Consider the following 57,671-nt stretch of genomic DNA (forward strand, 5'->3'; position numbering starts at 1 on the left):
GGACACCATTCCCTCCGACGTCATCGCCGCACTGGAAGTCACCAAGGCGATCACCCCGGACATGGACGGCGACGCGATCGCCGGCAACATCAACATCCGCACGCAGAGCGCACTCGACCGCGACGGCCTGACGCTGCGCGCATCGCTCGCCGGCGGCAAGTACCAGCTCGGCGACGGCGACAACCAGCGCTACAACGCCACCGTCGGCAACCGCTTCGGCGCCGACCAGAACATCGGCGTGCTGATCTCCGGCTCGATCAGCCGGCAGGGCCGCTTCACCGACAACGTCGAAACGCTGTACGCCCCGGTCGGCGACGGCTTCGCGCCGAGCGAGATCCAGATCAAGGATTACGAGGGCATGCGCGAGCGCAAGGGCATCACCGGCCGCTTCGACTACCGCATCAACCCCGACAACCTGGTGTACTTCGTGGTGTCGGACTCGAACTTCGTCGATCGCGAATTCCGCGACAACATGACGATCGCGCTGGACAACTACGCCGCCGGCTCCGACGAGACCACCGGCCGCGCGCGTGCGACGTTCGACAAGGAACTGCGCGAGCGCACCTACGACAAGTCCATCCGCACCTACAACCTGGCCGGTGAACATTTTCTCGGCGACATGTGGAAGCTCGACTGGCAGGCCTCGCAGAGCCGGGCCACCAAGACCACCAGCCCGCGCATGCAGTACATCTTCCGCTCCAGCGTGCGCCCGCAGTTCCAGTACGACTACAGCAATCCGGACTTCCCGACCTGGACGATCCTGGGCCGTCCCGACGCGCCGGCCACCGGCGTCAACCTGCCGGAAAACTGGTACGGCTTCCGTCGCCTCAACGACCGCTACGAGTACGGCGAGGAACAGGAAGACGCCCTGCGTGTGGACCTGAGCCGCCAGCAGGCGTTCGTCGGCGACACCGGTGACATCAAGTTCGGCGTGCGTGCCCGCCAGCGCGACAAGATGTTCGACGACGAGCGCAACCGCAACGGCAGCGCATCGGATTTCGCCGGCCTCGGCATCAGCTACTCGGACATGCTGTGCGACAGCGTGTCGAACAACTTCGACTACTTCCTGACCGGCCGTCGCTTCTGCCGCGACATCTTCGACAAGTACGCCGGCCAGCTGCGCGACAGCGACAACCACGTCCGCCTGATCCCCGATTCGCTGACCGGCGACTACCGCGCCGAGGAAGACGTCTACGCGGGCTATGTCCGCCTGGATGCGACCTGGGATGCGCTGACGATGATCGCCGGCGTGCGTTACGAGCGCACCGAACTCGAAGGCAGCGCGCTGCAGTTCGACGAGGACACCGGCGAGATCCTGCCGCAGACCGCCAGCCGCAGCTACGGCAACGTGCTGCCGAGCCTGCACTTCCGCTACGAGGCCAACCCGGACGCCATCCTGCGCGCGTCGTACTCGACCGCGATCAATCGCCCGGACTTCATGCACACCGCGCCCTACCGGGTGATCGGCGAAGCGGACGACCGCAACGTCATCGGCATCAACGAGGGCAATCCGCTGGTCCGCGAAGCCTTCGCGCACAACCTCGACCTGTCGTTCGAGCGCTACCTGCGTCCGCTGGGCCTGCTGTCCGGCGCGCTGTTCTACAAGCGCATCGACGATCCGCTGTTCGTCGCCTCGCGCGACGTGGATGCGGGCGGCGGCCAGGTGTTCCAGATCACCCGCGCCGAGAACGGCGAGAAGGGTCGCATCTACGGCGCGGAACTGGCCTGGCAGCAGACCTTCGACATGCTGCCCGGTGCGCTCTCGGGTCTGGGCGTGTACGCCAACTACACCTATGCCAAGTCCAAGGCGGAACTGCCGTTCGATCTGGGCGAGACCGAAATGCCGGGCACCTCGCGGACGAACTACAACTTCGCGCTGACCTACGAGATGTACGGCCTCAACGCGCGTCTGGCCTACAACTACCGGTCGAAGTTCATCCAGTCGTTCGACATCAGCAACCCCGCGCTCAACGTCTACTGGAACGACCGCGCCAGCCTCGACTTCTCGACCAGCTACACCCTCGGCGCCGGCTGGAGCGTGTTCGGCGAGGTCAACAACATCCAGGACACGAAGCAGATCCGCTTCCAGGGCCAGCGCAACCGCGTGCTGGAAATGGAAGGCTTCGGCCGCTCGTGGCTGGCCGGCGTGCGCTACCAGTTCTGATCCACGCCTGGTGCACCATCCGCGAAAGGCCGGCGAAAGCCGGCCTTTCGTGTATCCGGGATACGGCCGTGGCTCGGCGCATGCGCGCGACGCAACGCGCGGCCGAATATCCTAGGCGCATCGTCCACGCCCGGGTCATGTCATGAAGATCGTCGAAGTCCGCCATCCGCTGGTCCAGCACAAGCTCGGCCTGATGCGCCGCGCCGACAACAGCACCAAGACCTTCCGAGAGTTGTCGGCCGAGGTCGCGACGCTGCTGACCTACGAGGCCACGTCCGATCTCGAGACCGAAGACGCCGACGTCGAAGGCTGGGCCGGCACCGTGCGCGTGCGCCGGATCAAGGGCCGCAAGATCACCCTGGTGCCGATCCTGCGTGCCGGCATCGGCATGCTGCCCGGCGTGCTCGATCTGATTCCCGCAGCCAAGGTCAGCGTGGTCGGCATCAAGCGCGACGAGGATTCACTGGAAGCGGTGCCGTATTACGAGAATCTTGTCGGCGACATGGCCGACCGCACCGCATTGATCCTCGACCCGATGCTGGCCACCGGCGGCACGCTGATCGCGACCGTCGCGATGCTGAAGGCTGCAGGCGCGAGCCGCATCAAGGGTCTGTTCCTGGTCGCCGCGCCCGAAGGCCTGAAGGCGCTCGAAGCGGTGCATCCGGATGTCGAGGTCTACACCGCCTCGATCGACGAACGCCTCAACGAGAAGGGCTACATCCTGCCCGGCCTGGGCGATGCCGGCGACAAGATCTTCGGCACGCGGGTGGACTGAAGCCCGAACACAGGCGCGCGCGAACGCGCGCCTGTGCAAACACGGTCAGGGGACGATCATCGCCGCGGCGACGAAGCGCCAGATGCCGAACAGGGCCATCGCCGCCAGTGTCGCGAACGTCAGCAGCGCGCCGGTGCCACGGCCGAACGAATAGCCGGCCGAACCGCCCAGCCCGATCGCATGCAGCACGCGCGAGACCAGCAGGGCGATGCCGAAGGTCCACAGCAGCGCGGTGCTGACGGCCGCCAGTTCCAGCAGTGCGAGCAGCAGCAGGCCAAGCGGGACGTATTCGATGAAGTTCGCGTGCACCCGGACCTTGCGCGACAGGACCTCGTCGCCGCCGGTGCCGATGCCGATCTTGTGCACGTTGCGGTGCATGACCACGCGGAGCGTCAGCACGAGGTACAGCAGAACGTGCAGCGATGCGATGAGAAGCGAGATGCGGGGCGTCATGGCGTGGTCTCGAAGGGGTGCTGCAGGGAACGCGCGGCGAGTGCCGCGGTCGGATGGCGTGCGCTGAACCGGCCGGCGTCGTCGCGCACGACCTGCACCAGCGCGATCCCGGGATCGTGGGTCAGGAACAGGCGCACGCCGCGCGCGGCCATGTCGGCGAGGAAGGCCTGTTTCTCGTCGATGATCAGCTCGGGAAAGCGGTCATAGCCCATCGTGATCGGCACATGCACCCAGGGCAGACCGGGTACCAGATCGGCGCAGAACACCACGCCGCCGTGATGCACGCCCTCGTGCACGTCCGGGCCGAGAATCTCGGCGAGCATCATGCCGGGCGTGTGGCCGTCGCTGTAATGGAACTGCACCGCGTCGCCGAGCGAGGGTGCGTGCGCGCCTTCGATGAATTCCAGCCGGCCCGTCGCTTCCAGCAGATCGCACAGGCCGGGGATGAAGCTCGCGCGGTCGCGTGCATGCGGTTGCTGCGCGCGCGACCAGTGCGCCCTGGACAGCACGAAGGTCGCGTTGGGGAACAGCAGTTCCGGCGAGGCGCCTTCCGACCACGGCGCCAGCAGACCGCCGGCATGGTCGAAGTGCAGATGGCTCAGCACCACCACGTCGATGTCGGTATGTGCGTAGCCCGCGTCGCGCAGCGAATCGAGCAGCACGTGCCGGTCTTCCTGCACGCCGAAGCGCTCGCGCAGCTTCGGCTCGAAGAACGCGCCGATGCCGGTTTCGAACAGTACGGTCTTGCCATTGAGCGGCGTCGCGAGCAGGCCGCGTGTCGCCAGCGGGATGCGGTTGAGATCGTCCGGCGTGGCCCACTTCGTCCACATCGCGCGGGGCGCGTTGCCGAACATCGAGCCGCCGTCGAGCTTCTGGGTGTTGCCCTGGATCGACCACAGTTTCATGACGCCCTCCCGCGTCAGACCGGTGGCCGATTGTAGGCGCTGCGGCCTCGAAACCAGGCCGACCTCCAGCTGCCGCTGGCGCGGCGCGCATCTGCCCGCCTCGCCTGCGATCGACCTGGAACCGGGTCTAGCGCGCGACCGGTTCCACCTTGGCGGCGCCGACCGGATTGCGCGGATCGCTGCCACCGGTGAGCGTGCTGTTCGCACGGTTCCATTCGATGGTCTGCAGGTTGCCCCAGACGTGGCTGGACCCGCGGCCACCCGCAGCGCGGTCGCCGGGCAGATCGACGGTGTGGCCCATCGCGCGCAGTTTCGCCGCGGTGTCGGCGGAGAACGCATCGGACTCGGCCGAGATCGTGTCCGGCATCCACTGGTGGTGATAGCGCGGCAACGCGGCGACGCCCTGCGCGTCAAGGCCGGCGTCGTAGCCGAGGATGCCCAGCAGCACCATCGTGATGATGCGGCTGCCGCCGGGCGTGCCGAGCACGGCGACGCGATCGTCGGAGACGAGGAAGGTCGGCGTCATCGAGCTCAGCGGACGCTTGCCCGGCTTCGGCGCGTTCGCCTCGAAGCCCATCACGCCGAACGCATTCGGCACACCGGGCTGCAGCGCGAAATCGTCCATCTCGTTGTTGAGCAGCACGCCGGTGCCGGGCGCGACGAGGCCGCTGCCGAACAGCAGGTTGACCGTCTGCGTGACCGCGGCGCGATTGCCGGCGGCGTCGACGATCGAGAAGTGCGTGGTCTCTTCGTCTTCCAGCGGCGTCGGATTACCCGACAGCAGATCGCTGGGCGTCGTCTTGGCCGGATTGATCGTCGCGCGCAGGCCGGCGGCGTAGTCGCGGCTCAGCAGCGTGCGCTGCGGAATCTTCACGAAGTCCGGATCGCCCAGATAGAAGGTGCGGTCGCGGAAAGCGCGGCGCATCGATTCGACGACCAGATGCGTGCGCGCGGCATCGTCGAGCCCGGGCAGGTCATAGGGCTCGAGGATCTGCAGCATCTGCGCCATCGCGATGCCGCCCGACGACGGCGGCGGCGCGGTGACCACGTCCCAGTCGTGATAGCGGAAACGGATCGGCTCGCGTTCCACGATCTTGTAGGCGGACAGGTCCGCAGCCGTCCATTCGCCACCTTCCGCATTGACGCCGGCGACGAGCTTGGCGCCGGTCTCGCCACCGTAGAAGCCGTCGAAGCCGCGCTGGGCGAGCAGACGGAGGGTGTTCGCGAGATCCGGTTGGCGGAAGGTGTCGCCCTCCTTCGGCGCCCGGCCATCGGCGAGGAACACCGCGCGCGTGCCGGGGTAGCGCTCCATCACCGCGCGACGCGACTGGTAGCCGCGCGCGAACCGCGCATAGACCGGGAAACCTTCTTCGGCGATGCGGATCGCCGGTGCCAGCGACTGCGACAGCGGCAGCGCGCCGTACTGCTCGGCGATGTGCACGAACGCCGCCGGCAGCCCGGGGATACCGGCCGACCACGGCCCGTTCTCGGCGCGGTCGCGATCGAAGCTGCCGTCGGCCTTGCGATAGCGATCCGACTGCGCGCTGGCCGGTGCGGTCTCGCGCGCGTCGACGAAGATGTCGCGGCCGGACGTCGCGTCGTGCAGCAGGAAGAAGCCGCCGCCGCCGAGACCGGATGAAATCGGCTCGACCACCGACAGCACCGCCGAGGTCGCGATCGCCGCATCGAAGGCATTGCCGCCCTCGCGCATGACCTGCAGACCGGCTTCGGTCGCAAGCGCATGCGCCGAGGCGACCGCGTTGCCGGGCGGCGTGGCGCCACTCTGCGCCGTACCGGCCGCAGGCGCGTCCGGCGCACGGACATCGCGCGCGCAGGACGGCGCAATGGCGAGCAGCAGGACGGACAGCAGCAGCGCCGGCAGTCCGGCAGACGCGAAGCGGGAACGGCTCATGACGCCTCCTGCTGCAGGCGCGCCAGTTTGGCGAGCAGCTGCACCTGGGTTTCGGGGATATCGGGATCGGGATCGATGCATTCGACCGGACAGACAACCACGCACTGCGGCTCGTCGAAGTGGCCCACGCATTCGGTGCAGCGGGCGGGATCGATCACGTAGATCTCTTCGCCCTGCGAAATCGCCTGGTTCGGGCAGGCCGGCTCACAGACGTCGCAGTTGACGCAGAGCGCATTGATCTTGAGGGACATGGCGACATTGTAGTGACTGGCCGTGTTCGCGGCGTTCCATTGCTGGAACCGCGTCGGCCATTGACCGCGCCCGGCGCCCTTCTGCGGGCCCGGAAACGAAAACCGCCGCCGGGCACGGGGCGCGGCGGCGGTCGGGGCGAAGGCCGGTGGAACCGGCCCCGCGGTCTTACTGAGCGGTGTCGACGAACACGTACTCGACGCCGGCCGGCTCGACGGCCGCCTTGACGCGCTCGGCATCGCCGGCAGCGCCGACGAACAGCACGCGTACGCCGCGCATGGTGTTGGCTTCGACTTCCTCGAACGCCGCGACGGTCAGATCAGCGGTGCGGACCGAATCCAGGCCGGCGAAGATCAGCAGGTTGCCGCGCACGATGCCGCGCGAGACGTCGGTCTTGGCCTTGTCGAGCAGGCGCTCGTAGTTGCCGTCGACCGGAGTCGACATCGTCGGATCCGAATCGGCATCGGCCGCGGGGTCCATCGCAGGCGGGGCGTCGGCTGCAGGCGCGGCAGGCGCGACCGGCGGCGGCACCAGGTACACGTAAGGCGAATTGTTGATGCCCTCCATGTGCCGGTTGGCCAGGTCGTTGAGGTAGGCGCTCCAGGCGGTGCGGTCGTCGGTCTGCGGCACGGTGACGGGCGCGGCAGCGGCCTGCGGCGCGGGTTCGTCCTTGCTGCAGGCGATGACCGGCAGGACCAGGCAGGCAACCAGCAGCGCGCGGTTGATGGACTTCATGGGTTTCCCTCTCTCGTTTCTAGCGTGGTTCGTGGATGGACAACATCGGCGTTGCTGTGTTTGCGCAGTGCGCGATCGACCGCGGCCGGCACGAAGCCGGCCACGTCGCCGCCGAGGCGCGAGATCTCGCGCACCAGCGTGGAGGAGATGAAGCCGTACTGCTCGGCCGGCGTGAGGAACAGCGTCTCGACCTCGGGGATCAGATGCCGGTTCATGCTGGCGAGCTGGAATTCGTATTCGAAGTCCGACACCGCGCGCAGGCCGCGCAGCAGCACGCCGGCGCCCACTTCGGCGACGAAATGCGCCAGCAGCGAATGGAAGCCGATGACCTCGACGTTCGGGTTGTGCGCCAGCGCCTCGCGGGCCAGGCCGACGCGCTCCTCGAGCGGCATCGCCGGCCGCTTGGCCGGGCTTTCGGCCACGCCGACGATCAGGCGTTCGAACAGCGGCGCCGCACGGTCGACCAGATCGACGTGCCCGTTGGTGATGGGGTCGAAGGTACCGGGGTAAACCGCGATGCGTTTGCGACTCGCACTCATGCTGGCGTCGGCTGTCTGGAGGTGTGAAAACGCGGACGGGCAGTGTAGCAGCGAGGTCAACCGGCGCGCCGGTACAGGGCGCAGTGCGCCTCGCGGGTCTGCAGTTCGCGGTGGAGCTGCCAGCCGGCGCCCGGCAGCGCGGGCGCCTCGGCCTTCGACTCGACATACAGCCAGGCATCGGTCGCCAGCGCCGGCGCGAGCGCGGCAAAGGCCTGCGCCCACAGGTCGGCGGCGAACGGCGGGTCGACGAAGGCGACATCGATGCTGCCCGCGGGCAATGCGCCTGCCATCGACACCGCATCGCCGCGCTGGACCGAGACCACCTCGCCGCCGGACAGGCGCGACGCGGTCGCCGTCAGGGCTGCGGCGAGTCCGAGGTCACGTTCGACCAGCACCGCGCTGGCCGCGCCGCGCGACACGGCCTCCAGCCCGAGCGCGCCGGTACCCGCGAACAGGTCGAGTACGCGCGCACCGGGCAGCACCGGCTGCAGCCAGTTGAACAGCGTCTCGCGGACCCGGTCCGAGGTCGGCCGCAGGCCGGCGACGTCGGGCACCTCCAGACGCGTACCGCGCCAGCGCCCGCCGACGATGCGCACGCGACCGGGGCCGGTGTTGCGGTTGACGTTCGAAGACGGGTTGCGTGCACCGCCGGTACGCGGCGCGCTGCCACGAGGCGCGCCGTTGCGAGGCGTGCCGTTGGAAGGCTTGTTCATGCGTCTGCGCCCGCACGGGGCGCCTGAAAGGCGGGTGATACCATGCGCGCCATTCTCCCCCATCCCCGACCCGACCGCCGCATGGTCAGCTGGTTCAAGCGCGACAAGACCCCCGACAAGCCCGAGGCCGACAGCGGCCGACGCCGCCTCAGCGCCGAAGACATCGCTGCTGCGTTCGCGCCCCCCGCTGCGCCCGCGCCTGCCCCCGCACATGTGTCGCCCGAGGTGCCGCTAACGGCTGCGCCGGGCGGTGCGACGCCCGATGGCGCGACCGTCGATTCCAGCGCATCGCCGCTGCAGGCGCGCGACACTGGCGGCCCGTCCGCGGACACCGCGCCCGCAGCGCTGGAGCGCGCGCCGACTGCCGCTCCGGCTGCGGCAACGCCCGCTCCGCCGCCACCCGCCTTCGTCGATCCGGCTGCGGCACTGGCCGATTACGTATTCGCGAGCAGCATGCCCGCCGCCGCGCCCGGCAAGTCCGGCTGGCGCGAGCGCCTGGGCGGCAATACCTTCGCGCGCAGCTTCGGCGGCCTGTTCTCGCGCAATCCCAAGCTCGACGAGGATCTGCTCGACGAGATCGAGACCGCGCTGCTGACTGCCGACGTCGGCGTCGCCGCCAGCAGCCAGCTGGTCGAGGCGCTGCGCCGGCGCATGAAGGCGCGCGAATTCGTCGATGCCAACGCCCTGCTCAAGGCGCTGCGCGCCGAGCTGATCGCGATGCTCGTGCCGGTGTCGAAGCCGCTGGTCATCGACACTGCCGCCAGGCCGTTCGTGATCCTGACGGTCGGCGTCAACGGCGTCGGCAAGACCACGACGATCGGCAAGCTGGCCAAGCGCTTCAAGGATGAAGGCCACCAGCTGATGCTGGCCGCCGGCGACACCTTCCGCGCCGCCGCCGTCGCCCAGCTCAAGGCCTGGGGCGAACGCAACGATGTCGCCGTCGTCGCCCAGGGCCAGGACGCCGATCCGGCCGCGGTCGCGTTCGACGCGTTGCAGGCCGCCAAGTCCCGCGGCATCGGCGTGCTCATCGCCGACACCGCCGGCCGCCTGCACACGCAGCAGGGCCTGATGGCCGAGCTCGGCAAGATCCGCCGTGTGCTGGGCAAGATCGACGCCACCGCGCCGCACGAGGTGCTGATGGTCATCGACGGCACCACCGGCCAGAACGCGCTGTCGCAGCTGCGCCAGTTCAATGCCGCGGTGCAGGTGACCGGCCTGGTCGTGACCAAGCTAGACGGCACTGCCAAGGGCGGCGTGGTGTTCGCACTCGCGCGCGAGTTCGGCATTCCGATCCGCTTCGCCGGTATCGGCGAACGTCCGGAAGACCTGCGTGTGTTCGACGCCGAAGCCTTCGTCGACGCGATGCTGCCGGAGACGCTCGGCGCGTGAGCACTGCGGCCCCGGCGCCCGCTGCGCCGGCGCCGCGCCGTCGGCGCTGGCCGCTCCTGCTGCTGATTCCGCTCGTCGCCGCGCTCGTGCTGGCGGTATCGGTACGCATGCTGCTGCCGCCCGAGCGCGCCCTGCAGCTGGCGCTCGACCGGCTGGGTCCGGCCCTCGGTCTCGACATCACGTTCGACGGCGACGTCGACTACCGCCTGCGCGGCACGCCTCGACTCGAAGTCCGCAACGTCGTCGCGCGCATGCCCGGCGAATCCACGCCCGTGCTGCGCGCCGATCGTGTGCTGCTGTCCTTGCCCTGGACCACCATCCGCAGCCGCGGCGCCGATCTGCAGATCACCCGCGTGGAACTCGGCGCCCCCACGCTGCATCTACCGACGCTGTTGCGCTGGCTCGACGCCCGCCCGCCCGGCGACGGCCGCATGCCGCCCTTCACCGATGGCGTGCGCATCCGCAACGGTCGTGTCGACGCCGATGGCTGGCGCGTCGAAGCGCTTGCACTGGATGTGCCCGCGCTGTATCCGGATCGCGCCCTCGATGCGCGCGTGGCGGGCACGGCGATCACCGGCAATGTGCGTGCGCCGTTCCGCTTGCAGGTGCAAGCCGACCGCGTGGTCGACATGCGCATGCTGGCCGCCGACGGCACCGTGACCCTGCGCCTGCCTTCGGGCCGTCTCGACACCAAGCTGCGAGCCGATGCCACGCGCGCCGATCCGACGGCGCCGGGCCTGCATCTGGCGCCGCTGCGCATCGCCGCCGACGCGCACTGGCGCGCACGCGCGACCAGCATGCCGTTCGCGTTCGGGCTGCAGGGCCGGCTGGCTTTCGACGCCGGGCAGCTCGAGCTGGCACCGGTCGGTATCGCAACGCGCGCACAGGGCATGGTGCCGACGCTCGCGGCCGGCGGACGCATCGCACTGGGCGACGAGTTGCAACTCGCACTCGACGGCCGGATCGCGCACTGGCCCGAGGCCTGGCCCGCCCTGCCCGCGCCCCTGTCCGACAGCGATGCGCCGCTGCCGTTCGCCCTGCGCTATGCCGGGCCTGCCGGATTCGATGCACCGCTGGCCCTGCGCATCGAACACGCGGGCGCGCGCTTCGACGGCCAGGCGCGGCTGCCCGCGGTACTGCAGTGGCTGGACGCGATCGACACCGGCTCCCCGGTGCCGCCGCTGCAAGGCCGCCTGACCGCCGCACGGCTGGAGATTCCGGGCGCGACGCTCGAAGGCCTGCAGATCGACTTCGACGACGGCAGCGCGCCATGACTTCCTACGCCGATCGCCTGCTGGCCTGGTTCGACGTCCACGGCCGCCACGACCTGCCTTGGCAGCACCCGCGCACGCCCTATCGCGTGTGGCTGTCCGAAATCATGCTGCAGCAGACCCAGGTGCGGGTGGTGATTCCGTACTTCGAGCGCTTCGTCGCCGCGTTGCCCGACGTGCGCGCGCTCGCCGCTGCGCCGCAGGACGAGGTGCTCGCGCTGTGGTCGGGACTGGGCTACTACGCCCGTGCGCGCAACCTGCACGCCGCGGCGAAACAGTGCGTCGAACTGCACGACGGCGATCTGCCGCGCGACCTCGACGCGTTGCTGGCCCTGCCCGGCATCGGCCGCAGCACGGCCGGCGCGATCCTGTCGCAGGCCTGGGGCGACCGCGCACCGATTCTCGACGGCAACGTCAAACGCGTGCTGGCGCGGCGGCATGCCGTCGACGGCTGGCCCGCGCAGCCGAAGATCGAAAAGCAGCTGTGGGCGATCGCGGACACGCTGCTGCCGGACGCGCGCCTGGCCGATTACACGCAGGCGCAGATGGATTTCGGCGCCACCCTGTGCACGCGTCACAACCCCGCCTGCCTGCTGTGCCCGGTCAACGCCGATTGCGCCGCGTTCGCGCAGGGCCGCGTCGACGAACTGCCGACGCCGCGTCCCACCAAGGCCCTGCCCGAACGCGAGGCCAGCGTGCTGCTGCTGGAAGACGCCCAGGGCCGCGTGCTGCTGGAGAAGCGTCCGCCGACCGGCATCTGGGCGGCGCTGTGGTCGCTGCCGCAGGCCGAGGACGAGACGGGCGCGCTCGCATGGCTGCAGGCGCATGCGCCCGGTCTCGTCGACAGCGTCGACTTCGATTCTCCGGCGCGCCTGCTGCCGGTGCAGCACGGCTTCACCCATTTCAGGCTGCGGCTGCAGCCCCTGCACTGGCGCGGCCTCGCTGCCCGCCACCGCGTAGGCGACAATGACCGACTGCGCTGGGTGGCGCGCGACGAACTCGCGACGCTCGGCATTCCCGCCCCGATCCGCACGCTGCTGATGGCGCCGCGGATCGCCCTGGAGGATTGACATGAGCCGACGCGTCTTCTGCGTTCACGACCAGATCGAAACCGATGGCCTGGACTTCGTGCCCTGGCCCGGCGCCCTGGGCAAGCAGGTTTTCGCCGAAATCGGCAAGCCGGCCTGGGCGAAGTGGCTGGCGCACCAGACCATGCTGATCAACGAGAACCGGCTGTCGCCGCTGGATCCCAAGCATCGCGCGTTCCTCGAAGACGAGATGCGCAAGTTCCTGTTCGAGCGCCAGACCGGCAGCGTCGCCGGTTACGTGCCCGAATCCGAGGGCTGATCCAGCGACGGCGCGTCCTCCGGGTTGTGCCGCTCCGCCGCCCGGATCGCCGCCACGTCCAATGGACGGATCTGACGGATGCGGCAGGGGAAAGTGATCGCCCCGCGGCTGGACACGATGACCCGGTCGAAGCGGGCGCTGACCTGGTTCAGCGTGCTGGTGAGGCCGATCGCGGGCGCGTATTGCAGGTCTTCGCAATGCGCGGCCAGATCGAGCAGCCAGGCCTCGTTCGGCCGCGTCCACACCACCAGCGCTTCGGTGCCCAGCGGCGTCCAGCCGTTGAGGCGGCCGAAGTACTGGAAATGCGCGACACCGGGCCCGGCGCGATCGGCGTACAGGGCGTAGCGTTCGGCATCGGGCAGACGCTGGCTGGCGCAGCCCGCGAGCAGCGCGGCAACGGCGCATCCGGCGAGGAGTCGCGTCAATCGGAACGTGGACATGGCGCACTCCTTCACATCGTGGAGGGACTGGACACGTCCACGAGCGTGCGCCTCTACCGATGAAGGCGCCAATGCGCTGCAATCCGGCGCGATGCGCCATGGTCAGGCCTGCAACAGCGCCGTCTGGAGGCCGCCCATCGCTTGCGCTGCGCCTCAGGGCGCACCTGTGGTGCGCGGTCCGCTTCTGGCCGCGACACCGCTGCGTGCACCGCCGAAGAACGCGGATTTCTCGATCTCCCACCGCATCGCATCAATGCGGACGCAGCGTCGCGGCGTCGAAAAGTCTGAACGCCGGACACAAAAAAGGCCCGCATCGCTGCGAGCCTTCCTGCATACACCGCAATGGTGGCCGGGGAGGGAATCGAACCCCCGACACGGGGATTTTCAATCCCCTGCTCTACCAACTGAGCTACCCGGCCACTGCGGGACGCGCATGATACGAGGCGGACGCGAGAACGGCAACCATGACGTGACATCTTTCTTCGGAGAGCCCACGCCCGGGCGGCGGCCGCGCGTGGTGACGCGCTAACATCGGGCGATCGATTCGATGACGGAGCCTGCGATGAGACCGTGGAAGTGGCTGACGATCCTGCTTGCGACCTGCGTGGTTGCCGCCTGTGCGACCGGCCCGAGGCGCGTGTCCGAACCCGCGGCCAGCCTGCAGCAGCTCACTGTCGGCGCCGACGGCAGCTGGTCGGTCGACCTGCGCCTGCAGAACTACAGCAGCATCCCGATGCGCTTCGAATCCGTGCAGCTGGAGTTGCAGGTCGGCGGCGAGGCGGCCGGCACCCTCAGTTCGACATCGACGATGACGATCGGCTCCGAATCGGCTGACGTGGTCACGCTGACCCTCGCCCCCACCGCGCAGGCGCGTCTGCAGGCAGCCGACGCGCTCGCCGGCGGCCGTGCACTGCCCTACCGCATCGAAGGCAGCCTGCGTGCGGCGCCCGAAGACCGCGGCGATGCCCGCGACTACCGCATCCGCCGCGAGAGCGCGCTGAGCCCCGTGCCGGGCCTGCCCGGCGTGATGCGCTGATCCCGCGCACGCATTCGAATTCCGTTCCTTGCGCGCGGCGGGCATGCCGCGCGCCCAGACCTGCAGAGCCGATCCCATGAGCACCTACACCGCACCGCTGACCGATATCCGTTTCGCCCTGCACGACGTGCTGCAGGTCGAGCCCCTGTTCGCTTCGCTCGGCTTCGAGGATGCGAACCGCGAAACGGTCGACGCCGTGATCGACGAGTGCGCGCGTCTGTGCGAGACCGTGCTCGCCCCGCTCAACCGCATCGGCGACGAACAGGGCGTGCGCTTCGACAAGGCCACCGGCGCGGTGACCACGCCCGACGGCTTCAAGGCCGCTTATACCCAGTTCGCCGAAGGCGGCTGGACCGGCATGAGCGCGCCGGCCGAATTCGGCGGCATGAACATGCCGCATGCGATCGGCATCTGCCTGGAGGAGATGATCGACGCGGCCAACCTCGCGTGGAGCAACTTCCCGCTGCTGTCGCACGGCGCGGTCAACGCGCTCCATCACCACGGCGAGGCCTGGCAGAAGGAAGTGTTCCTGAAACCGCTGATCGCGGGCACGTGGACCGGCACGATGTGCCTGACCGAGCCGCACTGCGGCACGGACCTCGGCCTGCTGAAGACGCGCGCCGAACCGGTGGGCGACGACACGTACTCGATCACCGGCACCAAGATCTTCATCACCGCCGGCGAGCACGACCTGACCGACAACATCATCCATCTGGTGCTGGCCCGCCTGCCCGATGCACCGGCCGGCAGCCGCGGCATCTCGCTGTTCGTCGTGCCCAAGATCCGCGTCGCACGCGACGGCACCGTCGGCGAGCGCAACGCGGTGCGCTGCGGCGCGGTCGAACACAAGATGGGCATCCACGGCTCGGCGACCTGCGTGATGAATTTCGATGGCGCGCAGGGGTATCTGATCGGCCAGCCGCACAAGGGCCTGATGGCGATGTTTACGATGATGAATACCGCGCGCCTTGGCGTCGGCGTGCAGGGCCTGGGCCTCGCCACGCGCGCCTACGAGAATGCGCTGCGCTATGCACGCGAGCGTCTGCAGTCGCGTGCGCTGTCGGGTCCCAAGCTGCCGTCGAAGCCGGCCGATCCGATCCTCGTGCAGCCCGACGTGCGCCGCATGCTGCTGACCTGCAAGTCGCTGACCGAAGGTGGCCGCCTGCTGGCGTATCACGCCGGCTCGCTGGTCGACAGCGCCGACCACGCCGGCGACGAGGCGGCGCGCAAGCAGGCCGACGACCTGCTCGGCTTTCTGACCCCGATCGTCAAGGGCTGCCTGACCGAATGGGGCAACGAGTGCACCTATCACGCGCTGCAGTGCTTCGGCGGCCACGGCTACATCGCCGAACACGGCATCGAACAGCTGGCCCGCGACGCGCGCATCACCACGCTCTACGAGGGCACGACCGGCATCCAGGCGCTGGACCTGATGGGCCGCAAGACCCTGCAGCTGCAGGGCGCGGGCCTGCGCGTGTTCCTGGGCATGATCGAGGCGTTCTGCGTCGAGCACGACGGCACGCCGGAACTCGCCGAGTTCATCGCCCCGCTGCGCGCGCACGCGGCGCAGTGGCAGCGCCTCACCCGCACCGTTGCCGAGCGCGCGGCCGCGGATCCCGAGGAGATCGGCGCTGCGGCCTATGACTACCTGTTCTATTCGGGCTACGTCGCGCTGGCCTACTGGTGGGCGCGCAGCGTCGCGGTGGCCGATGCGTCATCGCGTCCGGAAACCTTCAAGGCCGGCAAGCGCGAGACCGCCCGCTTCTACTACGCGCGCATCCTGCCGCGCACGCTGATGCATGCGGCCGCGATCGAGAGCGGCCCGGCGACGCTGCTGTCGGTGGCCGACGAATCCTTCGACAGCTGACCCGCGCGCAGCGGATCACGCGTACCCCCGAAGACCCGTCCGCGCGCACCGCCGGGCGGGTCTTTCGTTGCCGGCCATCGGCGCGACTGCCCCGCCGATGCCGACAGGCACTGCACTGCACGGCACACGCCGCATGCATCCGCGGCATTGCACAAACCGTCATCGTTCGGGTATATGCTCGATCCCCGATGGAGACCGACTGCGCGATTGCACGCCACGTCCCCACCGGTTCCGACCAGGCGCCGGTCCACGAAGTCTCCCCGTCGGTTTTTCCCCGTCCCGCCCGTCGCGATGCCGTCCGGCTGCTGGCCCTCGACGCGCACGGTCGTGCGTTGAACTGGATCAGCTGGCAGGACGCCGCCTGCCTCTACGCACGCGGCGCGGTGGCCTGGACGCTCGGCGAACCCTGCATGACGCTCTACGGTGGCCTGTGTCGCGCCAGTGGCCGGCAGAGCCGCATGGACCTGCACCCGATCATCGCCGGCCGCAGCCACGTCCGCGCGTCCGCGGTCGATCCCACGCCCGCGCTGACCAACACCGCGCTGTTCGCACGCGACCGTTCGCTGTGCCTGTACTGCGGCCGCCAGATCAGCCGGCAGCTGCTGACCCGCGACCACGTCGAGCCGATCTCGCAGGGCGGCCTCGACATCTGGGAGAACGTGGTCTCGGCCTGCTTCCAGTGCAATTCGCGCAAGGGCGGGCGTACGCCGCAGCAGGCCTCGATGCCGCTGCTGGCGGTTCCGTTCCGGCCCAGCTGGATCGAACACCTGATCCTCAGCAACCGCAGCATCCTGGCCGACCAGATGAGCTTCCTCAGCTCGCACCTGCCCAAGCGCCGACGCGACCTCACCGGCTGAGCGTGTGCCGCACGCCGGACGGAACGGCGTCACCGAACGCTGCAGCCGCGTCGCGGCCCGCCCCCTTCTTTCCGTACCGTCGTTACACTTCCGGCATTGTTCCGACGGTACCGCCGCATGCTTGTGACCATTGCCCTGAGCGGAATGGATAGCGCCACCGAAACCGCGCTGCGCGCCGCCTTCGCGGGCGCCAACGCGCAGCTCGGCGATCGCTGCGCCCTCGTGCCCGAAGCCGAGTCGCAGCACGTGATCGTCGACATGGACAGCATGTACGGCCCGATGAGCTGGCTGCGGCTGCATGCGGCAGGCAAGCAGGTGATCGGCCTGACCTCGGCGCCGCGGGTGCAGACGCATTTCCGGCTGGCGCGCCCGTTCGACGAACACGCGATGGCCGCGCTGCTGCAGGAAATCGCCGCCGAACAGGGCGTGTCGCTGGGCGAAACTCCGAGCGCACCCGAGACCACCCCGCCGCCTGTGGCCGCGACGCCTGTCGCTGACACGCGCTCCGATGCGGTTACGGATCCCGCGCCTGTGGACCACGCCGCGTTCGAACCGGACCTCGCGAAGCTCTGGCCCGATGCGCCGGTGGCCGCAGCGGAAGACCCCGCCTCGCCTGCCGACGGCTTCGATCCGGACGGAATCGACACCCCGGCGCTCGACGCCGATGCGCCCGTGGCCGGACCGTCGGTGGACGTGCCGGCGCCCGCCCCTGTTCCCGCCGGCAAGCAGCCGCTGCTCGTCTGGCTGGGCGAAGGCGTGCTGCGCGGCCGGCATCGCTTCCGCTGCGACACCGGCCCGACCCTGCTGATCGACGGCGACGCCCAGCAGTACCACGGCCCGACCACGCTCAAGCCCCTGGGCCAGTATTTCGAGGGCGCCATCGGACCCGAGGCGTTCGAGTCGGTCGACGAGGCCACCTGGGCCCGCGAAACCGCGGCCGCAGGCAGTGCCCAGCCGCTGCTGCGCCTGCGCTGGCTCGGCGCGCTGCTGGCCGGCGACGGCAGCCTGGCGCTCGGCTACAACCCGGACGACCGCTATACCCTGAGCAAGTGGCCGCAGACCGAACGCGAGTACCCGCGCCACTTCCGCATCGCCACCGCGATGATGAAGGGCCCGGCGACCGTCGCCGAGATCATCGCCGCCAGCGGTCTGCCGGCCGAGGAGATCCACCGGTTCGTGAACGCGAACCTGGCCACCGGCTACGCCGAACCCGTGGTCGAGGCCGCGGAAGACGGCGCGGATCCGCAGAAATCCGGCGGTTTCTTCTCCCGTCTGCGCAGGCGCTGAGACCGGCGTCCGTATGACAGTTTGATCACGACCGGCCCGGGGCTGGTCGTACAATGGGCGGATGATCGACTCCACGCGCTATCCGCGCCTTGCGCGCATCGACGCGCCGTCCGACCTCCGCCAGTTCGACGAATCCGAACTGCCCGCGATCGCCGACGAGCTGCGCGCCTATCTCATCGAATCCGTCGGCCGCAGCGGTGGCCATTTCGGCGCCGGCCTGGGCGTGATCGAGCTGACGACGGTCCTGCATTATCTCTACGAGACGCCCGAGGACCGCATCGTCTGGGACGTCGGTCACCAGACGTATCCGCACAAGATCCTCACCGGGCGCCGCGACCAGATCCACACGGTCAAGCAGAAGGACGGCGTCGCGCCATTCCCCAAGCGCGAGGAATCGGAATTCGACACCTTCGGCGTCGGCCATTCCTCGACCTCGATCTCCGCCGCGCTCGGCATGGCGGTCGCCAATGCCCATGCGGGCAACGATCGCCGCGTGGTCGCGGTGATCGGCGATGGCGCGATGACCGCGGGCATGGTCTACGAAGCACTCAACCACGCCGGTGGCATGGAGCCCGAGCCCGACGTGCTGGTGGTCCTCAACGACAACCGCATGTCGATCAGCGAAGCCGTCGGCGGCCTGACCAAGATGCTGGGCCGCGCGACCGGCAACCGCACGCTCAACGCGCTGCGCGAGGGCGGCAAGAAGCTGCTGGGCGACAAGAACAACCCGACCGCGAAGTTCGTGCGTCGCTGGGAGGAACACTGGAAGGGCATGTTCGTGCCGTCCACGCTGTTCGAGGAAATGGGCTTCCACTACACCGGGCCGATCGACGGACACGACGTCAAGGCGCTGGTGGAGACGATGAAGACGCTCAAGAGCCTGAAAGGCCCGCAGCTGCTCCACGTCATCACGACCAAGGGCAAGGGCTACGAGCTCGCCGAAGGCGACCAGATCGGCTATCACGCCGTCTCGCCGTTCGACCCCACCCAGGGCATCGTCGCCAAGGCGGGCGGCGTCAAGAAGCCGACCTACACCGACGTGTTCGGCGACTGGCTGTGCGACATGGCCGCCGCCGACACCCGTCTGCTCGGCATCACCCCGGCGATGCGCGAAGGCTCGGGCCTCGTGCGGTTCTCGAAGGAGTATCCGCAGCGCTATTTCGATACCGCGATCGCCGAACAGCATGCGGTGACGCTGGCCGCGGGCATGGCCTGCGAGGGCGCGAAGCCGGTTGTCGCGATCTACTCGACCTTCCTGCAGCGCGCCTACGACCAGCTGGTCCATGACGTGGCGCTGCAGCAGCTGGACGTGCTGTTCGCGATCGACCGCGGCGGCGTCGTCGGTCCCGACGGCGCCACCCACGCGGGCAACCTCGATCTGAGCTTCCTGCGCTGCGTGCCGAACATGGTGGTCATGGCACCGGCCGACGAACACGAATGCCGCACGATGCTGACCACCGGCTTCCGCCATGCAGGTCCGGCGGCGGTGCGCTATCCGCGCGGCACGGGTCCGGGTGTCGCGGTCGGCACGGGTCTGGAGACGATCGAGATCGGCAAGGCCGACGTGCGCCGTCGCGGCGGCCGCGTGGCCCTGCTCGCCTTCGGTGCGATCGTGCCGGCTGCCGACGCGGTCGGCGCCGAACTCGACCTCACCGTGGTCAACATGCGCTTCGTGCGTCCACTCGACCGCGCACTGCTGCTGGAGCTGGCGCGCAGCCACGATGGCTTCGTGACCCTGGAAGACAACGTCGTCGCAGGCGGCGCGGGTTCGGGTGTTGCCGAACTGCTCAATGCAGAGGGCATCGTCCTGCCCGTGCTGCACCTGGGCCTGCCGGACGCGTTCCAGCACCACGCAAGCCGCGAGGACCTGCTGGCCGAAGCCGGGCTGGATGTCACTGGCATCCGCAGCGCGGTGCTCGCGCGTTGGCCGGCGCTGGCCGCGCCGATGGCAGGTGCGCAGGTCGCGGCCGGCTGATTGCCAGGGCGGGCGCGGCCGGCCCTTTCCCACGATGCCCGCCCGGGCAGACGGCGTGTTGCGATGTACGCCGGACGCCCATCCGCTCTATCGCGAGCGGGTGTTCCCCGTCAGATCCCGAACTGCCACCGGCGGCCGGATCGACATCCGCGGCGTCTGCGGAATCGATCCGGGCGGCGACACATCCTCGCCCCGATCACCACAATCCGCCTCACTGCTGGGGCAACTCGTTCCCGCTCGTCTCGTCTTCGACCACGTCCGCCTCGTCAGGCGCCAGCACCGTAGCGCCGCGCGCCCGCATCGCAGCCAGATAGCCGTCGGCGCCGAGCAGGTCGTCGATCGACAGCATCGCGAACGAGACCCTGTGCGTGGTCAGCGCCCTGTCCGCGGCTTCAAGCCAGTGCGCGCGCACCCGCGCATCGAGATCGCTGAGGCCACGCTTGCGTGCGGTTTCGGTCTGCAGCCACGCCGACATGCAGGCCTGCACGTGCCGCCGCTGGCCGGCCGTGGCGCGCAGGGTCTCCAGGTCGCCGACCGACCAGGCATTGGCGCGCGCAGCGACCTGCGGCAGACCGCGCTCGATGATGTCCAGGGTGTCGCGCACACAGGCGACGTCCTCGGGCTTCGCACTTTCCTTGCGGAACTCCGCCAGCGCCTTGCGGGGATCGTCGATCTCGACTTCGAGCGTCGTCGGCGTGAGCTTCATGCCCCGCGCTTTCAGCACCTCGTTGAGAACCGGCGCGACCACACCGCCCTCGCGCAGCCCGTTGGCGTCGAGCGCGGCGCGATACAGCTCGAACACAGCGATCGTCGGCCGCTTACGCTCGATGCCGCGGTCACGGCCGATGTAACGCTGCTTGAGCGCGGCCCAACGCGCATAGACGTCGGCCGGCAACAGCATGTCCAGCGTGGCCCCGTCAGGGTTGCGCGTCGCCCGCAGCGCCGACGGCACCATCGTCATCCGGGAAAAGAACCCGATGTCGGAGCCGACCCGAACGCCGGGCGAGCCGAGCACGGCGCCGGACTCGGCCAGCACCTCACGCACCTCGTCCGAGCGCCACTGGATGTCCTTGGGCAACGGCGACTGCGTGCCGAGCACATAGAGCGTGTGCTCGCCACGTCGCACCCGCCACAGCCCCGGGCCCGGCTGCTCGCCGGAGACCACGACCACACTCATGTCGACGATGTCGCCGCCGGCAGTGGCACGCGCCGCTGTCTGTTCCTGGGCGACCGGCGTCTGTGCCATCGCCCCCGACGCCATGCACGCCATGAGACCAGCCAGCCACGCCTTCCTTGAGATCCGCATCATCCGTTCGCGCCTCGATTGTCGAGCGCGAGTAATACGGCGGCCTCTGCATGCGCGCAAGGGCGCATGGTCACCCGCGTCGAAGTCGGGCGATGCGCGCTCACAACGCGGAACGATCAGTATTGCCTCGGCCGCGCCGCGCCAGGCGCCTGGAAATGCGCACGCTTTGACGGCCCTCCAGAACGACGAAGGCCCGCACATGGCGGGCCTTCGAAATTTGGTCGGGGTAGCCGGATTCGAACCGACGACCACTTGTCCCCCAGACAAGTGCGCTACCAGGCTGCGCTATACCCCGGAATCTGGAAATTATACCGGCAAGCGGCCGCTTCGCCCATCTAAATCGCGCTCAGCGCTTGAGCAGCTGCAGGACGTCTTCAAGCTCCATGCGCACCTGGCGCACGATCTGGTTGCTCAGCGCGGATTCCTGCTTCGCACCTTCGCCTTCGAGACGCAGACGCGCGCCGCCGATCGTGTAGCCCTGCTCGTACAGCAGACCGCGGATCTGGCGCACCATCAGCACGTCGTGGCGCTGGTAGTAGCGACGGTTGCCGCGGCGCTTCACCGGCTCGAGGCTGGGAAACTCGGTTTCCCAGTAGCGCAGCACGTGCGGCTTCACGTCGCAGAGCTCGCTGACCTCGCCGATGGTGAAGTAGCGCTTCGCCGGAATCGGCGGCAGTTCGCGGTTGCTGCCCGGATCAAGCATGTGCCGCTCCCGCGGTGCCGGTGTAGGCCTCGACGCGTTCCTTGAGCTTCTGCCCCGGACGGAAGGTGACCACGGTGCGCGCAGAGATCGGAATCTCCTCGCCGGTCTTCGGGTTGCGACCCGGCCGCTCGTTCTTGCGGCGCAGATCGAAATTGCCGAAGCCCGACAGCTTGACCTGACGGCCCTGCTGCAGTGCCTCGCGCAGGACGTCGAAAAACGCGTCGACGAATTCCTTCGCTTCGCGCTTGTTGAGGCCGACTTCCTCGTAGAGCTTCTCGGCCATGTCCGCCTTGGTCAACGCCACGCCGCTACCCCTTTTCCAACTTCAGCTTCGGAGCGTCGCGCCATGCTCACGCTGCAACGCGGCGACTACATCCGCGACGACCACATCGACATCGCGGTCGGTCAGAGTGCGGGAACTTTCCTGCAGAATCAAGCCCATGGCGAGACTCCTGAACCCGGATTCGACCCCCTGCCCGGCATAACGGTCGAAGAGCCGCACATCGGCCAGCAGGGGACCGGCCACCGCACGCACGGTGGTCTCCAGCGCCGCCCAGTCGACCGCGTCAGGCGCAACGATCGCCAGGTCGCGGCGTACCGACGGGAACTTGGACAGCGGCGCGATCCGCGGCAGCGCACGCGCCTGCAGCGCACGCGCGTCGAGTTCGAACGCCACCACCGGCTGCCCGATATCGAGCGCACGCAGCAGGCGCGGATGCAGCTCACCGATCCAGCCCACGCGCGCGCCGTCACGCAGCACATCGGCCGAACGTCCGGGATGCCCGTGCGGCGCGGTCGAGCGTGCGAACGCCAGACGCGTTCCGGCGACTGCGGCGAGGGCTTCCAGATCGCCCTTGAGATCGAAGTAGTCGACCGGACGTTCCTGATCGCCCCACTGCTCGGTCGCGGCGTGCCCTACCACCGCCGCGGCAACGCGCAGCGTTTCGACAGGCGCCGCGTCGTGCGCCGTCGCCCGGGTGAAGACCTTGCCCAGCTCGAACAGTCGCACCCGCGACTGCTGGCGCGCGAGATTGCGGCCCAGCGTATCGACCAGACCGGGCAGCAGCGCCGTGCGCATGACGCCCAGCTCGCCGCTCAGCGGATTGGCCAGCGGCACGCTGCCGGCATCCGCCTGCCACGCGGCGAGCAGCGCCGCGTCGACGAAGGCGAAGTTGACCGTCTCCAGGCAATCGCGCGCGACCATCTGCCGGCGCAGCTCGGCCTCGGCCACCTGCGTTTCGCTGGGGGCGGCGATACGCGTGGCGCCGCCGGGCAGCGTGGTGGGCACGCGGTCGTAGCCGTGGATGCGGACGACTTCCTCGATCAGGTCTTCCTCGATCGCCAGATCGAAGCGCCGGGTCGGCGCGGTGACCTGCCAGCCCTCGGCATCGGCGACGACGTCCAGCCCCAGCGCGCGCAGGATGCGCGCCACGTCGGCATCGTCGATCGACAGGCCGAGCACGCGCTGCAGGCGCGCACGACGCAGCGCGATGATGCGCGGACGCGCCAGATGCGCGTCCAGTTCCGCCGCGACCACGGGCCCGGGCACGCCGCCAGCGACATCGAGGATCAGCCGCGTCGCGTATTCGATCGCGGTACGCGGGAGCTCGGGGTCCACGCCGCGCTCGAAGCGGTGCGCGGCATCGGTGTGCAGGCCGAGACGGCGGCTGCGGCCGATGATCGCATCGGGCGCGAAATGCGCGGATTCGAGGAACACGCTGCGCGTGCCGTCGGTGACCCGCGTGTCGAAACCGCCCATGAGACCAGCCAGCGCGACCACGCGGTCGGCGTCGGTGATCGCGAGGAACTGTTCGTCCAGCGTCACGTCGCGGCCGTCGAGCAGCTTCAGCGTTTCGCCCTTGCGCGCGCGGCGCACGCCGACCGGGCCCTGCAGCAGCGCGCGGTCGAACGCATGCATCGGCTGGCCGAGTTCAAGCATCACGTACTGGGTGACGTCGACGAGGAAGCTCACCGGGCGGATGCCGCTGCGGCGCAGGCGCTCGGCCATCCACACCGGCGTCGGCCGGGTCGCGTCGACACCGTCGACGACGCGGCCGAGATAGCGCGGCGCATCGGCGCCGGCGTCCAGCGTCACGGCGAGTTGCGCATCCGACTGCGCAGCAACGGGCGCGGCTTCGAGCGGGACGACCTCGCTGCCGAACGCGGCAGCCACGTCGAACGCGATGCCGCGCACGCCGAAACAGTCGGCGCGATTGGGCGTGAGCTTCAGCTCGATCGCGGCGTCCGGCAGGCCGAGGTAGTCGGCCAGCGGCGTGCCGACCGGCGCGTCATCGGGCAGTTCGAGCAGGCCGGATCCGTCGGCGTCGATGCCGAGTTCCTTGGCCGAGCACAGCATGCCGTTGGAATCGACACCGCGCAGCTGCGCGGCCTGGATCGTGAGTGTGCCGACGGTCGTGCCGATCAGCGCCAGCGGTGCGACCAGGCCCGGACGCGCGTTCGGCGCGCCGCAGACGATCTGCAGCACCTGTCCACCGGCGTCGACCTGGCAGACCTGCAGCCGATCGGCTTCGGGATGCTTCTCGGCCGAGACGATGCGTGCGACGACGACGCCGTCCAGTGCTTCGCCCAGCAACGTGATCTCTTCGACCTCGAGGCCGATCGCGGTGAGCGTCGCGGCGAGCTGCTCGCGTGTCGCATCGGTCTTGACGTGCTGGCGCAGCCAGTTTTCGCTGAATTTCATTTTGAAATTCCGTGATTCGTGATTGGGTATTCGTGATTCGGACAAGCAGCGGGGCCGTGATCGGTAGACGTGCGAGTGATCCGCTGCTTCGAATCACAAATCACGAATCACCAATCACTGCCCTCAGGCGAACTGCCTGAGAAAGCGCACATCGTTGTCGAAGAACGCGCGCAGATCGTCGACGCCGTAGCGCAGCATCGCGAAGCGCTCAACGCCGAGGCCGAAGGCGAAACCGGTGTAACGCTCCGGGTCGATGCCGACGGCCTTGAGCACGTTCGGATGGACCATGCCGCAGCCCAGGACCTCGAGCCAGCGCGTGCTGCCGTCGGCCTGCTGCCAGGCGATGTCGACCTCGGCGCCGGGTTCGACGAACGGGAAATAGCTCGGGCGGAAGCGCATTTCGAAGTCGCGCTCGAAGAATGCGCGGACGAACTCGCTCAGCGTGCCCTTGAGATCGGCGAATGTTGCGTGCTCGTCGACCAGAAGGCCTTCGACCTGGTGGAACATCGGCGAATGCGTCTGGTCGCTGTCGGAGCGGTACACCTTGCCGGCCGCGATCATGCGCAGCGGCGGCGCGTGCTCGCCCATGTAGCGCACCTGCACGCCGGAGGTATGCGTGCGCAGCAGGCGCGCGATCCCCGCGCCGTCGGGCGGGAAATAGAACGTGTCGTGCATCGCCCGCGCCGGATGGTGCGGCGGGAAGTTCAGCGCCTCGAAGTTGTGCCAGTCGTCCTCGATCTCGGGACCGTCGGCCAGTTCGTAGCCCAGGCGCCCGAAGATGTCGGCGATGCGCTCGAGCGTGCGGCTGATCGGATGCACGCCGCCGCGTACGCCATCGCGCCCGGGCAAGGTCACATCGAGCGTCTGGGAGGCCAGCTTCGCATCGAGGGCGGCATCGTCGAGTGCGGTCTTGCGCTGCGTGAGCGCCGCGCCGATCGCGTCGCGCGCGCGGTTGATCGCCTCACCCGCCGCCTTGCGCTGGTCACCGGGCAATGCGCCCAGGGCCTTGAGCTGCGCGGTGATGCTGCCGCTCTTGCCGAGCAGGCCGACGCGCAACGCTTCCAGCGCGTCGGGCGTATCCGCCGCGGCGATGTCGGCAAGTGCCCGGGTCGACAGAGATTCGATTTCGCTCATCGCACTACTAGCCCGTCAGTCGTGGAGGATTCCGCAGGCGGCACGGCCGACGGCCGGCGCGGGAATGCTCGGGTGCCGAAAACAACAATGGGGAAGGACTTGCGCCCTTCCCCACGTGACCGCCGGACGGATCCGGCGGTAGTACCGCTTTACGGTGGAGACAGCAGCCTCAGGCCGCCAGCGCATCCCGCGCCTTGTCGGCGAGTGCGGAGAAGGCAGCGGCATCGTGCACCGCGATATCGGCCAGAACCTTGCGGTCCAGCGTGATACCGGCCTTGAGCAGACCGTTCATGAAGCGGCTGTAGCTGATGCCGTTCAGACGTGCGGCCGCGTTGATACGCGTGATCCACAGCGAACGGAAATCGCGCTTCTTGAGCTTGCGACCGATGTACGCGTACTGGCCGGCCTTGATGACGGCCTGCTTGGCGACGCGGAAGACCTTGCGACGGGCGTTGTAATAGCCCTTCGCGCGGCCGAGAACCTTCTTGTGACGACGGCGTGCTTGGACGCCCCGCTTGACTCGTGCCATGGTTCAGTCCTCCTCAGAGATACGGCAGCATGCGGTCGAGACGACCCGAATCACACGCCGGAATGTGGTTCGTCTGACGAAGACCGCGCTTCCGCTTGGTCGACTTCTTCGTGAGGATGTGGCTGCGGTTTGCGTGGCCGGCCTTGTACTTGCCGGACGCCGTCTTCCGGAACCGCTTGGCGGCACCCCGGTGCGTCTTGATCTTGGGCATTGCGAGAGTCCTTGTGGGATACGAGTACTGACTGGGCGGTGGCTGGTGCCACGCTTTCCGTCCTGCCCATGTCGGTGTTAAGCCTTTGATCCCACGAGGGAATCCAGGCGGGTCCTGGATGAATCTTCCACCCCGGCGGACCGGGGAGCCGCGCATTATGCCGTGCGCGGCTTTGGCTTGCAAATCATCGGCTTGGCGACGGTCATGCAGCCCGCTTTCGCGGGCCCGACCGGCCTGCAGTCTCCCCGCGGCCCGATACGCTGCCCGCGCGACCCCGGAAACGAAAAAAGGCGCAACCCGCAGGCTGCGCCCTCTTCGTGACCGGACCGCAGCCTGTCGGCTGGATCAGGTCTTTTTCTTCGGCGCAATCATCATCACCATCTGCCGGCCTTCCAGGCGCGGGCGCGATTCGATGACGATGTCCTCGCCCAGGTCGGCCTCGATGCGCAACGCCATCTCGCGGCCCAGCTCCTGGTGGCTCATCTCGCGACCACGGAAGCGGATGTTGACCTTGATCTTGTCGCCTTCCTCGAGGAAGGCACGCATCTTGCGCAGTTTGATCTGGTAGTCACCTTCATCGGTGACCGGCCGGAACTTGAGTTCCTTGATCTCTTGCTGCTTGGTCTTCTTCTTGGCCTCGTTCGCCTTCTTCTGCAGGTCGAACTTGAACTTGCCGAAGTCCATGATCTTGCAGACCGGCGGATCCGCGTTCGGCTGGATCTCGACCAGGTCGAGACCTTCCTCCTCGGCAGCCTTCAGCGCATCTTCGCGCGAGAGGACGCCAATCATTTCTCCGTCGGAACCGATCACGCGTACGCGAGGTACGCGGATGTCCTGGTTACGCCGATTCTGCTTGTCAGGGGTGCTAATACTGCAATCTCCAAGATGGAACAAACCGCCGGCTCGCCAACCAACGGGGCGACCGGCACGATCCATGATGGACCGGCGCCGGTGAAGGACTCATGCTGACACAGGCGTCGCGCGGATGCGCGAAACGAAGTCGTCGATGGACATCGTGCCCAGATCTTCCCCGGACCGCGTCCGCACGGCAATCGCACCGTTTTCCTTCTCGCGGTCTCCGACCACGACCAGATACGGCACCCGCTGCAGCGTGTGCTCGCGGATCTTATAGCCGATCTTCTCGTTCCGCAAATCGGCCTCGATCCGGACTCCTTGATTTGCAAGGGTTTTCCGAACCGTCTCCACGAAATCGGCCTGGGCGTCGGTGATATTCATCACCACCGCCTGCACCGGGGCCAGCCAGGCGGGGAATGCGCCGGCGTGGTGCTCGATCAGGATGCCGATGAAACGCTCCATCGAACCGACGATCGCACGGTGCAGCATCACCGGCACCTGCTTCTGGCTGTGCTCGTCGACATACTCGGCGCCGAGGCGGCCGGGCATCATGAAATCGACCTGCATCGTGCCGAGCTGCCAGGTGCGGCCGATCGCGTCCTTGAGGTGGTATTCGATCTTCGGGCCGTAGAACGCGCCCTCGCCCGGCAGTTCTTCCCACGCGACGCCGCAGGCCGACAGCGCATTGCGCAGCGCGGCTTCGGCCTTGTCCCAGGTGGCGTCGTCGCCGAGACGCGATTCCGGACGCAGCGCGATCTTGATCTGGATGTCGTCGAAACCGAAGTGCGTGTAGACCGCCAGCGCCTGCTGATGGAACGCGGTCACTTCCGATTCGATCTGCGACTCGGTGCAGAACACGTGGCCGTCGTCCTGGGTGAAACCGCGCACGCGCAGGATGCCGTGCAGCGCGCCCGAGGGCTCGTTGCGATGGCAGCTGCCGAACTCGCCGTAGCGGATCGGCAGGTCGCGGTAACTGTGCAGGCCTTGGTTGAAGATCTGCACGTGGCCCGGGCAGTTCATCGGCTTGACGGCGTAGGTGCGCTTCTCCGACTCGGTGAAGAACATGTTGTCCTTGTAGTTGTCCCAGTGGCCGGACTTCTGCCACAACGACACGTCGAGGATCTGCGGGCAACGCACTTCGCCGTAGCCGCTGTCGCGATAGACGCCGCGCATGTGCTGCTCGACGACCTGCCACAGCGCCCAGCCCTTCGGATGCCAGAACACCAGGCCCGGCGCCTCTTCCTGCAGATGGAAGAGTTCCTGCTGCTTGCCGATGCGGCGGTGGTCGCGCTTCTCGGCTTCCTCGATGCGCTGGATATAGGCCTTGAGCTGCTTGGCATCCGCCCACGCGGTGCCGTAGATGCGCTGCAGCTGTTCGTTCTTGGAATCGCCGCGCCAGTACGCACCGGAGATGCGCGTGAGCTTGAACGCCTTGAGGAACCGCGTGTTCGGCACGTGCGGGCCGCGGCACATGTCGACGTATTCCTGATGGTGGTACAGGCCCATTTCGGTGATGTCGGCGGACATGTCGTCGATCAGGCGCAGCTTGTAGTCCTCGCCGCGGGCCTTGAACGTTTCGATGACCTCGGCGCGCGGCGTCATCTTCTTGATGACGTCGTACTCGGTGTCGATCAGCTCGGCCATGCGCGTCTCGATCGCCGCCATGTCTTCGGGCGTGAACGGCCGCTCGCTGTAGATGTCGTAGTAGAAGCCGTCGTCGATCACCGGGCCGATGACCATCTTGGCGTCCGGGTACAGCTGCTTCACCGCATGGCCCACGAGATGCGCGCAGGAGTGGCGGATGATCTCGACGCCTTCGGCGTCCTTCGGGGTCAGGATCTGCAGCGTCGCGTCGTGATCGATGACGTCGGACGCGTCGACTTGGCGGCCATCGACCTTGCCGGCGACGGTGGCCTTGGCCAGGCCCGGGCCGATCGACTGGGCGACCTCGAGGACGGAAACGGGCTGTTCGAATTCGCGGCGGCTGCCGTCGGGGAGCGTGATCGTGATCATGGGAACCGGAATCTGGGAGGAGGTCGTGGCGGACGGGACGGGTCCGCCGGCTGCGGGGCAGCCATAAAAAAAGCGCCGCAAAGGCGCCTTCGGGAAGCGGCCTTCGAGCGATCAGCGCTGGAGGGTGGTAGTGCTCATGTCACACGCTCGGCCGGCATTTCTGCGGGCCACCTGGTGCTGGTTCGGGATGCGTCGAATGGTAGCGCAAGCCGCAGACCGCAACCAGCGACCCCGCTGCCGGCCGGGAGGCGCCTGACGACGATGGCCGCGGGTGCCGCTCGCAGTGGTCGGAGGCCCCCATCCGGGCGTGATGCCGCGGCCCCGACCCTCAGCGCTCGCGCAACGCTTCCCCGGCGCGGTTCAGCGGCTTCATCAGGTAGCTCATGATCGTCTTGCTGCCGGTATGGATGTCGGCAGTGGCCACCATGCCGGGGAAGATGCGGAACTCGCGCCCCGCGGCATTGAGCAGATGGTCGCGCTCGGTGCGGACGAAGACCCGGTAGTAATAGATCTCGGGTTTGACCTCGTCCTGGATGGTGTCGGGCGAGATCATCGCCACTTCGCCTTCGAGTCCGCCGTAGATGTGGTAGTCGTAGGCGGTGATCTTCACCACGGCGCGCTGGCCGGGATGCAGGAAGGCGACGTCGCGCGGAGACACGCGGGCTTCGATCAGCAGTTTGTCGTCCAGCGGCACGATTTCCAGCAGCTTTCCATTCGGCGGAACCACACCGCCTACCGTCGTGACCTCCACGTTCTTCACGATGCCCCGGACCGGCGAGACGATCGTCGAGCGCTGCAGCGCATCGGTCCGCCCCCGGGTCACGGACTGGAATTCGAGCACCTGTGCATTGGCGTTCGCGAGTTCCTCGCGCGCGGTCACGAGGTACTGCGTGCGCAGGTCGGTGATCTTGTTCTGCAGTTCGTTCGCCTGCCGACGCAGGCGCAGCAGTTCGACATCGCTGGCTGCGCCGCGCGCCACCAGCGGCGCGGTCAGGCCGATTTCCTGGTTGACGAGCGCGAGGGCGCGGCTCAGGCCCGCCGTGGTTTCGTGCAGGCTTTCGCGTCGGGACTGGTAGAGCGCGGTTTCCGCCTGGACCAGCTGCGGGTCGTGCTGGACCTGCGCCGGGAACACCAAGGCCTCGCCCCCCACCTCCGCCTGGAGCCGCGCCGAGGTCGCCAGCGCGGCGCGCATGCGCGATGCGCTTTCCTCGACGGTCGCCTCCGCACGGGTGGGGTCGAGATGCACCAGCACCTGCCCCGGCTCCACGACGTCGCCTTCGCGCACGTGCAGCTGGGCGACGATGCCGCCTTCGAGCGACTGCACGACCTGTTCGCGCGAGGTGGGCACGACGCGCCCGGTTCCCGTGGTCACCTCGTCGAGTTCGAATGCGGAGGCCCACGCCAGCAGCGCACACAGGCAGGCCACGGTGGCCCAGACCACGCGCGAGGCCAGCGGCGCCGGCACCCGATCCCGCCCCAGGCTGTCACCGAGTTCCCGGCTCATGCCCGTCGCCCCGGGTCGGCGGGCACACCGCGCCGCGGGCGGGCCACGGCCGGACGCACCAGCACCTCGTCCTTCGGGCCATCGCGCACCACCCTGCCCCCGTCGACGACCACCACGCGATCCACCCACTTGAGCACCGCCGGGCGATGGGTCGCCACCACGAGCGTGCGCGGCGCCAGCCAGTCCTGCAGATTGTCGATAAAGCGGCTTTCGCTGGCTTCGTCCAGCCAGGCCGTGGGTTCGTCGAGCAGCAGGACCGTGGGCGCGCGCACCAGGGTTCTGGCCAGCAGCAGCATCTGCCGCTGGCCGCCCGACAGGCCGCGACCGCCCTCCTGGATCATGTAGTCGAGCCCTTCGGGCAAGGCGCGGACCACGGCATCGGCGCCGCTGTGGGTCAGCGCCCGCAGCAGATCGTCGTCGTTGGCGTGCGGCATGCCCATGGTCAGGTTCTCGCGCAGCGAACCGAAGAACAGGCTGGCCTGCTGGTTGAGCAGCGCGATGTCGCGGCGGACGTCCATCGGATCGAGGACCGAAGTCTTCACGTCGTCCAGCAGGACCTGGCCGGCCTGCGGAAACTGCATGCCCGCCAGCAACTGCAGCAGGGTGGACTTGCCGGCGCCGTTGCGACCCAGCAAGGCGATCTTCTCGCCTGCCGCGATCTGCAGCTGCTTGACCTCGAGCACGGGCCGCGAGGCATCCTCGTAGCCGAACCGCACGTCCTTGAGCGCGTAGGCACCACGCAGCGCCGGTCGATGCACGCGCACGCTGCGTTCTGGCTGGTCGACGGGACGCTTCATCAGCTCGTCAAGTCCCTCGCGCGCGACCTTCGCCTGCTGCCAGCGCACCATGACGCCGGTCATCTGCCCCAGCGGCGCCACCATGCGCGAGGCCAGCATCGAACTGGCGACGAGCACACCGACCGACAGCTCGCCGGCCATGACCGCGTAAGCGCCCACCAGCACCACGCAGGTGTAGACCAGCTGCTGCACCTCCTGGGTCCATGCGTTGAGCACGCCGGTCAGGCGCCGGGTGCGCATGCCCACGCTGGCGGTCGTCTCGTTGAGATGGTTCCACTGGTTCTGGAACCGCGGCTCGGCCCGCAGCAGCTTGATGTCGTCCATGTTCTGGACGGTCTCGACCAGCATGGCGCTGCGGATCGAGGACTCGCGCATGCCTTCCCGCGACAGTCGGGCCAGCGGCCGCTGCGCCAGCAGCCCGGGGATCAGCAGGACCGGCAGGGCGGCCAGCGGCACCAGGACCAGATGCCCGCCGATCATCCAGATCACGCCCAGGAAGAGCACGAAGAACGGCAGATCGGAGATCGCGCCGATGGTGGTCGAAGTGGTGAGTTCGCGGATCTGTTCGAGCTCGCGCAGCTGGGCGACGAAACTGCCGGTCGACTTCGGCCGCGCATCGTTGCGGATCCGCAGTGCATGGCCGAACACCCGATCGGAAATCCGCAGGTCCGCACGCCGCCCCACCAGATCCGAGATGTGCGTGCGCAGTACGCGCATCAGGAACGCGAAGCTCAGCGCGATCAGCAAGCCGCCGAACAGCACCCACAGCGTGGGGGTCGACTGCGCCGGAATGACCCGGTCGTACACCTGCATGGTGAACAGCATCGCAGCCAGCGTGAGCACGTTGGCCACCGACGATGCGAGCATCACGTCGAGATAGCGCGGCCATTCCTTCAACGCCGCCTTGAGCAACCAGTCCGACTGCCACGGCTTGATGTATTCGTCCACGCGGGCGTCCGGCACCGCGGACTGCGGCTTGACCAGCAGTACGCGCCGCGCCCGACCCAGGAGGTCGTCCTGCGCGAGGACGGTCACCAGTCCACGCTCGCCGCTCAGCCGCACACTGACGCGCCCGTCGGCATCGATCTGCTCGATCACGCCGACCAGGCCATCGCCCAGGTCGACGATCATCGGCAAACGCCAGGGATCCAGCATGCCGGGCACGATGCGGTCGAAGACGGCGACCAGCCCCAGCTGCCGGGCCATGTGGTCGATCACGTCGTCCAGCGCACCATCGCGTGCGCGCCACTCCGCTTCGACGTGCACGCGCTCCTGCGAACCGTCCACGCGGTAGTGGCGGGCGACCGCGAGCAGCGCGTCCAGCCACGGCAAATGCGCGGAGAGCGCGGTCGACTGCGGGTTCGTCATGGCTGGACTCCGATGCGATCCGACATCGCGGTATGGGATGCCGCGGCGTCGAGTCCGAACGCGGTACGGGCGGCGCCGCTCGCCAGCAGATAGGCCAGGCGGGCACGCCACAGGTCGTGACGTGCATTCTCGAGATCTTCCGCGGACTGGCCGATTTCCTGCTCGGCGTTGAGCAGGTCCAGCACATTGCGCGTGCCCAGGGACAGGTACTGGTCCCAGTACAGCGCGCGGGTTTCGACGATGCTCGCCACCCGCCGCTCCAGGACATCGATCCGGTTTTCCAGACCTGCGATCTGTTCGCGCTGCACGCGCACGGCGTCGAGCGCCAGCAGGCGCTCGGTGCGCAGCTGCTCCTCGGCGACCTCCAGCGCGCTCGCGCTGGCGCGCGCCTGGGACGCCACCGCGCCGCCCTGGTAGAGATCGCTGCGTACGGCCACCAGCGCATTGCTGTAGGTCCGCCGCCCGTACAGGTCTTCGTACCGTTCGCCCGCTGTGCCCAGCCGGTGGTTCGCGCTCGCTTCGAGGCTGATCGTGGGATAACGCTGTGCGCGCGCGTTGCGCAACAGCGCCTGCGCTTCCTCGCGCCGGGCCCGCGCGATCTGCAGCGCCGGCAGCTGGTCCACATCCACGTCGGACGGCGCCGTGTCCACCAGGCCGTCCGGCATGTCCGGGATCGGCCGCATCGCCTCCGGCCCGACATAGGTTTCGAGGCGACTCCGCCATTGCGCGATCTGCGAACGGGCGGCGAACAGCCGGGCCTGCACGGCCTCGACACGCGCACGCGCCTGCAAGGGATCGCTGCGCGTCGCCGCGCCGGCTTCGGCACGCAGACGGGTGATTTCCTCCACGCCTTCGAGTGCGCCGATCTGCGTCGTCAGCGTGTCGTGCAGCGCCTGATGGCGATGGATCTCGATCATCGCGTGGACGGTCTGTTCGATCACCTCATCGATCGCAAGCCGCAAGGCGGCACGCTCCCGTTCCTCGCCCGCCCGTTCGCGGGCCACGGCGCTGCCGGTCTTGCCGAAGTCGTAGAGCATCTGCGACAGCCCCACGGTCGCGACCTGTCCGGTGCCGAACTCACCCTGTTGACCGTTGGTGACCTCCGCCTGCACACGCGGCCGGTAGCCGGCACGCGCCGCCTCGACCAGGCTTGCCTGCTGGTCGATGGACGAGCGGGCGCCCGCGATCGCGGGATAGCCCGCGACCGCACGCTGCACGGTGTCCCGCCAATCCAGCGCGGGGCCGGCATCGGACGTGGGGGCATCCGCCTGCCAACCGGGTGGGTGCCCGCGACGCCCGTCAGGGGCGGCCCGAAGCAAGGCAGGGCCCGTCTCCGGTGCCACGACCGGGCGAAGCGACACCCCACTTGCACTGGCCTGCGTCGCCAACAGGACACAGGCGAACACGCCCCATCTGCACACATGCGCGGCCGTCAATCAGACCTCCATCGATCCGGGCGCCTCAGCACCCGTGCGTCCGACGACCGGCCCGTTTCGAGGCCGGTCCGGACACCGGATGTGGGCCGGGCAACGCGACATCTGCCGGACGGCGCGGTCACAGCGCACTGACCGTCGATTGCGACAGCAGGACATCCATGTCTTCTTCCTGGCGCAACGGCGCACCGTAGTCGACGTCCTGCGGCAGACGCTCGGCGAATGCCGGCGTCGAGGCGTCCAATGCGAAAACCGTGTCGCCTTCGCCGCGGACCAGCAGGGGGGCATCCGTCCCGGTATCGGCCAGCAGCGTCGACATGTCGTAGTCGTTGGCCGCCTCGGCGACGCCGGCGTCTGCACCTGCGTCGTCCATCGCAAGCGCGTCCAGGTCGTAGAGGTTGACCACGCTGTCGACGCCCGCGCCGGTGGGCTCGATCGTGACGACCAGCGAACCCTCGTCCGTCTGTCCGGTGGGATGCACCAGGCGATAACCGAAGGTGTCCTGGATCGCATCGGTGAAATGCGGCGTGTCGCCATCGCCATCCGGCGTATAGGTGTAGCCGCCGCCCGCACTGACCGTGAGCGTGCCGAAATCACCTCGCACCGTGACCGATCCGCCGGCAGCGACATCCACGTACGCACCGCTTGCGCTGTCGAAGATCTGGAGCTGGGTGAAGCTCGAGCCCAGCACATCGTTGGCGAGGAGATTGCCCGTCGCCCCCGCCACGTCCGCGACTTCGTACTGGTCGAGATACGTGACATCGACATCGATGCGCACGCTTGTGCTCGCGCCAAGGACACCGCCAGCCCGGGCCTGGAACCGGTAGGTGCCGGGCCCCAGATCCAGCGATGCGAGATCGATCGAAGCGACCGTGCCAGTGACGCCGAGGACAACGCTGTAGTTCTGGACAAAGACGTTCGTCCACGCGCCGGTGGATGTCTGCTGCTGGACGGCCAGAGAGCCGTTCGCCAGTGCCGACACCAGCAGACTCGTCGTCGCCGTACCCGACAACGCCATGTTGTCGGTCACGTTGAAGGCTGCGCTGTTGAAGGTCCGCGTCGGACTGAGCACGCTCAGCACGAGGTCGGCGTTCGCGTTGAAGAAGTCATCGGTGACGTTGATGAAATTCACCGCCGCCGCGGCGCCATCGTCCGAGGCGGCGAAATCGAAGGTCGCGGGCGCGCCCGGATTCGCATCATCCCAGACCAGCTCGACGTTGCCGCTGTCGATCCGCACGTACAGCGTCGCCGTGGCGGACTGGTTGGTGACCGGATCGAACACCGTGTACGTGAACTGGTCGACCTGTCCGATGTTGGTCCCGGATACGTTCGGCTGATAGGTGTACGCGCCGTTCTGATCGATGGTGAGCGTGCCGTACAGACCCGTCACTGGCGTACCGCCAGCGGCAATCGTGGTGCCCTCCACACTCTGGACGATGGTCGTAGCGGTGACCTGGTCGACCTCTCCCGATCCATTGGCATCGGTGATCACGTTGCCGCTCACTGCGATCGCTTCGTAGCCCTGGATGTCGGTGTAGTCGTAGTCGATGCCCGACACACCCAGCGTCGTCAGCAGGGAGACCCCGACCCCATCGTTCGACAGGAATGCGCGGTACTGGCCTTCACCCAGTGTCTGCTCGACACCGATGCTGCCGCCGCTGAGCAGTCCGAGCGACAGGATGGTCGCCTCGCCGGGTGATCCGTCGACGGGGGTCCAGCGGCCGGTCTGCGCATTCCACTGCTGGATGACGACGCGGTAGTTGCCGAGCAGGCTGACGTCCAGCAGCCCGCCATAGGTGAAGGTCAGATCGCGCCCGTGATCGGGCTGGATCTGGAACTCCAACGTCGGCCTGCCGAGAACGGTGGCCTGGAGATCCAGTCCTGCGAGCCCGAGCGAAACGCCGACGAGATAGCTCACGCTCGAGGGCGCGATGGCGGCCGCCGTGGGAATGATGGCGATCTGACCGCTGACCAGATTGTCGAAGGCCTCGAGAACCGGGACATCCGGGATATCGGGCGCGAAGAGCGATGTCGGAACGGACACATTGCCCGCCGCGTCGGTCGCGGTCACGGTGAGCGCTTCACCCGCCGTCAACGGCGGCGTCAGCGTGATCGCGTAGCGGCCATCGGTGCCGGCCACGGCCGTCCCCAGCGAGACACCGTCCGCGTCGCGCACGGTCACTGTCGAGCCGATCTCGGCCACACCACTGACCTCGTCGCCGCCGGCGCTGATCACCGCGCTGGGGGCATCCGGGGCTTCGGTGTCACCCAGGTCGGGCGCAAACAGTGCGGTCGGATCGGAGACATTGCCGGCCGCATCGGTCGCGGTCACGGTCAGCGCTTCACCCGCCGTCAGCGGCGGCGTGAGCGCAATCGAATAGCGACCGTCGGTGCCGGCGATGATCGATCCCAACGCGATTCCATCCGCGTTGCGCACGGTCACGGTCGAGCCTGCCTCGGCCAGACCACTGACGGCGTCGCCAGCCGCACTGATCACGGCGCTTGGCGGCGCGGGCGCAACGGTATCGGACAGGTCGGGCGCGAACAGCGCGGTCGGATCGGAGACGTTGCCGGCCGCATCGGTCGCGGTCACCGTCAATGCCTCGCCCGCCGTCAGCGGCGGTGCCAGCGGAATCGTATAGCGACCGTCGGTACCGGCCACGATCGAGCCCAGCGGCGTGCCGTCCGGGCCCAGCACGGTCACCGTCGAGCCGACCTCGGCCACGCCGCTGACCGCGTCACCACCGGCACTGATCACCGCGGACGGCGCCGCCGGTGCTTCGGTATCGGACAGGTCGGGCGCGAACAGCGCGGTTGGATCGGAGACGTTGCCGGCCGCGTCGGTCGCGGTCACAGTCAGCGCTTCACCCGCCGTCAGGGGGGGTGTCAGCGGAATCGTGTAGCGACCATCGGTGCCGGCCACGATCGCGCCCAGCGACGTGCCGTCCGGGCCCAGCACGTTCACCGTCGTGCCGGCTTCGGCGACGCCGCTGACCGCATCACCGGCGGCGCTGATCACGGCGCTCGGCGCTGCAGGCGCATCGGTATCGGAGAGGTCCGGCGCGAACAGCGCGGTCGGGGCGGAGACGTTGCCGGCCGCATCGGTCGCGGTCACCGTCAGCGCCTCGCCCGCCGTCAGCGGCGGTGAAAGCGGAATCGTGTAGCGGCCATCGGTACCGGCGACGGTCGCGCCCAGCGAGATGCCGTCCGGGCCCAGTACGTTCACGGTCGTGCCGGCCTCGGCCACACCACTGACCGCGTCACCGGCGGCGCTGATCACGGCGGTGGGTGCATCCGGTGCTTCGGTATCGGAGAGGTCCGGCGCGAAGAGCGTCGTCGGATAGGACTCGAGCCCACCTGCATCGGTGGCGGTCACCGACAACTGCTCGCCTGCGGTGAGCGGCGGACTGAGCGTGATCGAATACTGGCCGTCGCCTCCCACCAGCTGACTGCCCAGCACAACGCCAGCCGCGCTGTAGACATTGACGGTCGTGCCCGCCTCGGCGGTCCCGCTGACCGTATCGCCCGTGGCATTGATCTCCGCAGTCGGCGAATCCGGCGCGGAGGTATCCGACAGGTCCGGCGCCGTCGCCAGGGTCTCCGCGGATTCGTTGCCGGCGGCATCGGTCGCCGTCACGCTCACGATTTCGCCCGCCACCAGAGCAGGTGCGAGCGTGATGGTGTAGCGGCCATCGGTGCCGGCCAGGCCTGTCGCGATGAGAACGTCATCAGCATCGTAGACGTTGATCCGCGCGCCCACTTCGGCCGTACCACTGACGGAATCGCCTGCCGCGCTGATCGCCGCAGTCGGTGCGTCCGGCGCGACGATGTCGGTGAGGTCCGGCGCGAACAGCGTCGTCGGCAGCGATGTATTGCCGGCCGCGTCGGTCGCGGTCACCGTGACGGTCTCACCCGCGGTGAGCGGCGGTGCAAGGTTGACGGTGTAGCGGCCATCGGTGCCGACGAGCGCTGTTCCGACGACCGAGCCGTCCACGATAACGTTGACGCGTGCACCGATTTCGGCCGTACCACTGACCGCATCGCCCGCTGCGGTGATCACGCCGACCGGCGCATCCGGCGCGGTGGTATCGCTCAGGTCAGGCGCGAGCACGGTGGTGGCCGGCGATTCATTACTGGCGGCGTCGGTCGCCGTCACCGTCACGGTTTCCCCCGCGATCAGCGGCGGCACGAGTTCGATGGTGTAGCGGCCATCTCCTCCGGCCACCCCCGTTGCGACGCGCGTGCCATCGGCGCCGTAGACGTTGACCGTCGCCCCCGCCTCCGCCGTGCCACTGATCGAATCGCCCGTCGCGCTGATCAAGCCGGTCGGCGCTTCGGGCGCGGTGGTGTCGCTCAGGTCCGGTGCGATCAGTGTCGTCGGCAGGGACACGTTGCCCACCGCATCGGTCGCGGTCACGGTCACGGTCTCACCCGCGATCAACGGTGGCACGAGCTCGATGGCGTAGCGGCCATCGGTGCCGACGACCACTGTGCCGATGACCGTTCCGTCCGCGTCGATGACGTTGACTCTTGCCCCGATCTCGGCCGTACCACTGACGGCGTCACCTGCCGCACTGATCACCGCAACCGGTGCGTCCGGCGCAGTGGTATCCGTCAGATTCGGCGCCGTCAGGCTCGTCGGGGCGGATTCGTTGCCGACCGCGTCGGTCGCGGTCACGGTGACGTTCTCGCCTGCGGTCAGCGGCGGCACGAGATCGATGCTGTAGCGGCCATCGGTCGCGGCGACCGCCGTGCCGATGATATTGCCGCCGGCATCGATGACGTTGACCCGCGCGCCGATCTCGGCGGTACCGCTGACCGCATCGCCTGTTGCACTGATCACGGCGACCGGTGCGTCCGGCGCGGTGGTGTCCGTCAGGTCCGGTGCGATCAATGTCGTCGGTGCGGAGACGTTGCCGGCCGCATCGGTGGCGGTCACCGTTACGGTTTCGCCCTCGGTCAGCGCCGGCGAAAGCGCGATGGTGTAACGACCGTCGGTGCCGGCGACCTCGGTGCCGATGACAGCGCCGCCGGCGTCGTAGACGTTGACCGTCGAACCTGCCTCGGCCGTGCCGCTGACCGAATCGCCGGCCGCACTGATCACGGCGACCGGCGCATCCGGCGCCGTGGTGTCGGTGAGGTCGGGTGCGGTCAGCAGCGTTGCGCCGGACTGGTTGCCCGCCGCATCGGTCGCCGTCACCGACAAGGCTTCCCCGGCGATCAGGGGTGGATTGAGCAGGATGGTGAACTCGCCGCTAGCGCCGGCCACGACGATGTAGAGGACGCCGCCATTCGCGTCGTAGAGCGTCACCCTTGCATCGGGCTCGGTCGTGCCGGTCAAGACGTCACCGTCCGGGCCGATCACCGCGGTCGGCGGCTCGGGCGCCACGTTGTCCGACAGGTCCGGTGCCACCAGGGTGGCCGGCGCGGACTCGTTGCCCGCGGGATCGGTCGCCGTCACCGTCACCGTTTCGCCCGCGACCAGAGCGGGCGACAGCGGGATGACGAAGCTGCCATCGCCGCCCGCCACGACACTGCCGATGGACATGCCACCGGGCCCGTAGACCGTGACCGTCGAGCCCGGTTCGGCCTGGCCGCTGACGCTGTCGCCCGCAGCGCTGATCACGGCCGTCGGCGCGTCCGGTGCGTCGTCATCGATCACCACCGGCGCATTCAACGCGGTCGGACCGGACTCGTTGCCCGCACCGTCGCGTGCGGTCACGGTCAGCGCCTCGCCTGCCGTCAGGGCCGGCGTCAGCGTGATCGTGTACCGGCCGTCGGTGCCGGCCACATCGGTGCCCAGCGGATTACCGGCCGCGTTGTAGACGGTCACGGTAGCGCCGGCTTCCGCGATGCCGGTGACAGTATCGCCTGCGTCGTTGATCACGGCAGACGGCGCCGCCGGCGCTTCGGTGTCGGACAGGTCGGGTGCGAACAGCGCGGTCGGATCAGAGACGTTGCCGGCCGCATCGGTCGCGGTCACCGTCAGCGCTTCGCCCGCCGTCAGCGGAGGGGCCAGCGTAATCGTGTAACGACCATCCGTACCGGCCACGATCGCGCCCAGCGATGTGCCGTCCGGCCCCAGCACGTTCACGGTCGTACCGGCCTCGGCCACACCGCTGACCGCGTCGCCGCCGGGACTGATCACGGCAGTCGGCGCATCCGGCGCATCGGTGTCGGAGAGGTCCGGCGCGAACAGCGCGGTCGGGTCGGACACGTTGCCGGCCGCATCGGTTGCGGTCACTGTCAATGCTTCGCCCGCCGTCAGCGGGGGCGAAAGCGGAATCGTGTAACGACCATCGGTGCCGGCGACGGTCGCGCCCAGCGACGTGCCGTCCGGGCCGAGCACATTGACGGTGGTACCGGGCTCGGCCACGCCGCTGACCGCGTCACCCGCGGCGCTGATCACGGCGGTCGGCGCATCCGGCGCGTCGGTATCGGAGAGGTCCGGTGCGAAGAGCGTCGTCGGATAGGACTCGAGCCCACCTGCGTCGGTGGCGGTCACCGACAACTGCTCGCCTGCGGTGAGCGGCGGGTCGAGCGTGATTGAATACTGGCCGTCGCCTCCCACCAGCTGACTGCCCAGCACGACGCCAGCTGCGCTGTAGACATTGACGGTCGTGCCCGCCTCGGCGGTGCCGCTGACCGTATCGCCCGTGGCATTGATCTCCGCAGTCGGCGAATCCGGCGCGGAGGTATCCGACAGGTCCGGCGCAGTCGCCAGGGTCTCCGCGGATTCGTTGCCGGCGGCATCGGTCGCCGTCACGCTCACGATTTCGCCCGCCACCAGGGCAGGCGCGAGCACGATGGTGTAGCGGCCTCCCGTGCCGGCGACACCTGAGCCGATGATTCCGCCATCCGCGTCATAGACATTGACGGTGGCGCCGACCTCGGCCGTGCCGCTGACCGAATCGCCCGCTGCGCTGATCGCCGCGGTCGGTGCGTCCGGCGCCGTCACGTCGCTCAGATCCGGTGCCACCACTGTCACCGGCGGCGACTCGTTGCCGACCGCATCGGTCGCGGTCACGGTGACGATCTCGCCCGCGGTCAACGCGGGCGACAGACCGATGGTGTAGCGGCCATCGGTGCCGGCCCTGCCGGTGCCGATGATGTCGCCGCCGGCGTCGTAGACATTGACCGTCGCACCGACCTCGGCCGTGCCGCTGACCGAATCGCCAGCGGCATTGATCACCGCGGTCGGCGCATCCGGCGCGGTGGTGTCGGTCAGGTCCGGCGCAATCACCGTCGTTTCCGCCGATTCGTTGCCGACCGCGTCGGTCGCGGTCACGGTCACGGTTTCGCCCGCGGTCAGAGGCGGCGACAGAGCGATGATGTAGCGGCCATCGGTACCGGCGACGGCCGTACCGAGCACATTCCCGGCCGCATCGAAGGCGTTGACCGTTGCGCCGACTTCGGCGGTGCCACTGATCGCATCGCCTGCCTCACTGATCACGGCCGTCGGCGGTTCGGGCGCCTGGTTATCGGTGAAGTCCGGCGCGGACAGAGTTGTCGGCGCGGATTCATTGCCCGCGGCGTCGGTCGCGGTCACGGTGACGGTTTCGCCAGCGACCAGCGGCGGGACGAGGGGAATCGTGTATCGGCCGTCGGGGCCGGCCACCGCACTGCCCAGCAGATTGCCGTTGGCGTCGTAGACGTTGACGGTGGCGCCGGGTTCGGCGGTGCCGTTCACCGCATCGCCGGCTGCGGTGATCACCGCATTCGGGGCGTTGGGCGCCTCGTCGTCGGTCAGGTCGGGGGCGGTGACCGCAGTCGGGGCGGAGACGTTGCCGGCCGCATCGGTAGCGGTCACCGTCAGCGCCTGGCCCGCTGTCAGAGGTGGATTGAAACTGATCGTATACGCGCCATTGGCCCCTGCGACGGCAGTCCCCAGCAGCGCGCCGCCAGCGTCATAGACGTTGACGGTGGAACCAGCCTCCGCAGTTCCCCGCAGCGTGGCGCCTGCAGCATCGAACTGCGCGGTCGGTGGTGCGGGAGGTGTGGTGTCCACCGGCGGCGGCGGTGGGGGCGTAGGCGGCGCTGACCCGCCGCCGCCACCGTTACCCCCTCCTCCCCCGCCTCCGGCAGCAGCCGCGCCGATTGCCAGCGCGCCCAGGCCGAGACCGATTCCGAGCTTCGATCCGCCCGAGCCGGCAGCTGCCTCGGCAGCCGCAGCCGTCGCGCCATCGGCCGACGACGCCGCGAGAGCGGACGCCACCGGAATGGTCTCGTCCCCGACCAGCAGGAACCCGCCGGTCTCCGGGTCCACACGCAGCCACCACAGCGCATTGTTGTGGTCGCGCAGCACCAGCTCGCTGGTCTCGCCGCCGGCCTCCCCTGCGAAGTAGTTCGCAATGACGATCTGGGTGCCGTCCGTCAGGACCACCACCAGGTCCAGACCGCCTGCCCCTCCGCGGGAAATGGTGCGGACCTGGTCCGGGTCGAGCTCCAATGTCACCGTGGACGCCGCGTCGAGCAGGATCGGTTCCTGGATCGAAACTTCGCGCGAAACGCCCGTCGCCTTCACCACCACCGTCGCAGTACTGGCCATATACACCTCATGCACGTTCGAGATTGATCGTCGGGCGGCGACGGACAGTGCGTGATGGAGTGCACACCGGATGTCGCACGCGTTTCGCAGATAGTCGACTAGAAACTAGGGGCAAAACTGCGGAACCCGATCACAAAAAAATAGTGCATGTAGACATTTTGAGATTATTCTCAACCGATAATATCCAGACTTAATACGGCCTCCGGAAGCTGCCGCGATGCAGCATGAAGACGTGCATTCGGTCAGGCGCAGGCTCGCCCGGTGTCTCGGGATCGCGAACCCGCGATCGCTGGTCCTGAACACGCCGGGGCGACGGCAAGACGGCGCAGGCCGATGACGAACGCAACGACGGTGCGAAGGAATTGAACGTATTCATGCCCGAATCAATCGGGGCGACCGCGAGACGTAGAAGCGCCAGCCCGCAAGCAACATCAATCTCGGCCCGAAGCGCGACGCTCCATCGCCAGACACCCGCGTCGCGCGCTCCGCCGCTATTCCGGCTTGGATGCACAGGGAGCACCCGCTACATGAGGTCCGAGCCGAAGGACGACCCCGAGGCCTCGATCCCTCACGTCCAGACAACCAGCGACGCCTTGCTCGCCAAGCGCGTTGACAGCCTGACAGTCCGTTTCGAACGTGCCGGTTTCGAAGCGCGCGGCAGTCAGCGTCGGCGTCCGGATGTCATCGGCGAGATCGGCAACGTCGACAGCGCACGCACGCCGCGGCAAGCGTCGGCGAGAACAACGCCGATACGCAGATCAGTGACTGCTTCGGCGAAGGCTTATCGTTGGACGGACTGATCCAGCTGACTTAGACCAACCCCGGACCAACGAGACCTGGCGCACGCATGCCGGCACGCGACCGACCGTTGGAGAACATCGAATGCGCCGGACGTATCCGGGGGTTTGAACGACAGACTCCGGGTCCGCGACAGCGCGGCGCATGGAAGGAGCGGCCCGACAGCCGCCCCTTCCGCATTCAACGACGGCCGGGCCGTACGCAGCCCGCGTCGCGGAGCATCGCCTCGAGCCGCTGCTGCACGACCGCCCGCTCTCCCGCGTCGCGTGTACGCGCGAGGATCCTGGTCGACAGCGCATCGAACTGTGGCCAGAACGCATTCGGATCGCGCAGCTTTTCGCGCCAGACGGGAATCATCCCGGCCAGTGCATCGAGTGCGCTCTCGAGTTCGATCCGCAGTCCCATCAGCCGACGCCCTGGGCCGGAAGCCGCGGCCACTGCAGCACGACCTCGTGCACTGCATCGGCGGTGTGCAGCGCGATCTCCAGATCGGCCTGCACGACGCCGTCGAGCGTGAGCTGCGGTGCATCCGCGTCGCTGCGCGTGACTGCGATGCGGTAGACCGCCGCGCCGTGACGCAGCTGCATCCGGTAGCCCGGCCAGGCGTCCGGAATGCAGGGCGTGATGCGCAGCGTGTCACCGCGACGCTGGAGGCCCAGCAGCGATTCGCTGAGCAGGCGATACATCCAGCCCGCGGATCCTGTGTACCAGGTCCAGCCGCCGCGCCCGACATGCGGGGCGACGCCGTAGACATCGGCCGCCATGACGTAAGGCTCGACCTTGTAGACCGCCGTGCCGGCCGTGTCCTCGGCGTGGTGCACCGGATTGATCATGCGCGCGAGTTCCCAGGCGCGCTCGCGATCGTCGAGCGCGGCGAAGGCCATCGCCGTCCACACCGCCGCATGCGTGTACTGGCCGCCGTTCTCGCGCACGCCGGGCACGTAGCCGCGGATGTAGCCGGGATCGTGCGCGGTCTTGTCGAACGGCGGATCCAGCAGCTGGATCAGACCGGCCTCGCGCTTGACCAGGTGCGTGTCGAGCGCAGCCATCGCCTGTCGCGCGCGCGCCGGTTCGGCCGCGCCCGACAGCACCGACCAGCTCTGCGAGATCGAGTCGATCCGGCATTCGTCGCTGGACTGCGAACCGATCGGCGTGCCGTCGTCGAACCACGCGCGCCGATACCAGCCGCCGTCCCAGGCCTGTGCTTCCAGATTGGCCTGCAGCCGCTCGGCCGCATCGGCGCACCGGGCCGCGAACACCGCGTCGTCGCGCCCGGTGGCGACCGGGATGAAGCGCTGCAGTACGTCGTAGAGGAAGAAGCCCAGCCATACGCTTTCGCCCCGGCCGCCCTCGCCCACCCGGTTCATGCCGTCGTTCCAGTCGCCGGTCCCGATCAGCGGCAGCCCGCGCTCGCCGAGCAGCGACATGCCCCGCTCCAGCGCGAGTACGCAGTGGTCGTAGAACGACTGCACGCGTCCCGTCGGCACCGGCAGGTCGTAGTACGACTCCTCGTCGGCATTGACGAGACGGCCTTCGATGAAACCGACGCGCTCGTCGAGCACGCTGTCGTCGCCGGTGACGTCGAGATAACGGCAGGCGGCGAGCGGCAACCACAGATAGTCGTCCGAGCAGCGCGTGCGCACGCCACGATCGGCCGGCGGATGCCACCAGTGCAGCACGTCGCCCTGCGGGAACTGGTGGGCGGCGCTGCGCAGCAGATGCGCGCGGGTCAAGGCCGGCATCGCGTGCACGGTCGCCATCGTGTCCTGCAGCTGGTCGCGGAAGCCGAACGCGCCGCCGGACTGGTAGTAGCCACTGCGTGCCACGTAACGGCAGGCCAGCGTCTGGTACAGCAGCCAGCCGTTGACCAGCAGATCGGTGGCCGGCTCCGGCGTTTCCACCCGTACCGCGCCGAGCGTCTGCAGCCAGTGCAGGCGGACGGCGTCGAGCGCGTCATGCGCGGCCGTCGCGCCGCGCAGGCGCTTCGCCAGTTCCAGTGCGGCGTGCATATCGTCGCCGATGCCGAGCCGGAACACGGTTTCGGTCGCCTGCTCCGGTGCCAGATCCACCTGCACCTGGATCGCGGTGCAGGGATCGAGACCCGCGCCCAGGCGCCCCGATAGCCGCTCGCGACGCAGGGCATCGGGAGCGCGCAGGCTGCCGTTGCGACCGAGGAATTCGGTGCGGTCGCCGGTAAACGTGCGGCGGTCGCCGTCGACGTCGAAGAACGCCACGCGCCCGCCGAACTCGGTGTTGTAGGGATTGCGCGCGGTCAGGACGCCGGTCGACGCGTCCTGTTCGGTGACGACGTGCATCTGCGACTTCACCCGGATGTCGCCGAGCACCCACTCGACGTAACCGGTGGCCGACAGCCGACGCGTGCGGCCCGACAGGTTGCGCAGTTTCAGCACGGTGAACTTGGCGGCATCGCGCAGGCTCACGTAGATCCACAGCTCGCTGGCAATGCCGTCCTCGACGTGCTCGTACACGCTGTAGCCGAACCCGTGGCGGGTGCGGTACGCGCCCTGCCCGCGCATCGGCAGCGGCATCGGCGACCACACGTGACCGCTGTCCTCGTCGCGCAGGTAGAAGGCCTCGCCCCCCGTGTCCGACACCGGGTCGTTGTGCCAGGGCGTCAGCCGGAATTCGTGCGCGTTCTCGAACCAGGTGTAGCCCGGTCCGCTTTCGCTCACCACGGTGCCGAGCGCGGGATTGGCCATCACGTTCGACCACGGCGCAGGCGTGACGTCACCGTCGCCCAGAACGATGACGTACTCGCGTCCGTCGGCGGCGAACGCGCCGAGGCCGTTGTCGAAGACCGTCGATTCGGCCACGGCTTCGAACGGCCACGGATCCTCATCGTGCGCGGCGGTATCGCGCGCCGGCGGCAGACCATGGAGCGCGACAGTCGCCACGTCCTGGACGCTGGCCTGCGGTTCCGGCACGAGGCCGGCGCCATCGGCCAGCAGCAGCGGCACGCTGCGATCCGGGGCCGCATGGCGCGAAACCTGCGCGACCAGCGTGCCGTGCTGGTCGCCGACGATCACGCGGGCGACCGACTGGATAAGGATGCGGTCCTCCTGCGAGATCTGCTGCGCCGGCCGCACGAAGATGCCACCGGGCCGATCGAGCAGATTGCCTTCCGGCCCCGCCGATACCAGCCCGAGGATCTGTTCCTGCAACTGCTGCCGGTAGCCGGCCTGGTCCTCGTTCCAGATCACCAGATCGACATGCAGGCCCTTGAGCCGCCAGTACGCATGCGCCTGCACCATCTGCCGCACCAGTTCGATGTTCTCGGCGTCGCCGATCTGCAGCAGCACGATCGGCAGGTCGCCGGAAATCGAATGCCCCCACAGACCCGACTGCCCGCGCCGGTTCTGCAGCAGCACCGCGCTGTCGGCGCGCAGGAACGGATGCGCGAAGGTCATCAGACCCGCAATGCGCTCGTACAGCTGCGCATCGGCCTGCGTCGCATTGATCTGCCGGCGTACGACCTGGCTGTGGGTCCAGGCGAGATCGAACACGCGGTCGGCCAGACGCCGGTCGCGGTACTTGTCGAGCAGCGCGGCGCAGGCCTCGCGGTCGGCGCCGACGCCGGTGACCAGGTCGAGAATCGCGGTCTGCTCCGGCGCCAGCGTCAGCCGGACCCGGATCGCAATGATCGGATCGAGCACCGAACCCGCGGTATCCGACAGCGGTCCCGCGCGGCGCATCGCCTCCGGATCGCGGGGTGTGCGGCCGCGGCCGAGGAAGCGCGCACGGTCGGTCTCGTAGGAGATCGCGTCGATGTCCGCGTCGTGGGCGGCGACGAGATGGAAGCCCCACGGCGGAATTTCGTCATGCGCGCGCGGGCGCCGCGTGCACAGCAGCGCCTGCTTGTCGCGCACGATCTCGGTCTGCACGAACAGGTTGCTGAAGGCCGGATGCAGTTCGTCGGCGATCGCCGGCGCCAGCACGACTTCGGCATAGGTCGTGATCTCGATCGTACGCGGGCGGCGCGAGCGGTTGCTCAGGCGCAGACGACGCAGTTCGATGTCGTCCTCGGCCGAGATCGCGATTTCCAGATGCGTCTCGATGCCGCGCCTGCGGCCGCGGAATTCGGCCTTGGCATCGGAGAAGATCGCTTCGTAATGCTCCACCGGCACACAGGTCGGCTGGTAGGCCGCCGACCACACATCGCCGTTCTCGACATCCTGCAGATAGCAGAACGCGCCCCAGTGGTCGCGCGTGCCGTCCTCGCGCCAGCGGGTGACGGCCATATCGTGCTGGCGCAGATAACTGCCGCCGGCGCTGGTGAGCAGCGCATGCAGCCGGCCGTTGGACAGCATCTGCACCGCCGGACGCTGGGTATCGGGCGTGCGGAACACGCGCAGCTGGGTCTCGTCGCCCGCGGTGTTGGTGCGCACGCCGACGGATTCGACCTCGTGCGGGCGGAACACGCCGGTGCGCGGCACACGTTCCTGCAGCAGCAGCAGCGTCGCCTGGAATTCGGCATCGGCGACGAAGCGCTTCTGCATCGGCTGCTCGCGCAGCAGGTGGTCCAGCGCGAGGAAGCCCATGCCCTGGTGATGCGCCATGAAGGACCGCACCACGGCGTGGGTCTGGCCGCGCGGCAGGCGCGAGGCAGTGAAATCGATCGCCTCGAACAGGCCGAAACGCCCCGAGAATCCCGCCGCATCGAGCCGCTGCAGATTCTGCGTCGCCGCTTCCGGCGCGACCATCAGCGCCATCATCGTCGCGTAGGGCGCGATCACCAGATCCTCGCCGAGGCCGCGCTTGAGCCCGAGCCCCGGCACGCCGAATGCGCGGTACTGGTAGTTCATCCGCGTGTCGACGGTGTTGTAGCCGGATTCCGAAATGCCCCAGGGCACGTCGTGCTGGCGGCCGTAGGCGATCTGCGCCTGCACCGCATGACGCGAGGTCTGGTCCAGCAACGTGTCCGGATAGCTCGGCATCACCAGCTGCGGCATCAGGTACTCGAACATCGAGCCGCTCCAGGACAGCAGCGTCGGGCTGCCGTCGACCTCGGTCAGCAACCGCCCCAGCGCGAACCATGTGTCCTGCGGCAGCTTTCCCTGCGCGATCGCGACGAAACTGCACAGCCGCGCTTCCGAGGCGAGCAGGTCGTAGTGGCCTTGGTCGAGACGGCGGTTGTCGACGTCGTAGCCGATCGACAGCAGATGCCGCGCGCGGTCGTAGAGGAAGCCGTACTCCATCAGCGAGAACTGGCCAGCGACGTGCGCAAGGCGCTCCAGCTCACGCACCTGGGCGACCGCCCATGCCCGGACGTCCGGCGCCGTGCCCGGCAGGCACAGCGTGCGCAGCGACGGCAGCGCCGTGTGCGCGGGATCGGCATCATGCGCAGCCTCGGCCGTCGTCGCAGGCAGACAGGCCACCAGCGCCTGCCGCGCGTCGCCGCAGGCGGCCAGCACGCGCGCCGCCCAGTGCGCGGGATCGTCGTCGATCTCGTTCGCCGCGGATTCCGGCCGCACGGGTTGCGCGAACGGCGCGGCCAGGCCGGCCAATGCGTCAATCGTGGCGACTGCATCGCGGAGCGACGTCGGCGGCGACAGCAGCGCCGCCTCGAGCCGGCGTTCGAAGGCATCGAGTGCGGCGTCCAGCGCCGGATCCGCGCCACTGTCCGTGTCATGCAGCGCGCGCAACACGCCCAGCGTGTCCGACAGGCCGGCGAAGGTCTGCGGCGCCAGTACCGGCGCGTCGATCAGGCCCAGCAGCCCCTGTCGCAAGGTCAGCAGATGTCCGGCCAGGTTGCCGCTGTCGACCGTGGAGATGTAGCGCGGTTGCAGCGGCGTCAGGGTTTCGGTGTCGTACCAGTTGTAGAAGTGCCCGCGATGCCGCTCCATGCGATCCAGCGTTGCAAACACGCGCTGCGTGCGCTGCACCACCGCCGTGGTCTGCAGATAGCCGAAGTCCCAGGCCGCCAGGTTGGCCAGCAGCGACAGGCCGATGTTGGTCGGCGACGTGCGCCGCGCGACCACGAGGTTCGGATGTTCCTGGATGTTGTCCGGCGGCAGCCAGTGGTCTTCTTCGCGGATGTTGACCTCGAAGAACGCCCATGTCCGTCGTGACAGACGGCCGAGGAACGCGCGTTGCGCCATCGACAGCTGCGCGCTGCGCTGCGGCGGCGGCCGTCCCAGCCACGCCATCAGCAACGGCGATGCGGCCCACAGCGCGAGCACCGGTGCAGCCACCCACAGGCTGGCGGGGCTGACGCGCAGCAGCGCGACTCCGGCGGCCAGCGACAGCAGCGGCGCGATCCACATCGCCCGAAGCTCGGCGGCCATGCCGCTGCCCAGCGCGCGTTCCACCTCGCTCGACGGATTCCACTGCAGCAGGTGACGCCCGCTGACCAGGGTGCGCCACAGCGTCACCGCAATCGCCGTCAGGCTGTAGAAGGCTTCGTACGGCAGGCAGGCGAAACTCACCAGCGCGCGCAGCAGGCCGCGGCCTGTCGCATCGCCCACCTGCAGCAGATGCGTATCGATGCGCATGTCCGGCGGCTTGGACACCAGGTCGCGCAGCGCGGGAATCAACACCGGCGCGAAGAACACCGTCAGCAGCCAGAACGTCCACGCCAGCGGCGCGGCCAGGGTGAACCAGCCGAACAGCAGCAGTGCGAGCGCGGATGCCGGGACGAGGCTGCGCCGCAGGTTGTCGACCAGCTTGCCGCGCGACAGCCACGACAGCGGATTGCGCACCGCGCCGGACCGCGCGGTCGGCACCCACGGCAGCAGCCAGGGCAGCAGCTGCCAGTCGCCACGGATCCAGCGGTAGCGACGCTTGACGTCGGCGGCGTAGCGGACGGGATAGTCCTCGTACAGGCGCACATCGCTGACCAGGCCGGCGCGTGCGTAGCACCCTTCCAGCAGGTCGTGGCTGAGGATGCGGTTGTCCGGGAACCGGCCGTGCAGCGCATGCTCGAAGGCATCCACGTCGTAGATGCCCTTGCCGACGAACGAGCCTTCGCCGAACAGGTCCTGGTACACATCGGACACGGTGCGGGTATACGGATCGATGCCGGGCTCGGTGCCGTACATGCGGGCGTAGCGGCTGATCCTGCGTCCGCTGAAACTGCTGCCGACGCTCGGCTGCAGGATGCCGTAGCCGCGGGTCACGCGATTGCGCTTCGGATCGAACACCGCCCGGTTGAGCGGATGCGACAGCGTGCCGACGAACTCGCGCGCGGCGTCGCGCGGCAGGCGCGTGTCGCTGTCGAGCGTGATCACGTAGCGCACGTTGGCCAGCACTTCGACGCGGCCGACGATGCGCTCGAACGCGGCCGCGCCACCCCCGCGCAACAGGGCATTGAGCGCGGCCAGCTTGCCGCGCTTGCGCTCCTCGCCGATCCAGCGCCCCTCGCCCGCATTCCAGGTGCGTGGACGATGGAACAGGAAGAACCGCTCGCCGCCCGGTGCCGGACTGTCGGCGAGGTAGCGCTGGTTGAGTTCGTCGATGCGCACCACCGCGTGCGCCAGCGTGGCGGCGTCACCGGGCAGCATCTGCTGGTCGGCGTCCAGATAATCGCTGAGCAGCGCGAAATGCAGATGCGGATCGCGGTTCGCCAGGAAGCGCACTTCCAGCGCTTCCACCAGTCCGTCCACCGCGGCGGTGTCGCCGAACATGCAGGGCACCACGACCAGCGTGCGCGACGCGGGCGGAATGCCATGCGAGAGATCGAGCCGCGGCAGCGGCTTCGGCGCGACGACCACCGTCGCCAGCCAGTTGGTCAACGCGATCGCCATCTCGCTGAAAACCAGCACGCCGAGCACGATCAGCAGCCATGACGGCGCCCAGGGCACATCGCGCGCGCCGGACTGCCCGAGCAGGCCACTGGTCGCCAGCGCGACGACCACGGCGATCAGGCCCAGATAGAGCGGCAACGGCGAGGGTCGCGCGGCCAGCCGGATGCGCGACCTGCGCGCCGCGCCGGGCAACGCATCCATCGTGAGATCGACACCGTCGTCGACCAGGTAATAGCCGACGTGGGCCTCGATCGCGTCGACCGGATGCGCCTGCGCCAGGCGCACGGTGGTCTCGGCCACGACCGGCTCGCTGACACCGGTGCGGCGCGCGATCTTCTCGACCGCATGGCGGTAATGATCGCGGGTGCTGAAGTCCATCAGGCCGTAGGTGGCCGCGGGATCCTCGCGCAGCGCGGCATCGACCAGGCTCATGGTCTCGACGTATTCCCGCCAGTCCATGTTGGCGAGGAAACGCAGGCTGCCGATGCTGTTGCCGATCGACACCTGATCGGACGCCTGCTGCTGGCTTTCCGCGTGGACGAGCGCATCGATGCGCAGGCCGCCGTCGGTCAGCCACTGCTCGATCCAGGTGAGTGGCATCGACAGCAATGCACCACGGCCGTGCAGGCCCCGGGTGAGTTCGGCGACGAAGGCACCGGTGGCCGGCGGCGCACTGCGCGCCATGTCCGCCACCACCAGCACCACGTCCTTGGGCGACTCCGCGGCCGTCGTGTTCAGGCGTTCGGCCCAGCGCCGCGCATAGCGGTGGTCCTGGCCGTCGCGGATCACCCGCACGGCCATGCGGCGCAGGTTCTCCAGCACCGCCAGGCGCAACATGATGGGAATCGCCCACAGCTCGCCCAGCCGCAGCGGCGTGACCGCCTGGTAGGCGGCGACGAAGCGGCTCAGCGTGGTGGCATCGACCTGGCCATCGCCGTGCGCGACGGCTTCCATCGCCAGGTCGTAGACCCGCGGCAGACCCGCCGACGGGCCCTGGGACAGCGCCGGGAGTTCACGGCTGTAGCCCTTGGGCAGATGGCGCCGCGCCAGACGCACCTGTTCTTCGATGAGGTGGTAGTTGTCGAGCAACCACTCGCCTGCCGGGGTGATGCGGATGTCGTCGCGCACCATGCGCGACAGGAACGTGCGGGCCTCCTCCAGCAGCGCCGCGTTCTCGCTGAGCCGCGACAGCAACCGGTCGGGGACACGCCCCGCATGCACGCGATGGGTCAGCGCCAGCGCGCGACCGTGGAGTTCCATCTGTTCCGCACTGAAGAGCTGGGCGCGCAATGGCGCCTCCACATCCAGCTCGACGGGGCGTATGGGAGAGCGCAGGCGGCCCAGCCTGTAGCGCAACCGCAAGATGCGGCGGGACATCGTCGAAGCAGCGCCCATAGAAGTCCCCGTGGGCCGGCGGCCCAGAGAGCGGCATCATTGCACCCGCCCGACGCGCCAGCGTGACGACCGCGCGGCTTGCGTGCGTGCTGACACGGCGGGATCGGTGCCGCCTCCATGCGGCATTTCGCCTGCCGGGATGATGCGCACGACCAGGCGTTTTGCTGTTGCCGGCCAGGCGCCGCGCAAGCGCGGGTCCGCGAGCTGACTCAGACGCCATCACGACCACGGCGATGCGACGGACCCCATGCAGGTGTCGAGCCGCGTCGACCCGGGATCATGAAATAGAGGAGAAAGCTGGCGAGTCCGCGCTGCGCGCAGCGCTGGGGACTGCCGGGATCAATGTGGGGTCAGTCCTCACCCACACCGCGTCTTCGAATTCCACCGAAAGGCCATTGCATCAAGCCTTTAAGGTGGTGGGCGGTACAGGGTTCGAACATATAGCGCGTGCGAGGTAGACGGTCCGGGTTCGTGCGCGCGATCTGGATACCTGACCGTCGGCGGATGGCCGGTTCGTGCCGCCCTCGAGATAAACACCGGCAGGAGGCGGGACCGTTGGACGTTCGACCCTGCACCCGCCCCGCTTCAGGGGCATCAGCTGGCCTGAGGGATTCAGGACCGGCACCCGGCCGCCGCACGGGGATCCTGCGGGGGGGTGTCTTTCAAATCGGCTCTAGCAGCTTTGGATCATCACTCGACAGTACACGGACAAGGGCTTGCGCTAGACGTACCGCTTCGTCACGGGTGAAGGTGATCCTCGCCTCGTCAACCGGGGCGTTCTGTCTGCCTCGAGCATCTGAGAACTTAGCGAACAGATGAAGTTCGTCGTTGGTGAGCTTGGTAATCGTCAGCGAGGTCTCGCTTCCAGGCTCAGGCGTCGCGCCGGAGGCGAAGTTGGACTGATACTGGATCGTGATCCGCATGAGCGTGCCTCGTTGCAGAAAAACGAGTTCTACTGCCCGCCTCCAGGCAAAGCAATTAGGACCCTGCTGCGGTTACCACGCAGTTACGAAAAACCCGGCTCAATGGCCGGGTTCCGTGCTTCGTCCACAAAGCGCCCTGAAATCAGGGATCTAAGTGGTGGGCGGTACAGGGTTCGAACCTGTGACCCCTACCATGTCAAGGTAGTGCTCTACCGCTGAGCTAACCGCCCGAAGGGGGCGAATCATACACCGGATTCGCGCGATGGCGAATACCCGGACGTGTTTTTTTACCGGATCAGGCTCGCTTCCTTGATCTGGCGGATCTGGTCGCGGATCCGGCCGGCGTTTTCGAACTCCAGATCGCGCGCGTGCTGGTACATCTGCTGCTCCAGCGCCTTGAGCCGCGCGGCCAGCTTCTCGGGCGGCAGCGCCGCGTAATCCTCGACCGGCTCGGCGACCTTGCGGCTCTTGCCCCGCCCCTTTTTCTCCAGTTCGGGATCGGTGCGCGCGCCCTCCATGATGTCGACAATCGCGCGCGCCACCGACTTCGGCGTGATGCCGTGTTCGGTGTTGTACTCGACCTGCTTCTGGCGGCGACGGTCGGTCTCGTCGAGCGCCATCCGCATCGAATTGGTCACGCGGTCGGCGTAGAGGATCGCCTTGCCGCGCAGGTTGCGCGCGGCGCGACCGATGGTCTGGATCAGCGAGCCGCCCGAGCGCAGGAAGCCCTCCTTGTCGGCATCGAGGATCGCCACCAGCGAGACCTCGGGCATGTCGAGGCCCTCGCGCAGCAGATTGATGCCCACCAGCACGTCGAACTTGCCCAGCCGCAGATCGCGGATGATCTCCACGCGCTCGACCGTGTCGATGTCCGAGTGCAGGTAGCGCACCTTGATGTCGTGTTCGCCGAGGTACTCGGTGAGGTTTTCGGCCATGCGCTTGGTCAACACCGTGATCAGCACGCGGTCGCCCATGGCGACGCGCAGGTTGATCTCGCCGAGCACATCGTCGACCTGGGTCGCGACCGGGCGGATCTCGACCTCGGGATCGATCAGGCCCGTCGGTCGCACCACCAGCTCCACCACCTGGTCCTGGGATTTCTCCAGTTCGTACTTGCCGGGCGTGGCCGAGACGAAGATCGCGCGCGGCGACCGGCCCTCCCATTCTTCGAACTTCAACGGACGGTTGTCGAGCGCCGACGGCAGACGGAAGCCGAAGTTGACCAGCGTTTCCTTGCGCGCCCGGTCGCCCTTGTACATCGCACCGATCTGCGGAACGGTCACGTGCGACTCGTCGAGCACCAGCAGCGCATCCGGCGGCAGGTAATCGAACAGGCACGGCGGCGCCTCGTCGGGCATGCGTCCGGTCAGGTGCCGCGAGTAGTTCTCCACGCCATTGCAGTAGCCGACCTCGGCCATCATTTCGAGATCGAACTGGGTGCGCTGCTGCAGCCGCTGCGCCTCGACCAGCTTGTTCTCGGCATAGAACTGCTCCAGCCGCGGCGGCAGTTCGGCCTTGATCGCCTCGATCGCTTCCAGCGTCGTGCGCCTCGTGGTGACGTAGTGCGACTTCGGGTAGATCGTGTAGCGCGGCAGCGTGCGCCGGGTCTCGCCGGTCAGCGGATCGAACTGGGTGATGCGTTCGATCTCGCCGTCGAACAGTTCGATGCGCAAGGCATCGGATTCCGATTCCGCCGGATGGATGTCGATGATCTCGCCGCGCACCCGGTAGGTACCACGGCGCAGCTCGGTGTCGTTGCGGCTGTACTGCATCTCGGTCAGCCGACGGATCAGCTCGCGCTGGTCGATGCGCTCGCCGCGCACCATGTGCAGCACCATGCGGAAGTATTCGTTCGGATCGCCGAGGCCGTAGATCGCCGATACCGAACACACCACGATCGCGTCGCGTCGCTCCAGCAGCGCCTTGGTCGCGGAGAGGCGCATCTGCTCGATGTGCTCGTTCACCGAGCTGTCCTTCTCGATATACGTATCCGACGACGGCACGTAGGCCTCGGGCTGGTAGTAGTCGTAGTAGCTGACGAAGTACTCGACCGCGTTGTGCGGGAAGAACGACTTGAACTCGCCGTAGAGCTGGGCGGCCAGCGTCTTGTTGGGCGCCATCACCAGGGTCGGCTTCTGCACCTGCTGGATCACGTTGGCGATCGTGTAGGTCTTGCCCGAGCCGGTGACGCCGAGCAGCGTCTGGTGCGCGAGCCCGGCCTCGAAGCCCTCGACCAGCTTTTCGATCGCCTGCGGCTGATCGCCGGCCGGCTTGTAGGGCGAGACGAGCTGGAAGGCGGCGGGATGGATCACGTCGTTCATGGGGGTGTCGCTGCAGGGGAACGGGAGAGGTGGGGGCGAACCCGGCCGGCGACAACAGCCCGGCCGGGACTGCTTTCCGACCATAGCAGCCGGCCCATTCCGACCCTGCGAAGCGCAGCCGGCCGAATCCGCGGGATCGTGGTGGCGGCCAGTCTGTACGGCCTGGCCGCAAGGACGCTGCCATGCATCGCCAAGCTGGTTTCACCTTGATTGAACTAATGACCGTACTCGCCGTGGTCGCGGTACTGCTGGCCGTCGGCCTGCCCGGCTTCGCCGACACGCTGGCCCGGCACCGGGTCCGGACCGCCATGCATCTGGTCAGCACCGACCTTGCGATGGCGCGCAACAGCGCGATCATGCGCCGGTCAGCGGTCGTGGTCTGCCCACGTACCGCTGCGCTGCGTTGTCGCACAGACGCCGACTGGGGCCACGGCTGGATCGTGTTCGCCGACCCGGACGGCAACCGCCAGCCCGACGCCCCCGCCGACCTGCTCCGCATCGCCGACGCGCCCTCGGGCGCAGGCCGCGGCCTGAGGATCGGCGCGACCCGCCAATTCGTCCGCTATCAACGCGACGGCCGCAGCGCCGGCACCAACCTCACGGTGCGCGTCTGCAGCGCCGATAGCCTGAACGGGCAGGTGATCGTCAACAATCTCGGACGCGTGCGGACCGTACGGCCTGCACGCCCGCCGGCCTGCCCGTTGTAGCGAGCCTCGTCGCGCGGCCGCTTGATCGAGCCTGGTAAGACATCCGACTCCGCCGGCATGCCGGCGCCGCGGCGCAGGGCCGCCTGGGACCGCACCGAGGCCGTACGCACCAAGCACAACGAAAAAAGCCTGCGCATTTCTGCACAGGCTTTTTCGAATCTTGGCGCCCGAAGTTGGACTCGAACCAACGACCCCCTGATTAACAGTCAAGTGCTCTAACCAGCTGAGCTATTCGGGCGGGGACGCATATTCTAGTCGGTTGTCGGCAGGGGTCAAGCGTTGCAGCGCAGGAATTTTTCCGGACCGGATCGCCAGGGTCAAAGCGCGCCAGCGCCCATCACCCCGATGCCCAGCGCGCCTGCCCCCTCCAGCAGAAACGCCGCAAATGCAATGCGGCCCACTCGACGGGAGCGTGCGCTGACCTACCAGCAATCGGCGAGGTCGGCCGTTCCATTGCTGCCCTTCTGCCCCGTGCTGGAGAGGGTCAGCGTCGCGCAGCGCGTGTCCTTGACCTGCGCTCCTTGCGGCGTTGCAGTCAGCGTAAAGGTGTTGACGCCTTCCGTGTTCGTAATCAGGTAGGCCGCCGTCGCCCCATCAGTCGTCGGCGATACGACCTCGGCATCCGCCGCGTCGAATGCCTTCTCCCAGAACTCTTCGTAGGTATTTTCGACAGTGTGGTAGCGCTCGTAACGCTGCGCGATCTCGATCATATCGGCCTTGGCCTGCGCACGCTTCGACTTGCGCACCG

Annotated in this window: 39 protein-coding genes and 4 tRNA genes (2 of these 43 running past the window's edge); 13 read left to right on the plus strand and 30 right to left on the minus strand. The window is 68.4% G+C overall.

Annotated elements, in window-relative coordinates; genetic code table 11:
* Positions 1-2,164: the 3' portion of a TonB-dependent receptor gene (locus AC3A5K_RS09230; RefSeq protein ID WP_487617230.1), read on the plus strand. 653 nt of this gene lie to the left of the window's left edge; only the last 2,164 of its 2,817 coding nucleotides appear in the window; its start codon lies off the left edge, out of view; the stop codon is at positions 2,162-2,164.
* A gap of 142 nt (positions 2,165-2,306) precedes the next feature.
* Entirely contained in the window at positions 2,307-2,939 is a 633-nt protein-coding gene (gene upp, locus AC3A5K_RS09235) for a uracil phosphoribosyltransferase (protein ID WP_487617231.1), read from the plus strand.
* A gap of 45 nt (positions 2,940-2,984) precedes the next feature.
* On the opposite strand, the gene AC3A5K_RS09240 is transcribed toward upp, so the two are convergent.
* The 7 genes from AC3A5K_RS09240 to rsmD all read right to left on the minus strand — a co-directional run bounded on the left by AC3A5K_RS09240 (position 2,985) and on the right by rsmD (position 8,445).
* Entirely contained in the window at positions 2,985-3,392 is a 408-nt protein-coding gene (locus tag AC3A5K_RS09240) for an MAPEG family protein (protein WP_487617232.1), read from the minus strand.
* Positions 3,389-4,297 (minus strand): MBL fold metallo-hydrolase, encoded by a 909-nt coding sequence (locus tag AC3A5K_RS09245; protein ID WP_487617233.1) that lies wholly within the window; start codon positions 4,295-4,297, stop codon positions 3,389-3,391. Before AC3A5K_RS09245 ends, AC3A5K_RS09240 begins: the two co-directional genes overlap by 4 nt.
* A 127-nt stretch (positions 4,298-4,424) precedes the next feature.
* Positions 4,425-6,209, minus strand: coding sequence for a gamma-glutamyltransferase (gene ggt / locus AC3A5K_RS09250; RefSeq protein WP_487617234.1), 1,785 nt, complete (start codon positions 6,207-6,209; stop codon positions 4,425-4,427).
* A complete protein-coding gene (locus AC3A5K_RS09255) occupies positions 6,206-6,460 on the minus strand; it encodes a YfhL family 4Fe-4S dicluster ferredoxin (RefSeq protein WP_394000907.1) in 255 nt (84 codons plus the stop codon). Before AC3A5K_RS09255 ends, ggt begins: the two co-directional genes overlap by 4 nt.
* A gap of 166 nt (positions 6,461-6,626) precedes the next feature.
* Positions 6,627-7,193 carry a hypothetical protein gene (locus AC3A5K_RS09260; RefSeq protein WP_487617235.1) on the minus strand — a complete coding sequence of 189 codons (567 nt, stop codon included), beginning with the start codon at positions 7,191-7,193 and terminating at the stop codon, positions 6,627-6,629.
* A complete protein-coding gene (gene coaD, locus AC3A5K_RS09265) occupies positions 7,190-7,732 on the minus strand; it encodes a pantetheine-phosphate adenylyltransferase (protein WP_487617236.1) in 543 nt (180 codons plus the stop codon). The genes AC3A5K_RS09260 and coaD overlap by 4 nt, the downstream gene beginning before the upstream one ends.
* A gap of 56 nt (positions 7,733-7,788) precedes the next feature.
* Positions 7,789-8,445 (minus strand): 16S rRNA (guanine(966)-N(2))-methyltransferase RsmD, encoded by a 657-nt coding sequence (rsmD, locus tag AC3A5K_RS09270; protein WP_487617237.1) that lies wholly within the window; start codon positions 8,443-8,445, stop codon positions 7,789-7,791.
* Positions 8,446-8,526: 81 nt separating this feature from the next.
* Between rsmD and ftsY the strand changes: the two genes are divergently transcribed.
* From ftsY to AC3A5K_RS09290, 4 genes are read left to right on the plus strand one after another with little or no spacing between them, the layout of a single operon-like run.
* The gene (ftsY, locus tag AC3A5K_RS09275; protein ID WP_487617238.1) at positions 8,527-9,834 is read left to right on the plus strand and encodes a signal recognition particle-docking protein FtsY; all 1,308 of its coding nucleotides are present in this window, start codon (positions 8,527-8,529) and stop codon (positions 9,832-9,834) included.
* Positions 9,831-11,108 carry an AsmA family protein gene (locus AC3A5K_RS09280; protein ID WP_487617239.1) on the plus strand — a complete coding sequence of 426 codons (1,278 nt, stop codon included), beginning with the start codon at positions 9,831-9,833 and terminating at the stop codon, positions 11,106-11,108. Before ftsY ends, AC3A5K_RS09280 begins: the two co-directional genes overlap by 4 nt.
* Complete coding sequence (gene mutY / locus AC3A5K_RS09285) at positions 11,105-12,175, plus strand: A/G-specific adenine glycosylase (RefSeq protein ID WP_487617240.1); 1,071 nt, start codon at positions 11,105-11,107, stop codon at positions 12,173-12,175. The genes AC3A5K_RS09280 and mutY overlap by 4 nt, the downstream gene beginning before the upstream one ends.
* A 1-nt stretch (position 12,176) precedes the next feature.
* Positions 12,177-12,452 carry an oxidative damage protection protein gene (locus tag AC3A5K_RS09290; RefSeq protein WP_487617241.1) on the plus strand — a complete coding sequence of 92 codons (276 nt, stop codon included), beginning with the start codon at positions 12,177-12,179 and terminating at the stop codon, positions 12,450-12,452.
* Here the strand turns inward: AC3A5K_RS09290 and AC3A5K_RS09295 are convergent.
* A complete protein-coding gene (locus AC3A5K_RS09295) occupies positions 12,428-12,892 on the minus strand; it encodes a DUF6491 family protein (protein ID WP_487617242.1) in 465 nt (154 codons plus the stop codon). The genes AC3A5K_RS09290 and AC3A5K_RS09295 overlap by 25 nt on opposite strands.
* A 343-nt stretch (positions 12,893-13,235) precedes the next feature.
* Positions 13,236-13,311: transfer RNA gene (locus AC3A5K_RS09300), tRNA-Phe, on the minus strand.
* A gap of 143 nt (positions 13,312-13,454) precedes the next feature.
* On the opposite strand from AC3A5K_RS09300, the gene AC3A5K_RS09305 reads away from it, so the two are divergent.
* The 5 genes from AC3A5K_RS09305 to dxs all read left to right on the plus strand — a co-directional run bounded on the left by AC3A5K_RS09305 (position 13,455) and on the right by dxs (position 19,914).
* Entirely contained in the window at positions 13,455-13,928 is a 474-nt protein-coding gene (locus AC3A5K_RS09305) for an LEA type 2 family protein (protein ID WP_487617243.1), read from the plus strand.
* Positions 13,929-14,004: 76 nt separating this feature from the next.
* Entirely contained in the window at positions 14,005-15,795 is a 1,791-nt protein-coding gene (locus AC3A5K_RS09310) for an acyl-CoA dehydrogenase C-terminal domain-containing protein (RefSeq protein ID WP_487617244.1), read from the plus strand.
* A 188-nt stretch (positions 15,796-15,983) separates the two neighbouring features.
* On the plus strand, positions 15,984-16,652 hold the full coding sequence (locus AC3A5K_RS09315) for an HNH endonuclease (protein WP_487617245.1): 669 nt from the start codon (positions 15,984-15,986) through the stop codon (positions 16,650-16,652).
* Positions 16,653-16,769: 117 nt separating this feature from the next.
* Positions 16,770-17,939 carry a serine/threonine-protein kinase gene (locus AC3A5K_RS09320; protein WP_487617246.1) on the plus strand — a complete coding sequence of 390 codons (1,170 nt, stop codon included), beginning with the start codon at positions 16,770-16,772 and terminating at the stop codon, positions 17,937-17,939.
* Between the two features lie 61 nt (positions 17,940-18,000).
* Complete coding sequence (gene dxs / locus AC3A5K_RS09325) at positions 18,001-19,914, plus strand: 1-deoxy-D-xylulose-5-phosphate synthase (RefSeq protein WP_487617247.1); 1,914 nt, start codon at positions 18,001-18,003, stop codon at positions 19,912-19,914.
* A gap of 211 nt (positions 19,915-20,125) precedes the next feature.
* On the opposite strand, the gene AC3A5K_RS09330 is transcribed toward dxs, so the two are convergent.
* The 14 genes from AC3A5K_RS09330 to AC3A5K_RS09395 form a co-directional block, all read right to left on the minus strand.
* Complete coding sequence (locus tag AC3A5K_RS09330; RefSeq protein WP_487617248.1) at positions 20,126-21,421, minus strand: TraB/GumN family protein; 1,296 nt, start codon at positions 21,419-21,421, stop codon at positions 20,126-20,128.
* A gap of 17 nt (positions 21,422-21,438) precedes the next feature.
* A tRNA-Pro gene (locus AC3A5K_RS09335) sits at positions 21,439-21,515 on the minus strand.
* Positions 21,516-21,566: 51 nt separating this feature from the next.
* On the minus strand, positions 21,567-21,923 hold the full coding sequence (locus tag AC3A5K_RS09340) for a MerR family transcriptional regulator (RefSeq protein ID WP_096209477.1): 357 nt from the start codon (positions 21,921-21,923) through the stop codon (positions 21,567-21,569).
* Positions 21,916-22,227 (minus strand): integration host factor subunit alpha, encoded by a 312-nt coding sequence (locus tag AC3A5K_RS09345; RefSeq protein ID WP_487617249.1) that lies wholly within the window; start codon positions 22,225-22,227, stop codon positions 21,916-21,918. The genes AC3A5K_RS09340 and AC3A5K_RS09345 overlap by 8 nt, the downstream gene beginning before the upstream one ends.
* Before the next feature lie 21 nt (positions 22,228-22,248).
* Positions 22,249-24,624, minus strand: a complete 2,376-nt coding sequence (gene pheT / locus AC3A5K_RS09350) for a phenylalanine--tRNA ligase subunit beta (RefSeq protein ID WP_487617250.1) — start codon at positions 24,622-24,624, stop codon at positions 22,249-22,251.
* A gap of 123 nt (positions 24,625-24,747) precedes the next feature.
* Positions 24,748-25,758: a phenylalanine--tRNA ligase subunit alpha gene (gene pheS / locus AC3A5K_RS09355; protein ID WP_487617251.1), complete on the minus strand. Its 1,011-nt coding sequence runs from the start codon at positions 25,756-25,758 to the stop codon at positions 24,748-24,750.
* 169 nt (positions 25,759-25,927) lie between these two features.
* Positions 25,928-26,287 carry a 50S ribosomal protein L20 gene (gene rplT / locus AC3A5K_RS09360; protein ID WP_487617252.1) on the minus strand — a complete coding sequence of 120 codons (360 nt, stop codon included), beginning with the start codon at positions 26,285-26,287 and terminating at the stop codon, positions 25,928-25,930.
* A gap of 13 nt (positions 26,288-26,300) precedes the next feature.
* On the minus strand, positions 26,301-26,498 hold the full coding sequence (rpmI, locus tag AC3A5K_RS09365; RefSeq protein ID WP_487617253.1) for a 50S ribosomal protein L35: 198 nt from the start codon (positions 26,496-26,498) through the stop codon (positions 26,301-26,303).
* A gap of 345 nt (positions 26,499-26,843) precedes the next feature.
* Positions 26,844-27,434 (minus strand): translation initiation factor IF-3, encoded by a 591-nt coding sequence (infC, locus tag AC3A5K_RS09370; RefSeq protein ID WP_487617254.1) that lies wholly within the window; start codon positions 27,432-27,434, stop codon positions 26,844-26,846.
* Positions 27,435-27,458: 24 nt separating this feature from the next.
* Complete coding sequence (thrS, locus tag AC3A5K_RS09375) at positions 27,459-29,366, minus strand: threonine--tRNA ligase (RefSeq protein WP_487617255.1); 1,908 nt, start codon at positions 29,364-29,366, stop codon at positions 27,459-27,461.
* 328 nt (positions 29,367-29,694) lie between these two features.
* The gene (locus AC3A5K_RS09380) at positions 29,695-30,870 is read right to left on the minus strand and encodes an HlyD family type I secretion periplasmic adaptor subunit (protein ID WP_487617256.1); all 1,176 of its coding nucleotides are present in this window, start codon (positions 30,868-30,870) and stop codon (positions 29,695-29,697) included.
* Complete coding sequence (locus AC3A5K_RS09385) at positions 30,867-33,035, minus strand: type I secretion system permease/ATPase (RefSeq protein ID WP_487617257.1); 2,169 nt, start codon at positions 33,033-33,035, stop codon at positions 30,867-30,869. The genes AC3A5K_RS09380 and AC3A5K_RS09385 overlap by 4 nt, the downstream gene beginning before the upstream one ends.
* The gene (locus AC3A5K_RS09390; protein ID WP_487617258.1) at positions 33,032-34,252 is read right to left on the minus strand and encodes a TolC family protein; all 1,221 of its coding nucleotides are present in this window, start codon (positions 34,250-34,252) and stop codon (positions 33,032-33,034) included. Before AC3A5K_RS09390 ends, AC3A5K_RS09385 begins: the two co-directional genes overlap by 4 nt.
* A 337-nt stretch (positions 34,253-34,589) precedes the next feature.
* On the minus strand, positions 34,590-43,016 hold the full coding sequence (locus AC3A5K_RS09395) for a BapA/Bap/LapF family large adhesin (RefSeq protein WP_487617259.1): 8,427 nt from the start codon (positions 43,014-43,016) through the stop codon (positions 34,590-34,592).
* Between the two features lie 527 nt (positions 43,017-43,543).
* On the opposite strand from AC3A5K_RS09395, the gene AC3A5K_RS09400 reads away from it, so the two are divergent.
* Positions 43,544-43,816, plus strand: coding sequence for a hypothetical protein (locus AC3A5K_RS09400; RefSeq protein WP_487617260.1), 273 nt, complete (start codon positions 43,544-43,546; stop codon positions 43,814-43,816).
* A gap of 178 nt (positions 43,817-43,994) precedes the next feature.
* Here the strand turns inward: AC3A5K_RS09400 and AC3A5K_RS09405 are convergent, their stop codons facing one another.
* The 5 genes from AC3A5K_RS09405 to uvrB all read right to left on the minus strand — a co-directional run bounded on the left by AC3A5K_RS09405 (position 43,995) and on the right by uvrB (position 56,216).
* Complete coding sequence (locus AC3A5K_RS09405) at positions 43,995-44,219, minus strand: hypothetical protein (RefSeq protein WP_487617261.1); 225 nt, start codon at positions 44,217-44,219, stop codon at positions 43,995-43,997.
* Positions 44,219-52,954 carry a glycoside hydrolase family 94 protein gene (locus AC3A5K_RS09410; RefSeq protein WP_487617262.1) on the minus strand — a complete coding sequence of 2,912 codons (8,736 nt, stop codon included), beginning with the start codon at positions 52,952-52,954 and terminating at the stop codon, positions 44,219-44,221. Before AC3A5K_RS09410 ends, AC3A5K_RS09405 begins: the two co-directional genes overlap by 1 nt.
* A 680-nt stretch (positions 52,955-53,634) precedes the next feature.
* A complete protein-coding gene (locus AC3A5K_RS09415) occupies positions 53,635-53,895 on the minus strand; it encodes a hypothetical protein (RefSeq protein WP_487617263.1) in 261 nt (86 codons plus the stop codon).
* A 155-nt stretch (positions 53,896-54,050) separates the two neighbouring features.
* Positions 54,051-54,125: transfer RNA gene (locus AC3A5K_RS09420), tRNA-Val, on the minus strand.
* A gap of 57 nt (positions 54,126-54,182) precedes the next feature.
* On the minus strand, positions 54,183-56,216 hold the full coding sequence (gene uvrB / locus AC3A5K_RS09425; RefSeq protein WP_487617264.1) for an excinuclease ABC subunit UvrB: 2,034 nt from the start codon (positions 56,214-56,216) through the stop codon (positions 54,183-54,185).
* Between the two features lie 182 nt (positions 56,217-56,398).
* Here uvrB and AC3A5K_RS09430 point away from each other — a divergent pair, with 182 nt between their 5' ends.
* The gene (locus AC3A5K_RS09430; protein ID WP_487617265.1) at positions 56,399-56,923 is read left to right on the plus strand and encodes a GspH/FimT family pseudopilin; all 525 of its coding nucleotides are present in this window, start codon (positions 56,399-56,401) and stop codon (positions 56,921-56,923) included.
* 161 nt (positions 56,924-57,084) lie between these two features.
* Here AC3A5K_RS09430 and AC3A5K_RS09435 read toward each other — a convergent pair.
* A tRNA-Asn gene (locus AC3A5K_RS09435) sits at positions 57,085-57,161 on the minus strand.
* Between the two features lie 184 nt (positions 57,162-57,345).
* Positions 57,346-57,671, minus strand: partial view of a type IV pilin protein gene (locus tag AC3A5K_RS09440; RefSeq protein ID WP_487617266.1) — the 3' portion only. Its footprint extends 136 nt past the window's final position; only the last 326 of its 462 coding nucleotides appear in the window; the start codon falls outside the window, past its right edge — the gene reads right to left on this strand; the stop codon is at positions 57,346-57,348.

Source organism: Luteimonas sp. Soil_C_5, assembly GCF_057656615.1.

Bases quoted from the DNA above. Each gene is read 5' to 3' on its own strand.
- upp (WP_487617231.1), top strand. From the start codon at position 2,307: ATGAAGATCGTCGAAGTCCGCCATCCGCTGGTCCAGCACAAGCTCGGC.
- AC3A5K_RS09240 (WP_487617232.1), bottom strand. From the start codon at position 3,392: ATGACGCCCCGCATCTCGCTTCTCATCGCATCGCTGCACGTTCTGCTG.
- AC3A5K_RS09245 (WP_487617233.1), bottom strand. From the start codon at position 4,297: ATGAAACTGTGGTCGATCCAGGGCAACACCCAGAAGCTCGACGGCGGC.
- ggt (WP_487617234.1), bottom strand. From the start codon at position 6,209: ATGAGCCGTTCCCGCTTCGCGTCTGCCGGACTGCCGGCGCTGCTGCTG.
- AC3A5K_RS09255 (WP_394000907.1), bottom strand. From the start codon at position 6,460: ATGTCCCTCAAGATCAATGCGCTCTGCGTCAACTGCGACGTCTGTGAG.
- AC3A5K_RS09260 (WP_487617235.1), bottom strand. From the start codon at position 7,193: ATGAAGTCCATCAACCGCGCGCTGCTGGTTGCCTGCCTGGTCCTGCCG.
- coaD (WP_487617236.1), bottom strand. From the start codon at position 7,732: ATGAGTGCGAGTCGCAAACGCATCGCGGTTTACCCCGGTACCTTCGAC.
- rsmD (WP_487617237.1), bottom strand. From the start codon at position 8,445: ATGAACAAGCCTTCCAACGGCACGCCTCGCAACGGCGCGCCTCGTGGC.
- ftsY (WP_487617238.1), top strand. From the start codon at position 8,527: ATGGTCAGCTGGTTCAAGCGCGACAAGACCCCCGACAAGCCCGAGGCC.
- mutY (WP_487617240.1), top strand. From the start codon at position 11,105: ATGACTTCCTACGCCGATCGCCTGCTGGCCTGGTTCGACGTCCACGGC.
- AC3A5K_RS09290 (WP_487617241.1), top strand. From the start codon at position 12,177: ATGAGCCGACGCGTCTTCTGCGTTCACGACCAGATCGAAACCGATGGC.
- AC3A5K_RS09295 (WP_487617242.1), bottom strand. From the start codon at position 12,892: ATGTCCACGTTCCGATTGACGCGACTCCTCGCCGGATGCGCCGTTGCC.
- AC3A5K_RS09305 (WP_487617243.1), top strand. From the start codon at position 13,455: ATGAGACCGTGGAAGTGGCTGACGATCCTGCTTGCGACCTGCGTGGTT.
- AC3A5K_RS09310 (WP_487617244.1), top strand. From the start codon at position 14,005: ATGAGCACCTACACCGCACCGCTGACCGATATCCGTTTCGCCCTGCAC.
- AC3A5K_RS09315 (WP_487617245.1), top strand. From the start codon at position 15,984: ATGGAGACCGACTGCGCGATTGCACGCCACGTCCCCACCGGTTCCGAC.
- AC3A5K_RS09320 (WP_487617246.1), top strand. From the start codon at position 16,770: ATGCTTGTGACCATTGCCCTGAGCGGAATGGATAGCGCCACCGAAACC.
- dxs (WP_487617247.1), top strand. From the start codon at position 18,001: ATGATCGACTCCACGCGCTATCCGCGCCTTGCGCGCATCGACGCGCCG.
- AC3A5K_RS09330 (WP_487617248.1), bottom strand. From the start codon at position 21,421: ATGTGCGGGCCTTCGTCGTTCTGGAGGGCCGTCAAAGCGTGCGCATTT.
- AC3A5K_RS09340 (WP_096209477.1), bottom strand. From the start codon at position 21,923: ATGCTTGATCCGGGCAGCAACCGCGAACTGCCGCCGATTCCGGCGAAG.
- pheT (WP_487617250.1), bottom strand. From the start codon at position 24,624: ATGAAATTCAGCGAAAACTGGCTGCGCCAGCACGTCAAGACCGATGCG.
- pheS (WP_487617251.1), bottom strand. From the start codon at position 25,758: ATGAGCGAAATCGAATCTCTGTCGACCCGGGCACTTGCCGACATCGCC.
- rplT (WP_487617252.1), bottom strand. From the start codon at position 26,287: ATGGCACGAGTCAAGCGGGGCGTCCAAGCACGCCGTCGTCACAAGAAG.
- rpmI (WP_487617253.1), bottom strand. From the start codon at position 26,498: ATGCCCAAGATCAAGACGCACCGGGGTGCCGCCAAGCGGTTCCGGAAG.
- infC (WP_487617254.1), bottom strand. From the start codon at position 27,434: ATGGATCGTGCCGGTCGCCCCGTTGGTTGGCGAGCCGGCGGTTTGTTC.
- thrS (WP_487617255.1), bottom strand. From the start codon at position 29,366: ATGATCACGATCACGCTCCCCGACGGCAGCCGCCGCGAATTCGAACAG.
- AC3A5K_RS09380 (WP_487617256.1), bottom strand. From the start codon at position 30,870: ATGAGCCGGGAACTCGGTGACAGCCTGGGGCGGGATCGGGTGCCGGCG.
- AC3A5K_RS09385 (WP_487617257.1), bottom strand. From the start codon at position 33,035: ATGACGAACCCGCAGTCGACCGCGCTCTCCGCGCATTTGCCGTGGCTG.
- AC3A5K_RS09395 (WP_487617259.1), bottom strand. From the start codon at position 43,016: ATGGCCAGTACTGCGACGGTGGTGGTGAAGGCGACGGGCGTTTCGCGC.
- AC3A5K_RS09400 (WP_487617260.1), top strand. From the start codon at position 43,544: ATGAGGTCCGAGCCGAAGGACGACCCCGAGGCCTCGATCCCTCACGTC.
- AC3A5K_RS09405 (WP_487617261.1), bottom strand. From the start codon at position 44,219: ATGGGACTGCGGATCGAACTCGAGAGCGCACTCGATGCACTGGCCGGG.
- AC3A5K_RS09410 (WP_487617262.1), bottom strand. From the start codon at position 52,954: ATGTCCCGCCGCATCTTGCGGTTGCGCTACAGGCTGGGCCGCCTGCGC.
- AC3A5K_RS09415 (WP_487617263.1), bottom strand. From the start codon at position 53,895: ATGCGGATCACGATCCAGTATCAGTCCAACTTCGCCTCCGGCGCGACG.
- uvrB (WP_487617264.1), bottom strand. From the start codon at position 56,216: ATGAACGACGTGATCCATCCCGCCGCCTTCCAGCTCGTCTCGCCCTAC.
- AC3A5K_RS09430 (WP_487617265.1), top strand. From the start codon at position 56,399: ATGCATCGCCAAGCTGGTTTCACCTTGATTGAACTAATGACCGTACTC.